This is a genomic window from Anaerolineaceae bacterium oral taxon 439 (genome assembly GCA_001717545.1).
GTDB lineage: Bacteria > Chloroflexota > Anaerolineae > Anaerolineales > Anaerolineaceae > Flexilinea.
Window position 1 is genome coordinate 863,113 of record CP017039.1, and the last position, 57,671, is coordinate 920,783.

35 protein-coding genes and 2 tRNA genes (2 of these 37 only partly in view) are annotated in these 57,671 nt (G+C 58.5%); 27 read left to right on the top strand and 10 right to left on the bottom strand.

The genetic code is table 11. The features are described from left to right. From BEQ56_03970 to BEQ56_03990, 5 genes are all read left to right on the top strand, one after another. Positions 1–1,218, top strand: partial view of a hypothetical protein gene (locus BEQ56_03970; protein AOH42707.1) — the 3' portion only. 54 nt of this gene lie to the left of the window's left edge; 1,218 of the gene's 1,272 nt are visible here — the last part of the coding sequence; the start codon falls outside the window, past its left edge; the stop codon is at positions 1,216–1,218. 128 nt (positions 1,219–1,346) lie between these two features. Next, a tRNA-Ser gene (locus BEQ56_03975) sits at positions 1,347–1,436 on the top strand. Positions 1,437–1,687: 251 nt separating this feature from the next. Beyond that, positions 1,688–2,518, top strand: coding sequence for a hypothetical protein (locus tag BEQ56_03980; protein ID AOH42708.1), 831 nt, complete (start codon positions 1,688–1,690; stop codon positions 2,516–2,518). Positions 2,519–2,587: 69 nt separating this feature from the next. Then, positions 2,588–3,799 (top strand): ABC transporter substrate-binding protein, encoded by a 1,212-nt coding sequence (locus BEQ56_03985; protein AOH42709.1) that lies wholly within the window; start codon positions 2,588–2,590, stop codon positions 3,797–3,799. Between the two features lie 118 nt (positions 3,800–3,917). After that, positions 3,918–4,748 carry an ABC transporter permease gene (locus tag BEQ56_03990; protein AOH44394.1) on the top strand — a complete coding sequence of 277 codons (831 nt, stop codon included), beginning with the start codon at positions 3,918–3,920 and terminating at the stop codon, positions 4,746–4,748. Positions 4,749–4,815: 67 nt separating this feature from the next. Here the strand turns inward: BEQ56_03990 and BEQ56_03995 are convergent, their stop codons facing one another. From BEQ56_03995 to BEQ56_04020, 6 genes are all read right to left on the bottom strand, one after another. Further along, positions 4,816–5,295 carry a hypothetical protein gene (locus tag BEQ56_03995; protein AOH42710.1) on the bottom strand — a complete coding sequence of 160 codons (480 nt, stop codon included), beginning with the start codon at positions 5,293–5,295 and terminating at the stop codon, positions 4,816–4,818. A gap of 112 nt (positions 5,296–5,407) precedes the next feature. Further along, entirely contained in the window at positions 5,408–5,863 is a 456-nt protein-coding gene (locus BEQ56_04000; GenBank protein ID AOH42711.1) for a hypothetical protein, read from the bottom strand. A gap of 21 nt (positions 5,864–5,884) precedes the next feature. Then, positions 5,885–6,361, bottom strand: coding sequence for a hypothetical protein (locus BEQ56_04005; protein ID AOH42712.1), 477 nt, complete (start codon positions 6,359–6,361; stop codon positions 5,885–5,887). Positions 6,362–6,915: 554 nt separating this feature from the next. Further along, entirely contained in the window at positions 6,916–7,920 is a 1,005-nt protein-coding gene (locus BEQ56_04010; protein ID AOH42713.1) for a methyltransferase, read from the bottom strand. A 345-nt stretch (positions 7,921–8,265) separates the two neighbouring features. Further along, a complete protein-coding gene (locus BEQ56_04015) occupies positions 8,266–8,949 on the bottom strand; it encodes a hypothetical protein (GenBank protein ID AOH42714.1) in 684 nt (227 codons plus the stop codon). Positions 8,950–8,986: 37 nt separating this feature from the next. Further along, positions 8,987–9,640, bottom strand: coding sequence for a hypothetical protein (locus BEQ56_04020; GenBank protein ID AOH42715.1), 654 nt, complete (start codon positions 9,638–9,640; stop codon positions 8,987–8,989). 208 nt (positions 9,641–9,848) lie between these two features. Here BEQ56_04020 and BEQ56_04025 point away from each other — a divergent pair. The 7 genes from BEQ56_04025 to BEQ56_04055 all read left to right on the top strand — a co-directional run bounded on the left by BEQ56_04025 (position 9,849) and on the right by BEQ56_04055 (position 19,072). After that, a tRNA-Val gene (locus BEQ56_04025) sits at positions 9,849–9,922 on the top strand. 69 nt (positions 9,923–9,991) lie between these two features. Further along, a complete protein-coding gene (locus tag BEQ56_04030; protein ID AOH42716.1) occupies positions 9,992–12,067 on the top strand; it encodes a hypothetical protein in 2,076 nt (691 codons plus the stop codon). 152 nt (positions 12,068–12,219) lie between these two features. Beyond that, positions 12,220–13,539, top strand: a complete 1,320-nt coding sequence (locus BEQ56_04035) for a xylose isomerase (protein ID AOH42717.1) — start codon at positions 12,220–12,222, stop codon at positions 13,537–13,539. Further along, positions 13,536–15,059, top strand: a complete 1,524-nt coding sequence (locus tag BEQ56_04040) for a xylulokinase (GenBank protein AOH42718.1) — start codon at positions 13,536–13,538, stop codon at positions 15,057–15,059. The genes BEQ56_04035 and BEQ56_04040 overlap by 4 nt, the downstream gene beginning before the upstream one ends. 49 nt (positions 15,060–15,108) lie before the next feature. Further along, positions 15,109–16,167, top strand: a complete 1,059-nt coding sequence (locus tag BEQ56_04045; protein ID AOH42719.1) for an ABC transporter substrate-binding protein — start codon at positions 15,109–15,111, stop codon at positions 16,165–16,167. Between the two features lie 171 nt (positions 16,168–16,338). Next, entirely contained in the window at positions 16,339–17,907 is a 1,569-nt protein-coding gene (locus BEQ56_04050; GenBank protein AOH44395.1) for an ABC transporter ATP-binding protein, read from the top strand. Continuing rightward, positions 17,891–19,072, top strand: coding sequence for an ABC transporter permease (locus tag BEQ56_04055; GenBank protein AOH42720.1), 1,182 nt, complete (start codon positions 17,891–17,893; stop codon positions 19,070–19,072). Before BEQ56_04050 ends, BEQ56_04055 begins: the two co-directional genes overlap by 17 nt. 118 nt (positions 19,073–19,190) lie before the next feature. On the opposite strand, the gene BEQ56_04060 is transcribed toward BEQ56_04055, so the two are convergent. Next, on the bottom strand, positions 19,191–20,855 hold the full coding sequence (locus tag BEQ56_04060; protein AOH42721.1) for a CoA-disulfide reductase: 1,665 nt from the start codon (positions 20,853–20,855) through the stop codon (positions 19,191–19,193). Between the two features lie 3 nt (positions 20,856–20,858). After that, a complete protein-coding gene (locus BEQ56_04065; GenBank protein ID AOH42722.1) occupies positions 20,859–23,165 on the bottom strand; it encodes a glycosyl hydrolase in 2,307 nt (768 codons plus the stop codon). A gap of 270 nt (positions 23,166–23,435) precedes the next feature. Here BEQ56_04065 and BEQ56_04070 point away from each other — a divergent pair, with 270 nt between their 5' ends. From BEQ56_04070 to BEQ56_04135, 14 genes are all read left to right on the top strand, one after another. Beyond that, entirely contained in the window at positions 23,436–23,708 is a 273-nt protein-coding gene (locus tag BEQ56_04070; GenBank protein ID AOH42723.1) for a hypothetical protein, read from the top strand. A gap of 10 nt (positions 23,709–23,718) precedes the next feature. Continuing rightward, positions 23,719–23,991 (top strand): hypothetical protein, encoded by a 273-nt coding sequence (locus BEQ56_04075; GenBank protein AOH42724.1) that lies wholly within the window; start codon positions 23,719–23,721, stop codon positions 23,989–23,991. After that, a complete protein-coding gene (locus BEQ56_04080) occupies positions 23,988–25,541 on the top strand; it encodes a hypothetical protein (GenBank protein AOH42725.1) in 1,554 nt (517 codons plus the stop codon). Before BEQ56_04075 ends, BEQ56_04080 begins: the two co-directional genes overlap by 4 nt. Before the next feature lie 10 nt (positions 25,542–25,551). Beyond that, a complete protein-coding gene (locus tag BEQ56_04085; GenBank protein ID AOH42726.1) occupies positions 25,552–26,199 on the top strand; it encodes a hypothetical protein in 648 nt (215 codons plus the stop codon). Positions 26,200–26,618: 419 nt separating this feature from the next. Then, positions 26,619–27,824: a hypothetical protein gene (locus BEQ56_04090; GenBank protein ID AOH42727.1), complete on the top strand. Its 1,206-nt coding sequence runs from the start codon at positions 26,619–26,621 to the stop codon at positions 27,822–27,824. A 12-nt stretch (positions 27,825–27,836) separates the two neighbouring features. Continuing rightward, positions 27,837–35,783 carry a hypothetical protein gene (locus BEQ56_04095; protein ID AOH42728.1) on the top strand — a complete coding sequence of 2,649 codons (7,947 nt, stop codon included), beginning with the start codon at positions 27,837–27,839 and terminating at the stop codon, positions 35,781–35,783. 92 nt (positions 35,784–35,875) lie between these two features. Next, the gene (locus tag BEQ56_04100) at positions 35,876–45,559 is read left to right on the top strand and encodes a hypothetical protein (protein AOH42729.1); all 9,684 of its coding nucleotides are present in this window, start codon (positions 35,876–35,878) and stop codon (positions 45,557–45,559) included. A 222-nt stretch (positions 45,560–45,781) separates the two neighbouring features. Continuing rightward, a complete protein-coding gene (locus tag BEQ56_04105) occupies positions 45,782–46,174 on the top strand; it encodes a hypothetical protein (protein ID AOH42730.1) in 393 nt (130 codons plus the stop codon). Continuing rightward, positions 46,167–47,354, top strand: a complete 1,188-nt coding sequence (locus tag BEQ56_04110; protein AOH42731.1) for a hypothetical protein — start codon at positions 46,167–46,169, stop codon at positions 47,352–47,354. The genes BEQ56_04105 and BEQ56_04110 overlap by 8 nt, the downstream gene beginning before the upstream one ends. A gap of 30 nt (positions 47,355–47,384) precedes the next feature. Next, positions 47,385–47,609 (top strand): ATP synthase F0 subunit C, encoded by a 225-nt coding sequence (locus BEQ56_04115; GenBank protein ID AOH42732.1) that lies wholly within the window; start codon positions 47,385–47,387, stop codon positions 47,607–47,609. Between the two features lie 40 nt (positions 47,610–47,649). After that, positions 47,650–48,390 (top strand): ATP synthase F0 subunit B, encoded by a 741-nt coding sequence (locus BEQ56_04120; protein AOH42733.1) that lies wholly within the window; start codon positions 47,650–47,652, stop codon positions 48,388–48,390. A 287-nt stretch (positions 48,391–48,677) separates the two neighbouring features. Continuing rightward, complete coding sequence (locus tag BEQ56_04125; protein ID AOH42734.1) at positions 48,678–49,925, top strand: hypothetical protein; 1,248 nt, start codon at positions 48,678–48,680, stop codon at positions 49,923–49,925. A gap of 43 nt (positions 49,926–49,968) precedes the next feature. Further along, positions 49,969–50,610 carry a hypothetical protein gene (locus BEQ56_04130; protein ID AOH42735.1) on the top strand — a complete coding sequence of 214 codons (642 nt, stop codon included), beginning with the start codon at positions 49,969–49,971 and terminating at the stop codon, positions 50,608–50,610. 9 nt (positions 50,611–50,619) lie between these two features. Further along, entirely contained in the window at positions 50,620–52,281 is a 1,662-nt protein-coding gene (locus BEQ56_04135; GenBank protein ID AOH42736.1) for a hypothetical protein, read from the top strand. A gap of 28 nt (positions 52,282–52,309) precedes the next feature. Here BEQ56_04135 and BEQ56_04140 read toward each other — a convergent pair whose 3' ends face one another. Both BEQ56_04140 and BEQ56_04145 read right to left on the bottom strand, forming a co-directional pair. After that, positions 52,310–52,771, bottom strand: coding sequence for a hypothetical protein (locus tag BEQ56_04140; GenBank protein ID AOH42737.1), 462 nt, complete (start codon positions 52,769–52,771; stop codon positions 52,310–52,312). Next, positions 52,768–55,644 carry a hypothetical protein gene (locus BEQ56_04145; protein AOH42738.1) on the bottom strand — a complete coding sequence of 959 codons (2,877 nt, stop codon included), beginning with the start codon at positions 55,642–55,644 and terminating at the stop codon, positions 52,768–52,770. Before BEQ56_04145 ends, BEQ56_04140 begins: the two co-directional genes overlap by 4 nt. Before the next feature lie 159 nt (positions 55,645–55,803). Between BEQ56_04145 and BEQ56_04150 the strand changes: the two genes are divergently transcribed. Continuing rightward, positions 55,804–57,671, top strand: the 5' portion of a protein-coding gene (locus BEQ56_04150; protein ID AOH42739.1) for a hypothetical protein. 688 nt of this gene lie beyond the right edge of the window; 1,868 of the gene's 2,556 nt are visible here — the first part of the coding sequence; it begins with the start codon at positions 55,804–55,806; the stop codon falls past the right edge of the window.

Here is a 57,671-nt window from a genome sequence, read left to right on the forward strand (position 1 = left end):
GCCTGTTCGCTGGTCGAGATTGCGTTGGACGTTACGCCGGCCGCGGCGGATCGGACGGCGACGCCGCTGATCAATATTGCTTCGCTGCCGACGCTGCCGCGGTTGGCGGCAGAAGCGACGGCGACGCCGGAAGTCAGCGAGGCTCCGGCGAACGGCGAAGGTTCGATCGCTTACGATAACGAACCGGATATTTTCCGGAATTACGCCGGCGACGATTATGCGGCGGAAAAGGGAGCTGCGGTCAGGCTCCGGGGCCGGGTCGGAACGATCCTGCCCGATTCGTTCGAGCTGAGCGAAACCTGGGCGGACGTGACGGTGGAATGCGACGACGGCTGTTTCCTGACGGACGGAGCGAAGCGGCAGCTGGGTTTTTCGAGCCTTCAGCAGGGCGACGAGACGATCGTTTTCGGCGCGACGGACGGGGACGACGCGGCGATTATTATCGCGGACCTGATCGTCGTCCGCGACCCGAAGCGGACCGCCGCGGTCCAGTTCGACCCGGAAGCGCTGGCGCTTCCGTACGGGTTCCACTATGCCGAATATGCGCTGGCGGGCGCGCCGGAACTGAGCCCGTTGTCGTTTGAAACGAAAACGGGCGAGCTCGACGTTCCTGAGACGCTGGCGGGCCGGCTGAAATTGTCGCTTTCGGAGCGGAGCCGGTTCGCGTATGGGGCGTACGGCGAGGTTTACAGTACCGGTACGGAGTATACGAATCCGATGAACCGCGCGGCCGGGTATCCGACGCGGGCGCAGCTGAGCGTTTATTCGAACGCGTATGAGTTTTTCACGATGTGGTTCCCGTACGCTGCCGCCCCCTTCCCGCAGGTCCTGGGAATTTTAAATTACGGTGGGGACTGGTTCTTACCGCTGCGGCTGACGGTCGATATTGATCCGGATCCGGCGGTTTCCGAGATCGTCAGCGGCGATCGGACGATCATGAGCCAGCTGAATTTTGACCGTGCCTACGGGTATGTCCGGACGTTCGGCCTGTCTATTTTGAATTCGACCCTGTTTTATTTTTATGAGCGGGAGAACGGGCTGGGATTCTCGTTGAACCGGACGGATTACGCGCTTGGATTTGACGAAATTCTTTTCGGTCAGATCCGCCCGTATGCGGAGCTGAATCCTTTTTATTCGGATTACCTGATCGCGTTTTTCGGGAAGCGCGGCGAGAGCTGGTATTACGCGGAGGTCACGGCGGATCCGCCGGCGTATTAACCGGTTGTATGGGATTCTCAGCGTACCGTTTGGCCTCCCAATCTCGGAAGACGGCGGCGGTTCCGCTTTTTTTCGCCGGACTTTCGCGGAACTTTTGAAAATGCTGTATAATTAGCGACGCTTGATTCGGAGAGGTGCCGGAGTGGTTGAACGGGGCGGTCTCGAAAACCGTTAAAGACGCAAGTCTTTCGAGGGTTCGAATCCCTCCTTCTCCGCTAATATCAAAATACCGCCAACGTGCGGTTTTTTGTTTTTACAGGGTAAGTGTGAGAGGCCCTTGCGAGGACAGGCGCCGAGGGGAGCGAAGTCCCCTTATTAAGGATAAACGTGAAAGCGCTGCGGTTCGAGACGAATCGCGACGCAGCTTTTCGAAAGCATTACAATCTATCAGATTTAACATTACATTCTTCCTGAGAAGCTTTGCTAAAATAGAGAGGGCGGTTTTGATTCTTTTTCGTGGAGCGGGCTGATGAAAAAAAGGCTGAAGGTTTTGAACCTGGTGATTGTTGTCGTTTTACTCGTTTGGACGCTGTTTCCGATTTATTGGATGATTTCGCTGTCGGTTCGCGATCAGGATGAGCTGCGTTCTTCGATCCCGCTTCTCCCAAAATCGTTTACCTTATCGCATTTTACGCGCCTGTTCCGGGAACGGAATTTCGCCGTCGCGATTCGGAACAGCTTGCAGGTAACGCTGATTTCGCTGACGATTTCGCTGATCCTGGGGTTGGGGGTCGCGTATGTATTATCGCGGGCGCGGCTGCGGCTGCGCTGGGCCGGGACGCTGCAATTCTGGATATTTCTCGTCCGCGTGCTTCCGCCGATCGCGTTCGCCGTGCCGTTGTATCTGATGATGACGCAGGCGCGGCTGATCCAGACGAAGATCCCGATTATCTCCGCGCATGTCCTGATTAATCTGACGTTTATTATATGGATGATGATTACGTTTTTCGAGGGATTGCCGATCGAGATGGAGGAGAGCGCGATGCTGGATGGGGCGACGGAGTGGCAGGTCCTGATCCGGATCGCGCTTCCGCTTGTTGTTCCCGGGATCGCGTCGGTTTCAATTTTATCGTTTATGACGTCCTGGAACGAGTATCTTTACGGCGTTATTTTCGTTCAGAAGCCGTCGAATTTTACGATCCCGCTGGTTTTAGCGACGATGAACTCGGAACAGGAATTGGCCGAATATGGGCTGATCGCCGCCGGCGGGATCATTTCGCTGCTGCCGGTGCTGATTTTTGTCATCTTTGCGCAGAGCTACCTGATCAGCGGGTTGTCGAGCGGCGCGGTCAAGGAATAGCGGATGACTTCCAGCGTGGGAAAACGCCGCGGTTTTCGCGGCGAATCATGAGCATAAGGAGAAAGATAAATGAAAAAATGTAGGGTCGTTTTATGGGTCGTGGTTCTGGCTCTGGTTGGGCTGACCGCCGCCGTCTCGGCGCAGGAGACGTTGGTCGTCGCTGCGCGGGGCGGGTCGCATGTGGACGCGATGAACGCGGTGAAGGACGCGTTTGAGGCGGAGCATAACGTCAAAATTGAGATTTTAGGGCTTGAGAGCGCCGACCTGAAACAGAAAATCGGACTTGATTCGGTGAACGAGGTCGGCGAGCTGGACCTGATCATGGTCGACGATCCGTGGATGCCCGAGTTTGGCGAGAACGGGATCCTGGCGAACCTGAGCGAGCTTGGGTATGAAGCCGACGCGGATTTCGCGGAAAAGTCGCTGGCGCTTGGACGGGTTCCTTACGCGACCGGGGATATTTACGCGCTTCCCTATTCCGGGAATGTGATCCTGTTTTTCTATAATAAGGCGCTGTTTGAAAAGTACGACGTAACGGAAGTCCCGGGCGACTGGGCGGCGGTACTGGAGATCGCGAAGAAGGTCAGCGAGGGTGGCGAGATCGGGTACGTAATCCGCGGAACGCAGGGCGATCCGATCGTCGCCGATTTCCTTCCGGTTCTTTGGGCGTTCGGCGGGAACGTTTTCGACGAAGATTTCAACGTGACGATCGATTCAGAGGAAGCGAAGGCGGCGCTGACGCTGTATATGGCGCTGCTGGAGAATGGCGTTAACTATGAAAAGAACGATATTGTCGCGGCGGTTTCGGAAGGCAAGGCGGCGATGTCGCTGGGCTGGCCGAGCTGGTATATTTCCGGCGAGACGGCGAGCGCGGCGTACGCGCCGATTCCGGGAAAGGTCGACGGCGGAGCGGAGAAGAACGCGGCGGGCATGATCGGGAACTGGCTGATGGGCGTGACGGCGAATTCGGGGAAGAAAGAACTGGCGTTGGAATTCCTGAAGTACGTGACCTCCGCAGAGGCTCAGAAGACCGAAGCGCTGCATGGCGGGGTCCCGACGCGCGCGTCGGTCCTGACGGACGCCGGGCTGACGGCGAAATACGCGTATTTCCCGACGCTGCTTGAAGCGACGAACGAATCGGTCGCCCGCCCGCGGACGCCGCTTTGGGGCGAGGTCCAAACGGCTCTGGGCGCGGAGCTGTCGGCGGCGATTTCCGGGGTGAAGAGCGTGGAAGACGCGCTGACGACGGCGCGGATGCAAATTGAGATGATCATGGAGTAACCGGATCGAGCGTGCCGGCCGCGGGGCCGCCTGCTGATGCGGGCGGTTCCGCGGCTTTCGTGAGGAAAATTCATTGAAAAAGAACCGACTTTTTTCGACCATTCATACGGCGCCCACGATGCTGCTGTTAGCGCTGCTGACGATTTTTCCGCTGATTTTTACAGCGGTTTTCAGCCTGACGAATCTGAACATGATTAAGCCGGATCAGATGGCTTTCGTTTCGTTTCGAAATTACGCGCGGATCCTTTCCGACCCGTATTTTCATCAGGCGCTGGGGAACACGTTGAAATTCATGGTCTGCGCCGTGCTGATCGAGACCGTTTTTGGGCTGCTGATGGCCGTTTTTGTGCATCAGCTGACCTGGCAAAAGAACCTGATCCGGACGCTGCTGCTGCTGCCGATGGTGCTCCCGCCGGTTACGGCGGTCCTGATCTGGCGGATCATGCTGTCGAATAATTATGGGATCGTAAATAAGCTGCTGGCGCTGTTGGGACTGGCGCCGGTGAATTGGCTGAGCGACGTGAAGACAGCGTTCTGGTGCATCCTGGCCATCGACGTCTGGCAGTATACCCCGTTTGCGTTCCTGCTGATTTACGCGACGCTTCAGGGCGTTCCACAGCAGCAGTACGAGGCGGCGGAAATCGATGGGGCGGACGCCGCCGCGCGGTTCTTTTTTATCACGCTGCCGAATATTCTGGGCGGGGTGATCCTGGTTGTGCTGCTGCGCGCGATCGATTCGATCCGGCTTTTCGATAAAGTGAATATCCTGACGCGCGGGGGCCCGGCGAATACGACGGCGACGATTACGCAGTATATCTATAACTATGGGGTCGGGTCATTCAAGATCGGGTACAGCTCGGCGGGATCGGTGGTGATGACGCTGATCGTGCTGATCATCGGGTCGGGATATATTCTTCGGACGCTGCGGCGCGGGCAGGAAAGTCGTTGAAAGAGGACGACGCCGAAAGGATTCCTTTCCGCTGAAGCGGGAATCCTCTCGGCGTCGGCTGAGCGTCTTATCGCTTCTTTACCTGATCTGAGAAAGAGTCATAGTTCGTTTCCGCCTGGTCTTCGAATTTTTCGGAGGCAGCGTTCAGGATTTCAGCGAGTTCCGGATTTTCCAGCGCCAGAATCCGCGTTTCCAGCGCCATTGCTGTCGAATAGGCGAAGTCATAGACCTTGGTTCGCTGATCGGTCAGGTCCTCCGAGGTCTGACGCGAGGCTGCATAGCCGCAGTTGATCCCGGCTTCAAGGCGGATTTTCGCGGTCAGCTCGTCCCAATCCGTGCCGCCGACCATCTTCTTTCCTTCCTGATACGCGCTGAGCTGGCTCGTGTAATCGTCCAGTACGTTTGCGCAGATCTGGACGTAATCATCATATGTCCGTACGCTCGGACTGCTTTGTTGCTGTTCATCCCGTTTATAGAAGAACCAACTCAGCAACAGTACGATCGCAGCGAGGACCGCGCGTATCAGTAATCTTTTTAATACTTTCATAATTATTTTCGTTTCCCTGAAAAAAACCTTGTGTCCGCGGCGAAGGCCTGACGGTCCTTATCCGCGAACCCAAGGTTTCTATTTTAATAATTTAATTATAATAGTCGTTCGTTTACCAGCCGACGATATCGAGGGCAGTCCCAAAAAGTTCATCCGCCTTCGAGAGCATTTCCTTCGATTTTTTCATAAGAATTTCGGAAACTTCGGGATTCTCCAGCGCAAGGATATTCAGTTCGAGTCCCATTTCGACGAAATACGCGGCGTCGTAGATGTCTCTCGCCTGATCGGTTAATTCTTCAGGGACACTTCGCGAGGCAATATAGCCGCAGGAGATCCCATTGTCGAACCGGAGCGATTTGACGAGATCGATCCATTCCGCGTCGCCGGGCTTCGATTTTCCGGCTGCGTATGGCTTCAGGAACTTATCGTAATGGGTAATGCTGGTTGCGCAGTTGCGCATATGCTTGATGAAGTTTTTATCCTGTTCCTCATCCCGCGCCAGGGCCGAGGCGGCGGCCGAAACGAAAAGGACAACGGCAGCGAATAAAACGAGGATTCTCTTTGTCATTTTCCGGCAATCCTTCCTGATTTATTTGAATTCGACGACATCGCTGACGGCGACAAAGTATTTCTGATACGCTGTTTCCGCTTCGGCAGCGATTTTATCGGCTAAAGCCCGGATCCCGGCGTTATTTTCATTCTCGATTGCGATCAGGCGCAATTCATAGGCTGTCATGAATTTGTACGCCGCGTCGGCGATCTCGTTCTCATACTCGGCGTATTTTTCCGACGCGACCGTTGAAGTCGCGAATCCGCAGTACAACGTCGAATCGTAGCGGAGATTGTAAACGAACTCCTGCCAGCGGACGCCTTTGATTGAGAAGTCTCCGTTGCTGAACTGATCCATGTCTTCCCGGTAGATATTGCCGACCATTCTGCAGTTGGTAATGCTGTCGGCGAAGCCATCGTCGGTTTCAACGTATTCGGCGTCTTGGGCGAAGACGTTCCCGGATAGAGCCAGGAATACGAGCATGATGAATAAAGCGATCTGAAAAGTTTTGTTCATGTGTTTATCCGTTCCTTTTTTAATAATTAACCCCCTAAACCCCTTGAAATGCAAGGATGTTTGCAAGAGGACTGGCTGGATTTACTGCAAATTTACTGCTTTTGAGGAAAGAGCCTTGATGTGCTGTATAAACTCTTGCAAATAGGAACATTTTACCACAGATGCTATAAGGATGCCATAAGACATGTTGTAAGGAACACAATTAAATATGAAATCGTAAAAGCAGTGATTTTTTAGTCGTGTAAAGTTGTTTCTGTAAAATTAAAAACAAAATAAAAATGTAATCCAGGTTCGCAAACCCTCAATACCGTGGAATTGAAAACTGCTAAAGAAAAGCGAATATTCTTGAAAAAAGCTTTTGCGGACGCAAAAAATCCCGATTTTAGTGTGGTATTGGAATGACGGAAAAAATACGGCGATATCCCCCCCGATACCGCCGCGATTTCATACTTTATGATTGAATTTGAACTTCCGCTCCTTTATTCATATAGATAAAAACGGAGGTTGCCCTTGATTCTTTAAAATCTCCTTGTAAAAATTATAAATTAAATCCGCTATTCATTTCTCAAAATATTGATATCGTGCATTCCAGTACTAAGGAGCACACTACGATTTTCTATGGAATGAAACCCGCCGGCTTTTGCTGTGTCAGCAACCTGACCTTTGATTACACCTATCGGCATTCCCTGTAAATTAAAAGCCATATAGCCTAAAATCATATCCCACGGGCCTGAATAATCCGGTTCAATTCCTTCATTCAGGCACACAACTACTCCTCCCGGATTCAGCGCTTTTTTCAATTTTGCAAAAAAATCCGCACTGCCTGCAATGGCGAATAACATAATGGATGAACAGAGGATCAGATCATACCCACTGCCAATATCATCTTTTATAAAGTCCCCGGTTTTTACGGAAACGCTCTCTTGCATATTGGAAAGTTTTACGGTTTCTTCAATAAGGGGCTGCATATCCGGCCTATCAAAAAGAACTCCCGTACGGTTACGCACATCCTGTATGATTGCAATTCCGAGACAACCTGCACCACAGCCGAGATCTAATATTTTGTGAATGGATTTATATTCGGGAAGGGATCGGAGAATTTCTAACAGTTCATATTGGCGTATTCCTGATTGAGCATCACGCATCGCCTCACCATAAGATGCAAAATCCATCGACTGTTGTGTCTGTTCCATCGGTTTAGGACCTTCCTTAACCTGCTGCGCCACATCGCCAAGCGTCATTCCTTGATTGTTGCAGAAAAATGCCAGCACACTTCCCATATAGGCAGGCTTACCCTTGACAAGATATTTTGCAGTTTCAGGTATATTGCAGAATGTATCTCCCTTTCGTTTGAGGTAACCAAGACTATACAAACCTTTCAAAAGATTGAAGGTGTTGCCCTCATCCCAGTTCATTTTTTCAGACAGTTCTTTTACAGTGATCGGATTTTCCAACTCAGAAAAGACATCTAATTCGATGGCGCCCTGTATCAGTTGCTGATAAGCTGAGAGATAAGGGAGCGCTGTAAGCTGTTCATAAATATTTGCTTTGTTTATCATAATAATTATACCTCATTTTATATATTAATGGTGGCTTTTATAACGCGTAAAATTAAAGTTATCGGTATGCTGCCAAATTCTTCTATAATATAACTTTTCCATTCTATATTCAGCGAATATCAGTTCTGTTGATAAATGGCAGCATGTAGTGTTTCAAACTCTGCAAAACCGTCCGGAGGCTTTTTCTCGCAACTTCTATATAAGGATGTATGGTAGCCTGTGCCGGGCAGCGATGATAACACCCGGCACATAAAATACACTGCTTAGGGTCGAGCACCGTTTTATCGTATGATTGTGTGCGAACATATTGACGGGGCAGGCTGAAGCATATCGACCGCAGCTTGATTATTTGGCTAAATAGGAGAACGACCCATTGCCGCCGGCGATGATGCTCCCCGAAATCGCGTCGTACAGCTGGAAATAAAACGTATGCCAGCCGAGCTCTTCGGACCCATGCGCAGCGATGGTAAATCCCTGCCGTTCGCCGGGCAGGACGGGGTCGGCGCTGGTATCGACGATAGCGTTTTCACGATGACCGGTGTACGTGCTGACCGATCCGGTATTGCGCATTTCGATCTGCGCTGGCCAGGGGATCGTTCCGTCGTTTTCGAAGACGACGTCAAAGTTAAACAGTGCGTTCGGAATATATTCGGACGAGAAAACGCGGCCGCCGTTTTCGTCCGATTCGCCGGTCGTATAGGCGTAGGAATTGACGAATTTCGCGTGGAGCCCCGGGAAGGGGCCGCTCGCGGCGACATCCGTCGACGTTTCGGCCGCCGCGCCGGCGTTTTCAACAGTGTCCGTGACGGGCGCGGCGCTTCCGCCTGATTTCGCGAGAACGTTCGCTTCAACGGTTGCGGCGATATCGGCCGCCATCTGTGCAGGGTTCAGCGTCTGTATCACGGCGTTGACGATCAGGTTCTGTTCGTCGATCGACAGCTGCGGCTGGACCGCGGCGGCGATTGTAACGATCAGCGCGATCGCGAATCCGATCCATATGAGATGTTTTCTTTTCAGTGTGAAGTTCATGGCGTTCCTTCCTTGAGGGATGCTCCTGAAAAATCGATCAATGCACCGTCCAGCAGCAGGTGATAAACCCTTCGCCGATTGTTACGTTCTGATCGGTGGTCAGCGCGAAGGTGGAACAATGTTCCCCCAGTTTTGAGCCGGCGGCGCTGGATTCGAACGAGAAACAGGCTTTTTCGCCGGGCGGGACTTCTTTCCCGAGGGCGACCGTGCTCGGATTGGTATTGGATTCGTCGTTAAGCGTTACCATCGCGTAATAATTCTGGTTCCAGGTCCCCGATCCGTCGTTGGTGAAACAGATTTCAATATAGACCGGATCGAACGGGACGAAGCTGCTCGTAATTTCGCCGCTGCTGCGGTGTTTCAGGAAGCAGCTTTTATGCCCGACGCTCAGGAACGGGCGGGGCGGTTCGGTCGCGGTCGGCGGGATCGGCGGGATCGTCGCCGTCGGCGGAATTGGCGGCGGCGGAGTGTCCGTCGGAAGCGGCGTCGGCGACGGGTTCAGGAATGCGTCCTGCGTCTGCGTCATTGCGGCTTCAACGGCGGCGGTCTGTTTAAAAAATTCGAGCTTTTCTTCGTCGCTGAGCGTCGGCGTCGCGGTCGGATCTTTCGGGATATTGGCGCATGCGCTGGATCCGAGGATCGCGAATCCGAGGATCAGGAAAATGCAAATTTTTCGGTTGACGCTGATCATGTCATGAATCCTTTCAGGGTTCACGATCTTGTAGAAAAACGTGAACCCGTATGCATTTTATCATATCAAATTTTAACGTCTGGAACGGACCGGCGCTGAAAATGGGGTCTGTATTTGATTAATGAAGGCGTGTCTCTGAGTCGGAAAAAGCCTTTTTTTACGCCGCCCCTTGATTAAATCCATGATTTGCATATAATTCTTTTTGTTCGAGCGGTTAGCTCAGTTGGTTAGAGCGTCGCGTTGACATCGCGAAGGCCGTAGGTTCGAGTCCTATACCGCTCACAGTGAAAGTCGGGTTATCCGGCTTTTTTATTTTATACTATGTGTTAACGGATTTTTTTGAGGAGGATTGTGAAGCAATCAGGATGCCGGATTTTTCGTGGAATCGGATCGCCCGCGGTTCCCGTTCTGTCCGCGGCTGTTACGCTGGCCGTTTATTTTCAGTGGATCCCGTATCCGCTGATATCGAAAACGGGCCTCCTGACGGCAGGCCTGCTGGGCTTACTGATCCTGATCCTGGTTTCCCGGTTCTATCCGATCCTTCAGAGGAAAGCGCACCGTTTATCGCTGGGCGTCCGGCGGCTGACCGTTCTTCTCGGCATGGCGAGCGCGGGGGCGGTCCTCCTGATCGGGGCGGTTCCGCTTCCGGACCGCTACCTGACGCTTCCGGAGGGCGCGGTTACTGTCAGCTCGGCGGACGGATCGCCGGTCCGTCTTACGTTATTTAATACCGGGACGACGGACAGCCTGAACCGGTTCCGGACCGACGACGGGCTTGACTGGCGGGGCAAGGTTTTTCATCGGATTCTTCTTGAATTCGAGACCGGGCCGGGGTTCGGTTCGGCTTGGATTATCTGGGACGGGGAAGCGGAGGATCCTCAGCTCGTCGACCTGTTCGCGGAGTCGCCGGGGCTTCAGGTTATCGAACGAGCGTATCCGGATCCGTTCGTGAACCGGCTTGCGGTCTTCGCCGCTTTCTGGGTGGGCTTATCGGCGCTCTTCTGGACCGTTATCCTGATCTTCGTTTCACGGGAACCGGCGGCGGCCGAACCGCTCGTCCGGTCGAAAACGTGGTTCATGTATGCGCTACCGATGGCGCTGGTTTGGGGTCTGTCGCTGCTGACGCTGTATCCGGCGATCATGACGTCGGATTCGCTGGAGCAGTGGGGCCAGGCGGTCAGCGGGCGTTTCAGCGACTGGCATCCGGCGATTTATGCGCTGACGATGCGGCCGTTCGCCGCGCTGGAGCTGTCTCCTGCGTGGGTTGCGCTGACCCAGTTGGTCCTGATCGCGCTGCTGGCGGCTCATGGGATCGAGCTGCTGCGGCGGTACGGGCTGCCGCGCTGGGGCGGATGGGGGCTGGCGCTGCTTTTCGCCTTCGCGCCGGCGAACCTGTTCCTGCCGATTACGATTTGGAAAGATATTCCGTTCGCGATCTCGCTTTTCGGGATGTACCTGATCGGACTGGAAATCGCGCTGACGGGCGGGGCGTCGATCCGTCAGGGAAAGCGCTGGGTCTGGCTGGGGATCGCCGCCGTCGGTACCGCTCTTTATCGTCATAACGGACTCCCGATCGCGGCTGGGCTGCTCTTCCTGACGTGGGCGGCGGATCGGCGCGTCTGGCGGAACGTCGGTAAGGCGTCCGTCCTTTTCATCCTTTTATTCACGGCGATCCGCGGTCCGCTTTACACGGCGCTGAACGTCGATCGGAACGGCTTCGGCGGCGTCAATCAGATTTACGTCCAGATAATCGCGGCGCATCTCGAGGCAGGAACGCCGGCGACCGACGAAGATCGGGCCTGGATCGAGGAGATCGCGCCTGCGGACGCCTGGGTTTACGATTCATGCGTCGTCAACAAGATGCGCATGCAGCCCGGGTTTGATTGGGAATTGGCGGCGGTCAGCGCTGAACGGAATCTTAAAACAGTGCTGTCGCTGACGAGGCGGGCACCATGGGTGACGCTGCGTCATTTTTTCGCGTCGAGCCGGATGATCTGGCAGGTTCAGCCAGGGAGCTGCTACCTGTATCGGATCGGGTTCATGCGCCTGAGCGATGGATCGTTTGTCTGGGTTGAGACGCCGAATCGTACCGGCGTCGTTCAGGATTCCCGGCTGCCGTGGCTGGTTGAGCCGCTTTTCGAGGTTTTCGCGCGGAGCGTTGCGAATCGGACGGTGGATTCTATCTTCTGGCGTCCGGCGCTGCTGAGCTGGCTGACGTTGCTGATCGCGGGGATGACGGCGCTGCGTTTTCGGCGCGGGCGGCTGCTGCTGATCGCCGCGCCAACGCTGCTGCAGTGCGGGTTGATGATGATGATTTCCGTGGCTCAGGATATGCGCTTTCAGTATGGCGTTATCCTGATCGGGCTGATGAATCTGGGCGCGCTGTTCCTGAATCGAGGCGCCCCGACGGCGGAGAGACGCGCCTGATTTCTACAATTCGATTCATCGATTAAGAACTGATATGAAAAAAATCACCTTGAAAATGTGATTTTCGTATATGTTTGCCGGCCCCAAATGCTTATAGAATTAATATAATTGCAGCGGCTTTTTGCCGCGGAAATCCATACAGGAGAAATCAGATGACAGCATATTATCCCGAAATTCCGCAGGTTAAATACGAAGGCCCGAAGAGCGAAAACCCTCTCGCGTTCAAATTTTATAATCCCGACGAGATTGTCGCCGGGAAAAAGATGAAGGATCAGCTTAAATTCTCAGCTGCATACTGGCACACGATCTGCGCTTCCGGCGCGGACATGTTCGGGGTCCCGACCGCGGATAAAACCTGGGGCAGGACCGATCCGATGGCGTTGGCCGAAGCGAAGGTCGGCGCTTTTTTTGAAATTCTGGACAAGCTTCAATTGGAGTATTTCGCGTTTCATGACCGCGATATCGCGCCGGAGGGGGCGTCGTTGACCGAGAGCAATCAGCGGCTCGATCGGATCGTCGACCTGATCGAGGGGCTGATGAAAGAGACGGGGAAGAAATTACTCTGGGGGACGGCGAACCTGTTCAGCAATCCGCGCTACATGCACGGGGCGGGGACGTCCTGCAACGCTGACGCGTTCGCGTTCGCGGCGGCTCAGGTTAAGAAGGCGCTCGAAATTTCCGTCCGGCTGAACGCCGCCGGGTACACGTTCTGGGGCGGACGGGAAGGTTACGAAACGCTCCTGAATACGAATATGGGGCTTGAGCTGGATAACATGGCGCGGTTTTTGAGGCTGACGACCGAGTATGGCCGTTCGATCGGGTTCAAGGGAACGTATTATATTGAACCGAAACCGAAGGAGCCCACGAAGCATCAGTACGATTTTGACGCCGCGACGGTGATCGGGTTCCTGCGCAAGTATGGGCTGGACATGAAGCTGAACCTGGAGGCGAACCATGGGACGCTCGCGGGCCATACGTTCCAGCATGAGCTGCGCGTGGCGAGGACGGAAGGCATGTTCGGGTCGGTCGACGCGAATATCGGCGACCTGCTCCTCGGCTGGGACACGGATCAGTTCCCGAACGACGTGTATGACGCGACGCTGGCGATGTATGAGGTCCTGAAGGCGGGCGGGTTTACGACTGGCGGGCTGAACTTCGATTCGAAGGCGCGGCGCGCTTCGTTTAAGCCCGAAGACGTCTTTATCAGTCATATCATGGGAATGGATTCGATGGCGCTGGGGCTTAGGATCGCCGACAGGCTTATTCAGGACGGACGCCTTGACCGGTTTGTCGCGGAGCGCTACGCCAGCTTCGATCATGGGATCGGGAAGAGGATCGTCGACGGGACCGTTACGATTCAGGAGCTCGAAGCGCACGCGCTCAAGATCGGCGACGTTTCGACGAACGCCAGCGGTCGGCAGGAATATCTTGAGGGTATTCTGAATCAGGTGATGTTCGGGCAGGGCGCATGAGTTATCTGATTGGAATCGATTCAGGAACAAGCGGAACGAAAACGGTCCTTTTTAAGGAAACGGGAGAGATCGTAGCGTCCGAGACGGTCGAATATCCGCTGTATCAGGAACGGAACGGCTGGGGCGAGCAGGAGCCGGAGGACTGGTGGAACGCCGCGCGGGACAGTATCCGCGCGGTCCTGACGCGCGGCGGCGCGGACGCGGCGCAGGTCAAAGGCGTCGGTATTTCCGGGCAGATGCACGGACTGGTCATGCTGGACCGCGGAGGGGACGTACTGCGCCGCGCGATCCTGTGGCTGGACCAGCGCACGGCGCAGGAATGCGCCGAGATGACGCGGAAAGTCGGCGCGGAGCGGCTTATCGAAATAACCGCCAATCCGGCGCTGACCGGGTTCACCGCGTCGAAGATCCTCTGGGTCAGGAATCATCAGCCGGAAATCTACGAAAAATGCGCGCGGATCCTGCTTCCGAAGGATTATTTGCGATATAAGCTGACGGGCGAGTTTGCGACGGAGGTTTCCGACGCTTCGGGGATGCAGCTGCTGGACGTTCCGGCGCGGCGCTGGTCCGGCGAGGTCCTCGAAAAGCTGGAGATCGATCCTGCCCTTCTCGGAACGGTATACGAATCGCCGGAGGTTACCGGCGTCATTCATTCGCAGGCGGCGGAAGCGACCGGGCTGAAGGTCGGGACGCTGGTCGTCGGCGGGGCCGGCGATAACGCGGCCGCGGCGGTTGGGACGGGCGTCGTCCGGGACGGCCTGGCGTTTACGACGATCGGGTCGTCCGGCGTTGTCTTCGCGCATAGTTCCGCGATCAGGATCGATCCGAAGGGCCGGGTGCATACGTTCTGCTGCGCCGTTCCGGGCGCGTGGCACGTGATGGGCGTACATCAGGCCGCCGGGTTGTCGCTGAAATGGCTCCGCGATACCGTCTGCACGGCTGAAACGGAGGCGGCGGCGCGGCGCGGGGTCGATCCGTACGCCGTCATGGGCGAAGAAGCGGAACGAATCGCGGCCGGGTCCGACCGCCTGTTTTATCTTCCCTACCTGAACGGCGAACGCACGCCGCATCTCGACCCGAACGCGCGCGGCGTCTTTTTCGGCTTATCCGGGATCCATACGCGCGCGCACCTGATCCGCGCGGTCATGGAAGGGGTCAGCTATTCTCTTCGCGACAGTATCCAGATCCTGCGTGAGATGAATATTGAAACGAGCGAAATGGCGGCGACGGGCGGCGGCGGACGGAGCCGGCTCTGGCGGCAGATGCTGGCGGATAATTACCGCTGTCCCGTGAAGACGGTCGAATCGAAGGAAGGTCCGGCGCTGGGCGTCGCGATCTTAGCCGGCGTGGGCGCGGGGTTATTCGCGTCGGTTGAAGAAGGATGCGCCGCGCTGGTTCAAAGCGGTCCGGCGCAGGAGCCGATCGCGGCGAACGCGTCCGTTTACGATCGGGCGTATCCGTTGTATCGTGAGCTTTACGGCGAGCTGAAGGGCTCGTTCGCGAAGCTGGCGGAATTGTAATCCCAACGTCATCCGACGTCGGGAAATCAGAAATTGAAGGAGACGATTGATGAAGAAGTTATTAGTTGTATTGTTGGCGTTAGCGGTCCTCATGACCGCGCTTCCGGTCCTTGCCGCGGGTGAATTGGTGGGCGTCGCGATGCCGACGAACAGCTTGCAGCGTTGGAATCAGGACGGACAGAACATGAAGGCGCAGCTCGAAGCGGCCGGATATGAGGTTATTCTGGAGTATGCGAATAACGACGTCGCGGCGCAGATTTCTCAGATCGAGAATATGCTCCTCAAGGACGTTCAGGTTTTAGTCATCGCCTCGATCGACGGCGGCGCGCTGGGCGAGGTTTTACGCACGGCGCACGATAACAACGTTCCGGTCATTGCGTATGACCGCCTGATTACCGGGACCGAGTTCGTCGATTATTACACGTCGTTCGATAATTATCGCGTCGGCGCGTTCCAGGGTAACTATATCGTCGACGCGCTCGATCTCGAAAACGCGGACGGCCCGTTCAATATTGAATATTTCGGGGGCTCTCCGGACGATAACAACGCGCACCTTTTCTATCAGGGCGCGATCGACGTTCTCCAGCCGTTTATTGACAGCGGCAAGCTCGTCAACCCATCCGGGCAGATCGATTTTGAGACCGTCGCGATCCTTGGCTGGGGCTCGGACGACGCGCAGGCGCGCATGGATAACCTGATCAACAGCTACTATGCCGACGGTACGGCGCTCGATGTCGTCCTGTCGCCGAACGACTCGCTGGCGATCGGGATCGTTAATTCGCTCGTCGCCGCCGGGTTCACGAAAGAGAAATGGCCGGTCTTGACGGGGCAGGACTGCGATATCCCGAACGTGATCAATATCGTCAAGGGGCTGCAGTCGATGTCCGTGTTCAAGGATACGCGGACGTTAGCGGAACGGACCGTTACCATGGTCGATCAGATCCTTGCCGGAAAGGAAGTCGAAGTCAACAATAACGAAGATTACGATAACGGCGTGAAGGTCGTCCCGTCGTATCTCTGCGATCCGGTATTCGCGGATCGGGATAACTATCAGGAGCTGCTGATCGATTCCGGATATTACACGGAAGATCAGATCAAAGCCGAGTAAGCGAGCGAATCGGAAGGGGGCGTTCGGGCGGAACCCGGACGCCCCTTCCGGAAACGGCGATCATTGAACGGTCCGCCGAAGTTTTTATGGACAGGTGGGGATCGGCATGGGACGTTTCAGCGGATCGGGGCTGTCCGGCTTTTTTATTCTGGCGAGGCAAAGGGGAAATACATGGAGAAAATTCTTCTCGAAATGCAATCTATCCTGAAAGAATTTCCTGGGGTGCGGGCGCTCGATAACGTGACGTTCAAGGTTCGGGAGGGCGAGGTTCACGCGCTCGTCGGCGAAAACGGCGCGGGAAAATCAACGCTGATGAACGTGCTGAGCGGTTGGTATGGGTATGGAACTTACGAGGGGAGGATTATTTTTGACGGCGCGGAATGCAGGTTCCGTAGCCTGGAGGACAGCGAAAAGGTCGGGATCGTCATCATCCATCAGGAGCTTGGGCTGGTTCCTTACCTGTCGATTGCGGAGAACATGTTCCTCGGCAACGAGACGGCGCGGAGAATCGGACCGCTGAAGGTCATCGATTGGAACGAATGCCATGATCGGGCGAACGAGATGCTGAAGCGGGTCGGACTGAACGAGAATCCGGAAACGCTGGTTAAAGATATCGGCGTCGGCAAGCAACAGATGGTCGAGATCGCCAAGGCGATGGCCAAAAACGTCCGCCTCCTGATTTTAGACGAGCCGACGGCGTCGCTCAACGACCGCGACAGTCAGCACCTGCTCGACCTGATTCGCGGGATGAAGGAAAAAGGCGTCACCTGCATCATCATTTCCCATAAGTTGAACGAAGTTGAGCAGATCGCTGACGCGATCACGATCCTTCGCGACGGGGCGACGATCGAGACGCTGTATAAAGGGGTCGACGAGTTTACGCAGGCCCGGATTATTAAGGGCATGGTCGGGCGCGAGATGACGGATCGGTATCCGAAGCGGGTCCCGAAAATCGGCGAGACCTGTTTCGAGGTGCGGGACTGGACCGTTTATCATCCGCAATTCGAGGGAAAGAAGGTTATCGACAGCGCGTCGTTTAACGTTCGCCGGGGCGAGATCGTCGGGTTCGCCGGTTTAATGGGGGCCGGACGTACGGAACTGGTCATGAGCGTTTTCGGGCGGGCGTATGGAAAGAATATCAGCGGGACGATCCTTAAAGACGGCGCCGAAATTCAGGTCCGTAATATTTCCGACGCGATCCGGCAGGGGATCATGTACCTGACCGAGGACCGGAAGGGCGCCGGGCTGAACGCGATCGACGACATCCGCCATAATATTACGATCGCCAATTTGCAGGCGATCAGCAGCTACAGCGTTATTAATCAGAACGAGGAAATCAAGGTCGCGGGCGAGTACCGCGATAAGCTGAATATCCGTTCAACTGGGATCTGGCAGGCGGCCGGGACGCTTTCCGGCGGGAACCAGCAGAAAGTCATGCTCAGCCGCGGGTTATTTCTCGATCCGGATATTTTAATCCTGGACGAGCCGACGCGCGGGATCGACGTCGGTTCGAAATACGAGATTTACGGGTTTATGAACGAGCTGGTCGCGGACGGGAAGGCGGTTATCTTCGTTTCTTCCGAGATGCCCGAGCTGCTGGGCATGTGCGACCGGATTTACGTCCTTAACGAGGGACGGATTATTGACGAGCTGGATAAAGAAGAGATTTCTCAGGAAAGAATCATGGACTCAATTTTAACCGATACGAGAAAGAGGACAAATCATGGAACAGCAGAATAAAGCGCTGCGTTCGAATATTCGTCAGTATGGGATGATTATCGCGTTGGTTGTCCTGGTCGTCTTTTTTTATTTCGTGACCGGCGGGCGTTTCGGACGTCCGATGAACGTGTATAACATCGTCATGCAGAACAGTTACGTTCTGATCCTTGCGATCGGGATGCTGCTGCCGATCCTGACCGGGAATATCGACTTGTCGGTGGGTTCGGTCGTTGCGGTCGTCGGCGCGATCGCCGGCGTCATGATGTACAACTGGGGACAGCCGGTCTGGTTCACGCTGATCGTCTGCCTGCTGTCCGGCTTCGTCATCGGGCTCTGGCAGGGGTTCTGGATCGCGATCGTGAACCTTCCGCCGTTTATCGCCACGCTGGGCGGCATGCTGATTTTCCGGGGTATGACGCTCGTCTTTCTTCAGGGGAAGACGCTCGCGCCGCTGCCGTCCTCGTTCGTCGCGATTTCTTCCGGGTATATTCCGGATTGGCTGTCGCGGCTGTTCTCGATCGAGTCGGCGGTGAACCTGACGACGCTGACGATCGCCGCGCTTTGCTGCGCGCTGATCCTGATCGGGCAGCTCGACGACCGGCGGCGGAAGCTTCAATATGGGTTTAAGGTCCCGAATGTGGCGGCGATCCTGGTTAAAGTGCTTCTGATTTCGGCCGCGGTGATGCTTGTCGCCTGGCGGTTGGCGCTGTACCGGGGGATCCCTTTCGTCCTGGTGATCGTCGCGGCTCTGGCGATTTTCTATTCATTTATCTTGAATAATACGACGATCGGGCGGCATATTTACGCGCTCGGCGGAAACGCGAAAGCGGCCGAGCTCTCCGGGATCAAGATCCGCAATATTAAGTATGGGATTTATATCAATATGGCGGTCATGAGCGCGGTCGCCGGGATCGTCTTCTCGGCGCGGCTGAATTCGGCGAGTCCGCTTGCGGGCCAGAGCTTCGAAATGGACGCAATCGCCTCCTGCTACCTGGGCGGGGCGTCAGCGTCGGGCGGGATCGGGACGATTACCGGCGCGCTTGTCGGCGGGCTGATCATGGGGATACTGAATAACGGGATGTCGCTCATGGGCGTGTCGATCGACGTTCAGCAGATCGTCAAAGGTCTCGTCGTGATTCTCGCGGTTGCGTTCGATATCCTTTCGAAGTCGAAAGCATCAAAATAGGCCGGAAACCGGGCGCAGCGGCCAGCTGATTATTAAGGTAAAGAACGAACCGGCGCGGAAGCTTTCTTCCTTACTTAAATAAAAGCGGAAGAGAGGAGGCCGCGCCGGTTTTCGCTTTCTATTCCCGAGTCAGCCGGTAGAAGAACTCCCCGCCGGGATAGATTTTAACGTCGGCGAAACCGCGCTGCGTCAGCAGTCTCGCGGCGGTATTCGCGCGGACACCGGCGGCGCAGAAGACAACGGTCTCCTTCGCCGGGTCGAGCTCCGAAATTCGTTCGCGGAGCTTCCCGAGCGGAATCGCGACCGCGCCGGGAATCGTCGCGATTTTTCGTTCCCAGTCTTCGCGCACGTCCAGGATCGCCGTCTTCGCGGGGTCATGCGTCTCGACGACATCCCATTTCGCGAAGGAGACCAGCCCGTTGACGACGTTTTCAGCGACGAACCCGAGCATGTTCACCGGGTCCTTCGCGGACGAGAACGGCGGCGCGTACGCCAGCTCAAGCTGCTTGAGGTCGAAGACTGAGGCGTTGAAATGCATCGCGGCGGCGATGACGTCGATCCGTTTATCAACGCCCTTCTTCCCGAGGACCTGAGCGCCGAAGATTTTCTTCCCGTCCGGCGCGAAGATCAGCTTGATATACAGCGGCGTCGCGTCGGGATAGTAGCCGGCGTGGTCGCTCTGCCGGATCAGGACGGTCCGATAATCGACGCCTTCGGCTTTTCCGGCGCGTACGAGCGTTTTTTCGCTCTGCCCCACGGCGGCGGCGCTCAGGCTGAAGAGTTTCACGATCGAGACGCCAAACGTTCCGGGATAGACCGAGTCGATCCCATGGATCCGGTCGGCGGCGATGCGCGCCTGTTTATTGGCGGGGCCGGCGAGCGGGATCATCGCAGGACTGCCGGTCACGCGGTCGCGGACCTCGATCACGTCGCCGAGCGCGTAGATCGACGGGTCGCTCGTCAGGAGGCGCTCGTCAACGATGACGCCGCCGCGCGGGTTGAGCTCCAGCCCGGCGCCGCGCGCCAACTCGCTGTTGGGGCGGACGCCGATCGAAAGGATCACGAGATCGGTCCGCAGCGTGCTTCCGTTTTTCAGCGACAGCGTAACGCCGTCGCTGTCAGACTCGAACGAGGTCGTCGCGTCGCCGAGGATCAGTTCCACTCCGTTCCGCCGCAGCTCGCCGTTCAGCGCCAGCGCCATTTCGGGATCGAACGGCGCGAAGAGCTGCGGCTGGGCTTCTATGAGCGTGACGTCGATTCCGCGATGACGCAGGTTTTCGGCCATTTCCAGCCCGATAAAGCCGCCGCCGATGACGACGGCGGTTTTCGCCTGAACCGATTCGATCGTGGCGATGATCCGGTCGGTATCCGGGATGGTCCAAAGCGTATAAATCCGCTCGCCGTCGATCCCCGGGATCGGGGGCGCGAGCGGGCGCGAGCCGGTCGAAAGGACGAGGATATCGTAGTTTTCGTCATAGCTCTCGCCGCTTTCCTGGTTCAGGACGCGGATCGTCTTCGTCTCCCGATCGATCGCGGTTACCTCGTGACGGACACGGACGTCGACATTGAACCTTTCTTTCATGGACGCCGGCGAATTCAGCAGCAATCTGGCGCGGTCTTCAATGATGCCGCCGACATGGTACGGCAGACCGCAGTTCGCGTAGGAAATGTATTCGCCGCGTTCGAAGATGATAATATCGGCGGTCTCGTCCAACCTGCGCAGTCTTGCGGCGGTACCCGCGCCGCCGGCGACGCCGCCGACGATACAGATTTTTTTCGGCATCAGCTAATTCCTTTCATTCCCTTCCGTTATTTTCTTCATCAGCCGGTCGAATTCCTGAAGGACGGTCTCCATGACGGCGGGATCGTAGCGGTCCTGCATCCACGACCGCATGCTATGCAGCGGCATCCAGCTCATCATGCTCAGGACCATCGGGCCTGCCTTCGTCAACTCGGCGTCCAGGTCGGCGTCCGGCGGGAGGAAGGTCCGCGCGATGCCTTCGATCAGCGGGCGCAGTATCTTTTCCGCGCCGGGGAAGCGGAGCATGTCGCCGAGAAGCGTATCCGGCGTGACGTCGATCGGGAGCGGCGCGTCGCCGGAGAGATCGACGGTCAGCGCGGCGCGGATATCGCGCGACGAAGCGGAAAAGCGGATTTCGTATTGCCCGCTGTCAACGTACCAGCCGCCGGTCCGCGTTTCCCAGACGGCGAACGCGCGGCGGTCGAGCGTAAAGCTGACAGTTTGGGTTTCGCCGGGTTCGAGCGCAATTTTCGCGAAATCGCGGAGCTCCTGAGCGGGGCGCGGGCGGCCGGGGTTCAGCGGGGCGACGTACAGCTGGACAATTTCTTTCCCGAAGCGGTTGCCGGTATTGGCGATGTCGACGGAAACGCGGACGGTCGGCCCGGCGCCGATGGAATCGATTCGCTCTTTCGTATAGGCAAATGTCGTGTAGCTCAGGCCGTGACCGAACGGGAAGCGCGGGCTCAGCTTTTTCGTATCGTAATAGCGGTAGCCGACGAAAACGCCTTCGCGGTATTCGACGCGGTCGCCTTCGCCGGGGAAGAAAAGCGCGGAGGGGTTCTGTTCCAGGTGGGTCGGGAAGGTTTCGGCTAACTTGGCGCAGGGGTTGACCTTTCCGAAAAGCACGTCGCAGACGGCGGCGCCGACGGCTTCGCCGGCTAAATAGGCTTCGAGGATCGCCGGTACGCCGTCGGCCCAGGGGAGCTCGACCGGCGCGCCGTTATGCAGCACGACGGCAAGATTCGGCTGGACCGCGCGGACGGCTTCGATCAGGTCATCCTGACAGCGCGGCAGGGTCATCCGCGTCCGGTCGTACCCCTCGGATTCAAAATCGTCCGGAAGCCCGACGAAGAGGACGGCGACGTCGGCTTCCTTCGCCGCTGCGACGGCCTCCGAACGCAGCGCCGGGTCGATCTCGTCCGTATTATCGTTAAAGCCTTTGGCGAAGCGGACGTCCGCGGCGAACGATTTCGCGGCTTCGACGGCGGCGTCGATCCGCCAGGGGTTGATATGCGACGAGCCGGAGCCCTGATAGCGCGGTTCGGCGGCATACGCGCCGATCAGCGCGATTTTCCGCGCGGGATCGAGCGGCAGCAGCCGATTTTCATTTTTGAGCAGCACGATCGTCTGCGCGGCGATTTCTCGTGCGAGCGCATGATCCGCGGCGCGGTCAAAGACGGCTTTTTCGTTCCGTCCGGAAAGCGCGCGGTTGACGATCGTCAGGATCCGGCGCACGGCGCGGTCGAGCGTTTCGATCGGAAGGCGTCCGGACCTGACGGCGGCGACGACGAGCTCGTCGGTATGCCTTCCGGAGGCGGGCATCTCCAATTCGCAGCCCGCCGCGATTCCCGCGACATGGTCGTTGACCGCGCCCCAGTCGGTCATGACGAAGCCGTCGAAGCCCCAGTCGTCGCGCAGCCGTCCGGTCAGCGCGGCCGGGTTTTCCGAACCGTACACGCCGTTCGTCTTATTATAGGCCGTCATCACGGTCCAGGGGCGGCTCTTCTTTACGGCGCGTTCGAAATCCGCCCAGTATATCTCGCGGAGCGTCCGTTCGTCGATCACGGCGTCGACCGCCATGCGGCGGGTTTCCTGATTGTTGGCGGCGAAATGCTTGAGCGAGGCGCCGACGTTTTGAGACTGGATCCCGTTGATCCAGGCGGCGGCGATTTCCCCGGAAACGACCGGATCTTCGGAAAAATACTCGAAATTCCGGCCGCAGAGCGGCGAGCGCTTGATATTTGCCCCAGGGCCGAGGAGGATCTGGACGTTTTCGGCCTGGGCTTCGTTCCCCAGCGCCGCTCCCATCCTGAAAACGAGGTCGCGGTCGAAGGAGCAGGCCAGTCCCGCTCCCGTCGGGAAGCAGACGGCGACTTCGCTGTCATGGATCGAGAGGTATTCACTCCTGGAAAGGTCCTGCCTGCGCAGTCCATGCGGCCCGTCGGAGAGCATGATCGACGGGATTCCCAGCCGTTCGATCGGTTTGGTATGCCAGTTGGTTAAACCGGAACAGAGCGACGCTTTTTCTTCGATCGTCATGTCTATCAGCAGTTGGTCGATATTCAGTTTCACGCGGATGCTCCTTTGATCTTTTATCGGTTAACGGTCGTTCGTGTCGAAAACAGCTGTAAAAAATGCGAATTGCTTTGTGGTCTGTCTTAATAACTATTATAGCCGTTGAGACCGCGGCCCCGGGCGAAAAGCGGCGTGGAACTTTCAGTTTCGGCGGGATACCCCCCTATGACTTTTCAGAGTAGCGCGAATGGGCGAATTGCGGTATCTTAACGTAGAAATAAAATTCTAAGGATCGCGAACCCGGCGCGGCGGGAAAGGAGCGGAAATTTGGCGCGAAAACCTTATTCGATCGACGACCTGATCCGGTTATTGGGGGATCAGATGGACGCGGCGCGGAGCTGGGGAGAAGAAGAAGCGGAACTTCCGCTTCGCGACCGGCTCCGGGTATTGGACATGATCGGGCGGACCTGTTCCCGGCTGGCGGCGCTCATCGCGCAGCAGGAGAAAACCGCCGGAAATGGGACGGACCGGCTGAATCAGGTTTTACAGCAGGTTTTAGACGAGCTCCGGAGCGGGAAAAGCGGCGGCGGAGCGGGATAAAGGAGGACGGATGAACGGGCGCGAGGCGGTAACGGCGGGCCGGGTTTTACATGTTCTTGACCTGATCCGCGCGGATTTAGCCGGGCTTCGGATCGAGCTGGCGCACCAGCGCGAGCTGACCGAGCGGCGGCTCGACGAGATTGAAAAACGGCTGGCGGATCATGAAACGCGGCTCCGCGACGCGTCGACGGGCGTGACGCAGTTCCGTTTCTGGTCCACGATGAGCAGCGGCGGTTCGGCGCTGATGTCGCTGGCGGCGCTGATCCGGTCGTATTTCGCGTGAAGCGGGCGGCGTTTTCTTCCGACGGCCCCGATCGGGACGCGCTCCGGACGGCGCTCGCGGACCCGGCGATTTTTTCGGCGCTGGGCGGGACCCGGCTCAGGAAGTATCAGCTCACGCCGGCGCGGGCGGTCCTGTCCGCGGTTCTTTCGGATCGCGGCGGACGGTTCGCCGTTCTCTTTCCGCGTCAAAGCGGAAAGAACGAGCTTCAGGCGCAGATCGAGGCGTACCTCCTGACGTTATTTTCGCAGGAGGGCGGCGAAATCGTTAAGGTCAGCCCGACTTTCCGCCCGCAGGCGCTCAACAGCGTCCGGCGGTTGGAACGGGTCCTGACGAAGCACCCGCTGACGCGCGGGCGCTGGCGGCGGCGCGGGGCGGCGATTATCGAGATCGGGCGGGCGTCGATCACGTTCCTGAGCGGGAGCGCGGGCGCGAATATCGTCGGGGCGACGGCTTCGCTCCTGCTGGAGGTCGACGAGGCTCAGGACGTTTTACCGGCGAAATTCGATCGCGAGATCGCCCCGATGGCGGCGGCGCGCAACGCGGTCGTCGTATTCTGGGGGACAGCCTGGACGGCGGAGACGCTTTTAGCGCGCGAGCTCGCCGGCGCGCGGGCAGCCGAGACAGAGGAAGAGCGGCGCGCATTCGTCCTCAGCGCGCCCGAGGTCGCCGCCGAGGTTCCGGCGTACGGCGCGTTTGTCGCGGGTCAGCTCGCCCGGCTCGGCCGGGACCATCCGATCGTCCGGACCCAGTTTTTCAGCGAGACGATCGACGGTCAGATCGGCCTGTTCAGCGAGCGGGTCATAGCGCGGATCGTCGGAACGCATCGCTACACCGGAGAGCCGGATCCGGAAGCGCGCTGCGTCATGCTCGTGGATTTCGCCGGGTCGAGCGAAACGTCGAACCGGGGAACGGACGACGAAGCGGACGCGCGCGACCGGACGGCGGTCACGATCGTCAGCGCGTCCCTGATCGACGACGAAGAGAGCGAATCGATCGCGCCGGTCTGGCTCGTCCGCTGGCGCGTTGTCTGGCTGAACCGGGCGCTCGCGGACCAGACCGCCGGGCTGATCGAAATTGGCAGGCGCTGGCAGCTTGGGCGGATCGTCGCGGACGCGACCGGCGTCGGCGCGGGGCCGGTTTCCGCGCTGATCGACGCGTTCGGGCCGAGCCTCGTCCGTCCATTTATGTTCAGCTCATCGTCGAAAAGCGCGCTGGGCTGGGATTTTTCAGCGCTTTTAGAACAGGGCCGTTGGCGCGAGGGGGCGTTGGCGGGCCCCGGCGACGAGGATCAGCTCGTCTTCCGCGATACCTTCCTGGCGCAGCTGCGCGCGGCGCGCGGCGAGATTTCTCCCGGCCCGGAGAAGCGGCTGAAATGGTCGGTGCCCGACGGGGCGCGCGAAGCGGGGAGCGGGGCGCGGCTGCATGACGATTTATTGATGAGCGCGGCGATGATTACCGTCGTCGACCGCGAGTACCACGGCGGAGAACCCACCGGCGAATATGGACATGCGCCGGATCCGCTCGACGATTATGACAACACGCAAGATTAAGGAGGCTCTCATGAAATTAACCTATCCATTCGACGGTTCTTACCCGATTACGCAGCGCTTCGGCGAACGGATCACCGATCCGAAAGGCCATACTGGCGTCGATTTCGCGCTCCCGAAAGGGACGCCCCTTCTCGCCGCCGCCGACGGCGTTATCCAGTCGACCGACTGGAAAGAGGGCGGTTATGGAATCTATGTGACCATCCTGCATCCGGACCAGTCGCTCACGCTGTACGCGCACCTGCTCACGGCAGCGCTTCCGCCAGGGACCCCGGTCGCACGCGGTCAGGTTTTCGGCCTCAGCGGCAGCAGCGGCTTCTCGACCGGTCCGCATCTGCATTTCGAGCTGCGGATCAAAGGAAAGGCGGTCGATCCGCTCCCGTTTCTCGAAGCGGACGCGCCGAAGGAGAGCGCGAAGCGAAAGTGGGCGGTGAGCTGCGACGCGCTGAACGTTCGTTCCGGGCCGAGCCTCGCGTACGCCGTCGTGGGCCAGCTCCGTCAGGGGGAGGTTATCGGCGAGCTCGAACGGCGCGAATCGGTCTGGGTCCGGATCGGCGACCGGCAGTGGGCGGCGGTAAAGTATATGAATGAAGCGAACGCGCGCGAAACGGACGGAGCGAAGCCTCCGGCGATCCGGCGCGGAACGTTCAGGACGAATTAAGCCGATCGACGGATCGATTTTATGGTGAAATGGGGAAGGCGGGGCCAGGCGCGGTCCCGTTTTTCGTTATGCCCCTGGCGTGGGACGATCAGGACGGGGAAAAGCGAAAAACAGCGGTAATGAAATTGAAAGAATACTGAAAAAATCGACGTGCGTGCGGGCCGGTTTTCGTTCGTTTTAAGCCGGCGCCGCCCGCGGGCGGATCGGGCGGGAAAACGCGGCGATTCCCGACGAAAAATCATGAAACGGATTGCGGTCTGGGCGAATGTGTGGTATATTTAGATACGCGAAAAAGGGTTTTCGCGTATTTGGCAGAACAGACCTATTTTTGATTGGGAAAGCCGCGGGCAGTATTCGCGCTTTCCGTGACATATTTACCACATGGGTGAGGGAGTCCAATGAGAAGTTTGCATCCTGTATTGAAGAAGTGGTTATCGTTCATTGTTGTCCTGGCGCTGGCGCTTTCGCTCGCGCCGGGCGCTTCCGCGCTCGCGCCGGCGAAGGACCTGACGGATCCGGAACCGACGCGGACGTACAATTTTTACGTCGATCTGAACTGGAAACAGACGCAGGTCGTCAAGAACGGGGACACCTTAGTTGCGCCGGAGTCGCCGACAACCCCGGAGGGCTGGATCTTTACCGGCTGGGTTGATCGGGCAACTGGAAATCCGATCGCCTTCGGCGTCCAGACCGTCACTCCACCGCCCATGTCGGAGGAGATCAATGTCGACGCCAGGATCGTCCCGGCATACTCGATCACGTTTATTTATAACGGCAACGTTATCAAAACGAAGATCGTTCCGAACGATCCGGCCGATCCGGCGAACCATATGGACGACAGCGATGTCTTTTACACGATCCAGGACGGAACTCAGGTCTTCTCGCACTGGTCCGAAACGCCGGGCGGATCGACGCCTTATCTTGTGGGCACGCCGACGACAAAGAACACGACGCTTTATCTCGTCACGAAACCCGGCTCGATCGTCACGTTTAATTCTCACGGCGGCTCCTACGTCGAACCGCAGTACCCGAACGCCGGTCAGCCGGTCGTTAAGCCGGCGCCAGATCCGACCCGCGCCGGATATACGTTCAGCCATTGGTCGGCGACCGAGGGCGGTCCCGCGTACAACTTCGGGACGCCGGTCAACAATTCGATGACGCTGCACGCGGTCTGGACCCCGGCGACGGCGAACTATAAGGTCCTTTACTATCTCGAAAACGCGGAGGACGATCTTTATACTCTCGTCGAAAGCCGGAACAAGTCAGGCCCGACCGAGGGATCGGCGGTTTATAACGACGCGACGGATTTTATTGACGCCGATCCTCTCCCCGAAGAGAACGAAGCGGTCGAACGGAAGCGGTACGTCTTCGATCACTCCGAACCGGCGACGATCGCCGGAGACGGCAGCACCGTTTTCCGCGTTTATTTTAAACGCCTGACTTATGCGTTCAGGATGTGCGCGGCGAACTCACCGGGCGTCACGATACCCGGTCCCGAGTGCGAAAATAGCAGCTATCATCTTTACGCGAGCGCGCAGTACAAATATGGTCAGTCGACTGCGCCGACGTTTGATAAGGGTCTTCACGATCCGAAGCTGAAAGATTACATATGGAAGCTGTATTAGAACGGCAGCAACATGTACAGCGAGGCGCCGCTTCAGAAGGCGGAGAATATGTGGGCCTGGGGCCTTTACAGCAGCGGGACCATTTTTACGCAACATTATCGCGAAGCCGCGCCCGGGGTGGAGGGCAACGGCCCTAATCAGCCGCCCGCCGGGACCATCTACAACGCGATTAAAGAAAGTTATGTTTATTCGCATGCCGGAATGGTTTACAACACATTTATCGACGGTGTTATTCCGACGCCCGGATTTACCCTCTATCATCTCCCTTCGGAAGCGACATTGCTTCAACAGCTGTATAGCGGTCAACTTCCCGATACGGGTTGTAATTCCGGTAACGGCAGGATCGTCTGCCATTGGCACCAGATACAAAATAACTGCCATACGGTTGGCACTCAAAAATACTGCGAAGGGACGATTTATTATCAGCGGCTCAGCTATAAGATTACGTTCCACCGGAATATCACTGATGCGCATGCTCCGGTTTATAACGTTCCGGATATCCCGTATCAGCAGGATATTTCCAATACGATCGCGAACCACGCGGCGGCGCTGGAGCTGACGGAGAAGGTCGAGAGCGGGAAAACGTATCTTTTCGAAGGCTGGTACGATAATCCGGCTTTCGTCGGGACTCCCTACTCGTTTTCCGGGCAGACAATGCCGGCTCACGACCTGATCCTGTACGCAAAATGGATCCTGAAACCGACGCGGGTGAACTATTGCAAGGCGGCTGGGAGCACGCAATGTTCCTACCTGACCGTTCCGCAGAATACCCAGCTGAATGCGCCGCAGCAGGCTCAGATCAATTCATATAAGGAACCGCCTACGGGGACTACTGAGGCGGACTTTGACGGCTGGTATTTCCGGAGCTCCAGCGGTAGCTATATTAAATTTGATCTGGCCAACGATTATGTCGGCGAGAATACGATTACGCTGTATCCGATTTACAACCTGAAGGACTATGGGGTTACGTACAGCGGAGGATTGGGCGCCGGAGGAGTGGCGCCGACCGACAGCAAGCGCTATACCAGCGGTACAAACGCCGTTGTTCTGGACAAAGGCGGGTTGACGCCGCCGACCGGGCAGTCGTTCTGCGGCTGGCGAGTCGACGGCGACGGAAGCGGACGGGTCTATCAGCCGGGCGAGACGCTCCTGGTTGACAACAATAAGAACCTGACCGCGCAGTGGTGCCCGGGGATCCCGACGACAACGGTGACTTACAAGCCGGGGGCGGGGAACGGAGCGGAGATCAACCTTCCGAATCAGCCGATCAACATTACGCATCACGCGTACGGGATCGGGGCGGGCCCGGGCCAGGCGGATTATACGCCGAAGACCGGCTACGTTTTCGAGAGCTGGAAAGGGGCGAACGGGACGATATATCAGCCGGGCGACGCGGTTCAGCTGACGCTCGAGGGCCCGGGCGCGAACAACAAGAATATCTTTACCGCGCAATGGAAGCGGGCGGTGACGGATATCGTTGCGAGGAAGACCTGGGTCGGCGGTGCGCTGGCGGATCACGTTTACGTCGAACTGAAGCTGACGCGGTCGGTCGGCGGGACGCAGGATCCGGCGTTCGTTTCGCCGAGTCCGACGCTCGTTCCGGCTGGGACCAACCCGGCGGATACGCGGACGTATACCTGGACCGGGTTAGAGACGCATACCGCGGATGGAAAGAAATATACCTATAACGTCGTTGAAACGCCGGTCGGTTCGGCGAATTCCGTAGTGAGTCCGGGCGCGACCGAGTATGAATTCAACGTCGTGAATACGCTTAAGTCGCCGCAGGTCGATAAAGAAATTACGAAAATCTGGAAGGGCGGTTTTTATCTCGATAAGCCTGCGATCCAGGTCAAACTGGTCGGTACTTGCGCGGGCTGTGCGACGAAAGAAGTGGGTCCGAGGACGATCAACCTTGCCGACGTTACCGTTACGGAGAACCCGGCGGCGTATGAGACGACCTGGAAATTCACCTGGACCGGGCTTGACAAGATCGACGTGGCGACCGGGCAGGAGTATAGCTGGCACGTTCAGGAGGAAGCCGATCCGTCGCCTGAATGGAAGTCCGATTGTCTGAGCGGGCAGAGTATGCCGGCGGATCTGACGTGCGTCAACGAGTATAAGCCGCCGCTGATTCCGCCGACGAATCCGGAAAACCCGGACGATCCGAATCCGCACCCGAATCCCGCGGATGACCCCGGCGAAGTTGCCGGGCGGAAGTACTGGCTGGGCGGGAAGGCGACGGGATACGCCGACGTCACGATCCGGCTGCGGCGGAAATGGCCGAAGAACCTGAGCGGCGACTGCGGCGCGACGCCTGTGTATGAGTGCGAGATTGGTGCCGATATCCGGGACGTCAACGGGGCTGTGGTCCCCTCGGACGTCACGCTGGCGAAGGCCGATGCGGCGACGCATAAATGGATGCATGTCTGGGCGAACCTGCCGAAGACGGACCAGAAGACCGGTCTGGATATTACCTATTGGATCGATGAACTCAGCGTCGGCGCGCTTTCGCCGGCGACGCTGGGCGAGTTCGTGGAAGTTAAGGACGATAATGAGGACGGCGTCGTCGACGTTGGGGATGACGACCTGAAGGTGAAGAACAAGTATCTCCCGCCGCTTGTTCCGGACGATCCGGGAGATCCGGGCGATAATCCGAATCCCGAACCGGGAACGCCCGGCGCTGACGGGAACGTCACCGGCGTGAAGATCTGGAACGGCGGGGCGGACAGCGATCACGTTGATATCAAGCTGCTGCTGAAGCGGCGCTGGAAGAAGACGGACGGAACGGACTGCGCTGCGACGCCGGCTGACTGCGGCGCGGAGGAAGAGGTCACGGTCACGCGCGACGGCGCGCCGGTGAATCCGCGTGTGACGCTGCTGAAAGCTACGCAGGCGGCTCATCAATGGAAAAATAAGTGGACAGGGCTGGCGGACCGCGACTTTGAGTACGGGTACAAGTACTATTACAGAATTGTTGAAGAAAATACCCCCGCGGAGCTCGCCCCGTACACTCAGGAGGCTGGCGATACCGACGGCAATCCGGTCACGGTTCAGAACAACTATCATGCGCCATCGCAGAGCCGTATCGGAACGAAGGTCTGGGTCGGTGGCGCGAGTTATAACGGCGGCGTCCGCCCGGACGTTACGCTGCGGCTCTGCCGGACGTTGAGCTCGGCGCCGGACTTTACCTCCTGCAATAATATTGCTGACGGTACGACGCCGCAGGAGCAAACCCTGCATCATCCGACGTTGATGGCGACCTGGGAAGGGTATCCGGATAAGGCCGCGAACGGTATCCCGTATATTTACTGGATCAAAGAAACGGCCGCTCCGGCCGATTACGTGGAGGTCGATCGCGGGGATCTTGGCCTCCTCACGCCAGCGCAGCGCATGACGGTTACCAACCGCTTCGATTCGCATAATTCGGTGGTCCAGATTACCGGGGAGGTCGAATGGCATGGAGGCGATCCGTTTGCCGCTGATCCGGTTCTGAGTAAGGCGAAGCTGATGCTGTACCGCGGGATCGGGCCGGTTGGTCCGAATGGTGCGCCTGCCAATCCGGAAAAGGTCGTCATTCCGCCTGCTGTTCAGCCTGCTGAGGTTGAGGTTACGCGCGGGGCCGGCAACACCGGGTCGCACACCTTCGGCAACCTGCCGGAATATAACCCTGATGGGGTCGAATACATTTATTATGTCGATATCGTCACCGGTACCGGCGCGAGCGCGGTCGTTACGCAGATCATCGGCGACAGCGGTTCGGATCACTTCGAAAAGGTCGCACCGCCGGGATTCTCGGAGAATCAGGATTACAACTATGACCTGGTGGTCGACGTGGCTTATCGCGCTCCGAGCACGACGTTCCGGGCGAAGAAGGTCTGGGAAGGCGGGAAGTATTATAACGGCGGCGTCCGCCCGGACGTCTGGTTCAAGATCCAGCGTCACGTGAAGGGGACTGGTGATCCCTGGCAGGACGTTCCGGTTCTTCCGCCGCCGGATAACACGGAGGCGAACGCCCGGATCAAGAAGGTTCAGGGTTCGAACCCGGTGATCTTCTACAATCTGGAAAAAACGACGAACGAGGCTGCTCCGCGCGAGTATGAATTCCGCGTGGCCGAGGTTATGCCCGGCGCGGCGCCGGATACCTGGGTCGACTGGGCGCACGAAAATTATCCGGGGACGCATGTGTCTCCCGCCGGGGATGGCAACAACACCGCGAATCCGGTGGAAATGAAGAATACCTATCGATCGAAGCTGATCGAGGTCCATGGGAAGATCAAATGGCTCGACGGAAATTCAGCCGCGCATCATCAGGATATTACTGTAGCGCTCTGTCATAAGAAATCGGATGGGACTGAGGATTGCGATGTAGGAAATAGCATCCCGTGGGTGGATGGCGTCGACGAACAGGACTTCCACTGGGACAGCGATGATCCGTTAGGCCCCTGGGCTCCTTATCATGGCCCCAAGGTTAATGAAACGGATCCGGACGGAAAAGCGTATCAGTATTACCTGAAGCATGACACGCCTGCTCCGCTTCCGGCTGCTGGTATCGATTATAAGGTCGAGAGCGAGGGGCCGGGTCCGCGTCCGGACCACGTCGATCCGATGCATGTCCATTACCGCTACGTTCCGCCGACGATCGATATTGACGCTACAAAGAGGTGGAATGATGGTCAGCTGCTGCGGAGCCCGGTCCAGATTACGCTGTACTGGAAGAGGTTCAGCCAACCCGACAGCGCGGCAGTAAAGGTTCCTGCCAACGCGCTTACGGGAAGCCTGCCCGGCACGGACTGCAAGCGGGAGAATCCACTGACGTTCACCCCGCAGCTGCCGCTGTCGATCTCGAATCCGGATACTGAAAACCTGACGCAGCACTGGTGCGTCCCGAAGACGAATCAGGCCGGGGAAGAATATGTCTACTGGGTTAAGGAAGATGAATCGCAGCTGGATAAACGGTTCTGGCATCCGTCTAACGTGCTGGGGGAAGCGTATACGATAGCGAACAGCTTCAGGCCGCCGCTGATCAACTGGGACGATAATCCGCCGGACAAGGAGCCGAATCCGCCCAACCCGCCGGTGGAGCTTGATCCGAATCAGGACGACGGTAAGATGAAGATCGTGAAGATCTGGAAAAACGGGAAGACGGCGCGTCCGGTTTCGCTGAACATCTGGGTTTATCAGGAGATCGAAGGGGTTCCCGGCAGCAGGATCCCGTACCCGGGGCCGGGCGCGAATCTGGTGACGCTGACCCCGCCCGCGGATAACGGGGACCGCTGGGAAAAGACGATTGAAGGCGTTCCCGACATGACGCACAAGGGGCAGAAATATATCTATACCGTCGAGGAAGATGAAGCGTCGATCCCGGCGTTCGAGCTGGTCTCGATCGACAACTCGAAGGACGAGGTGAAGACGGTGACGAACCGCTTCAAGATCCCGACGACGCCGGTCGATATTGAAATTATCTGGGAAGGCGGTCCGCCGGCCAAACCGACGACGCAGACGAAGCTGACCTGTACGTCGAACGGGGTGGTAGTTAAGGAAGAAACGACAACCTATGTTCATCCGGTCACGACGGCGACGGTCCAGGTCCCGATCACGGACGACGACGGTCATCCGGTCCGCTGCAAGATCGAGCAGCCGGGCGGCGCGCCTGCGCCGTACGTGGAAAAGCCGACACCGGGGACGACGGAAAAGCCGATCGTGGCCGGCGGTCCGAATAACTTATCGATTACGAACCGATACGAATCGCCGCACCGGACGGTTATCGGGAAGAAGACCTGGGTTGACGGCGAGCTCGCGAATAACGGCGTGCGCCCGACAATCTGGCTCAAGCCCGAACGGTCGTTAGACGGAAATACCTGGGAAGCGGTCCCGGGAACGGCGCCGGTTGCCGTGACGCATCCGGACACCAAGGCCGTCTGGGATAACGTTGACGAGTTCGACAACAACGGGGTGCCGTATCAGTTCCGCGTCCTCGAGGTCGACAGCGCCGGGAACGACTGGAAACCGGACAACTACGATAAGATCGGAGCCGGGACCAACATGACGAACCAGTACGTCATCCCGCGCGGCGATATCGACGGACGGAAGCTCTGGGGCCGCGGTTCGGACCCGCGCCCGACGGTCTGGCTGAAGCTGTACCGGCAGGTCGGTGAGAATCCTCCCGAAGAGGTCCCGCTTCCGGAAGGCGAAATCAAGCAGGTCCCGTCCGGGACCGGCACGGTCACCTGGCAGAACGTCGAGCTGACGACGATCCGGGGCGAGAGTTACGTCTTCTCGGTCAGGGAAGTCGACGCGCACGGCGCGGACTGGACCGCTCCGGGCTACTATAAGATTGAAAACGGGGCGACGGTTACCAACCAGCGGCTCAGCCGGATTTACGTCGGCGTGTCAACGACGCCGCTGTCGTATGACGTCTTCCCGCTCGTGATTACCAACGGCGAAGGGCTCAGCGACCGGCAGTCGATTGACAACAACGACGGCGACGCGACGTATCCGAAGGAGCTCTTCCGCGAAGACCTGGCGGTCATTCCGCATCAGGTCCGGATCGACATGCTCGATCTCGAACGCTGGCGCGTGGAAGGCGCGAGCTGCCTGATGCGCCCGTACGACAGCAGCGATCCGAACGACGACGTGAACCTGTCGGTCGAGCTCAAGCGCGATGTCTTCGGAAGGGCGACCGGCGAATTTGAAATCAAGCCGATGCCGGTTGAGAAAGACATCCGCTGTATAATCCAGCTGCGCAACTTGCGCGCGTCGAAGATCGTCGTCAAGAACGTTACGTATCCGAATCCGGATATTCCGATGTTCCCGCTGTATCATTACGACGTGACGGGCGTCGGTTACGGGCCGTTCGATTTATCGACGACGTCGGAACCGAACGTTCAGGAGGTCGCTCCGGGCGACTTCTCGATCACGCAGACGAACGTCACCGGCTGGACGACGATCGACGTCATTGCGACGAGCTCGATCATCGGGCGGCGGCCGCTGACCTCGCTGAACGACACGGGCGCGGAGACGAAGGCGGAATTCACTGCGATCGACAGCGAAGTCGTGACGCTCACGTTCGTCAACGTCCCGCCGAATACGATCATGCTTAAGAAGGAGACGATCCCGGCGAACACGGGCGATAAGTTCCGCTTTGAAGGGATCCTGTCGGGCGAAATCAGCCACGGCGAATACCTGATCCGGACCGACGTCGTTCCGGACGGGAAGCAGCACCAGGCGATCGAAATGCCGCATGACGAATGGTCGAAGCACCGCGTCACCTGCGTCGAGCGCGGGATCATCGGGCCAACGGAGACGCGCGCCGAATTCTATACCATGTCCGCCTACTATGGGCTGGATCCGGGCGAAACGATCCTCTGTACCTTCGTTAACCGCAAGTGGGGCGCGGACGATAATCCGGATATTCCGGACCCGGATATCCCGGGATTCACGGACATCGGGCTGCCGCGAACCGGCTTTACGCCGGGCGTTGTAACCGCCCTTCCGGACCAGCCGGCCGCGAAGCTGTACGCGCCGTCTGAATTGACGCTGCGGATTCCGAAGATGAACCAGACGCTGTCGATCGTCGGGATTCCGAAGAGCGGCAAGAACTGGGACGTGACCTGGCTGGATCCGCATCAAGCCGGGTACCTTGAGGAAAGCGCGTATCCGACCTGGGATGGAAACAGCGTCATCACGGCGCACGTCTGGGACGCGTACAATAACCCGGGTCCGTTCGCGGGGTTGAAGGACCTTGTCTACGGCGACCGCTTCACGATTGAAGCGTACGGTATGACGTATACGTACGAGGTCCGCGAGTCGGAACGCGTATTGGCGACGGCGGTCGATCGAGTCTTGACGCCGAAGACCGGCAGCTGGATTACGCTGCTGACCTGCGAACAGTATAACGAGACGACGGATAAATACGCTTACCGGCGCATGGTCCGCGCGGTCCTTATCGAAACGAAGTAACGAGCCAAAGCGCCGGCGGCGCGCCCAAAACTCTGGGCGCGCCGCCGGACCGGTTCATTTTTGAATTAATATAGGATAGTGAGGTACACGCTATGAGTTCGAAAACAAAGAGATTCCCGTATTTGTTTATGACCTTGCTTTTGGTTATCGCGATCTTCGGGACGGCGCTGCCGGCGGTGGGGCAGGGCTCTAATCCAAGCCCGAACTATACGACCGGGATGCGGAAAATGGTCCGCGGCGGCGCGGCGACGGTCGACCCGTTGACGCTGCCGACGTTTGAGTTTAAATTTACGTTGGATACGATTTCGCCGGGGAATAAGCGGATTTATAAGATCGAGGATCCGAAGTTCGACGAACGGCTCTTCATTCAGCGCATTGTCGTCAACGGTCCTTTCGCCAGGCAGATGGCGAAAATCGAGGTCCATAAAAAAGACGGCAGCGGCTGGGAGACGAAGTGGACGGCTCCGGGCGGCACGCCTCCCGCGAGTATACCGCTCGGGGAGCAGGGTTCCGCGACCAACGCGGTCGACAGCGCCGCCGCCGGAAGATTAGCGGCGCAGATCTCGGATTATACAAACGGGAATCCGGTGGCGTCGAATAACACGGCGACCTACGACCAGATCCGGTTTACGTTTAAGGATGACGGCGGGCAGGGTTCGAATTTTAATGGCGCCGCCGGAAAGATCGATCTGTATTTCCGCGTTCTGAACCCATTTGTCGATCCATCGAATTTTATCGGCGGAAGCGGCGGGGTCGTCTGTTCAGGGGACCCGGGTGATCAGACACCTTTGAAAAAGGAAATCGTCTGTAACTACGCCAAGTTCTACGGGAGCGGCGGTAACGTGTCGACCAGCACGAACGGTATTTTTAATGTCCCGACCCCGACGTTCCAGTTCAAAAGCGGCTCATCTGAGATTTCGACGAATGTCAACGATATCGGTTCGGCTTCGTTCAGCTTCCTGACGACGAAAATGGTCTCGTCGGGCGAATATCAGAATATGATATTTTCGGCGATTTTGCCGGCCGGATATGAATTCGCGAGCGCGCGCGTGACGAACAGCGAAGTTCAGGCGAAGCTGATCGGCGCGCCGGTGGTGACGAATATCTCGGGCGGCCGGAAAAAAGTTACCATGACGTTCCAGACGTTCCAGCATGTGATCGTGTCGCCGACGCAATATGGCCAGTTCAATCTGGTGGTCAACTATGTGCCGACGATGGCGGCTGCGAATTCGGATAATCTGAAGGGTTATCTGGCGCTGAGCAATTATGATACGCTTACGGAAGTTGGGACCAGCGGACAGTACCAGCTTAAAAAGGGCGGTAATCTCGTCGGTACGTCGATCGGCAATATTGGCGTTGACACGGACGATGGAAACAACAACGGCAATACCGGCGAAAAGATATTTACCGATAAAATTACAGTAAAGGCCGTGAAGCCTGCCAGCGACCTGAAGGGTATTTCTTATTTTGGTTCGACAGGGTACAGCCGTCTGACGAACGTCGCGCGCGGCGATACCTATACATACCGGGTAGAATTAGCGGCTTACGGCGCCGCGGTTTCCGGCGGCGTCGTTTACGAGGCATTCCCGGATTCGGGGACCGGTTCGCGATCCAGGCTGAACGCGCAGATTACCAACCCGAATCCGACTCGTTATCGGATCGAGTATTGTACCAAGGCGGGGATGCCGGCCGATGATCCGGTTCAAGGGGTCAAAGACGCTGCCTGCGATAATAACTGGGTGACAACGGTGGCCGATTATAAGCAGGTCACGGCGTATCGAATCAAGGTCCAGAATGGCCAGTCGATCCCTGTCGGCGCTTCAGATAAGTTTGAAGTAACGATGATGGCGAATGGGCGTGGATATGACACCTCAGAACATAAGGTCTGGTATTCGAAGGACGCCGGGGCGAATTTCAGCAAGACGACGGGTTCGCCGTTAGTTGTAGCGAGTAAGCTCCGGGTCAAGATCACTTCCCGTTGGACGAAACCGAATATGACGACCGCTAATCCGGATACGACGGCGCAATTGAGCGGTTCGCCGGCGGATCTGGTCGTTGCGGGCGAAACCAATCCGGTTCCGCTGAACGGCTCGTCGCAGCCAAATACCGAGTCATCCATCACGGCAACAAAAGACCTGACGGCTTACGGGGCCCGGTCGAATCTGAATATCCCGCTGTCATATTCGATTACGGCGGGCGCGGTTACGCCTGGCGGCGCTGGCGGCTATGGACCTGCGGCACTGTCCGGTACCTGCGAGCTCAATACTGGCGCGAATCAGAACGCTGGCGATGAGAATTACGATTATCACTGTTACTTCGATTTTCGCTATCCATCGCCGGAATCGGTAAGAATCACCGGGCAGAAGAATTGGGACCCGAATATTACGCTGGGGCGTGCCGGGACGTTCCTGATGAGCCTCCAGTATCGCGAGGCAGGTTCGGGCGCCCCCTGGACAGACGTACCCGCGTCCATGCTGAGGGCGGAGATCAACTCAGTCCCCTGTCCTCAGGTGAACCCGGTTGAGCCGATGGGCAGCGCGAACGCGGAATCGTTTGAATGGTGCGTTCCGCAGGGGCCGGATTCAAACGATCTGAATCGAAAATATGAATTCCGTTTGTACGAAAAAGCGAAGTTCCCCGCTTCCCAACCGTTTGAAAGATGGAAGGCGGAAGGCGCGACGGCGGAGATCGTGGGCGGCGAGATCGTCGGTTACGCTTCGGCTGCGTTTACTCCTGCGGGGGGCGCGGGCGCGGGCGCGTTGTCGAACGTGCTGAACAAGCAGAATTACGGCGATCCGGGCGTTCCGCCTTTGAACGCAAAGGTAACCTGGTATAACGGTCCGATGCCGAAGCCGGAGGCGTATTTAACGTTGATGCGGACGGCGATTTCAAATAGCGAAGCCTGTGTGCCGGGCTTGCCGGAACAGGTTGTTTCTGGCGGGAACCCGGTCCGTATCAAGATCAACGAGCTCGGCGAGGGTGGTTGGACGACGGGGCCGGATCACGGCGACATTAAATCTGAGAAAGTTTTCCCACTCACCGGTATCCCGAAGATGAACGATTACGGATGCGCTTACAGTTACTACATCGTTGAAACCGACGCATCCGGGAACGACCTGACGCCGGCGGGCTACAACAAGACGGACGGCGCGTCCGGCGGCTCCGCGCTCGAAATTGTCAACCGATTTAACGTCGAGCGCATTGCGATCAAGGGAACGAAGAAGTGGGTCAACGGTAATGCGCTTCCGCGACCGGTGATCACGCTCGGCTTATACGTGAAACATACCGTCGGCGGGGCGGAGCATCTGACCATCCCGGAAGACGCTTTGCTGAACGAGGTCGTCCCGCAGCCGATCTATATGGACGCGGCGACTGGCTGCCCTGCTGCCGCATACGAGGCGGTGGGTCTGGTCGCGGTAAACAACGACCAGGACGTTTACTGGTGCGTCCCGAAGTATCAAAAGGACGGCGTCACGACGATCGATTACTATGTCGACGAGAATCTGGGCGCTGACTTTACGAATGCATCTCCGATGGCGGGCGTTCCCGCCGGGCCTTCCGGCCTGAATACGGGCGCGGCGGCTCCGACGAATTACGTCAAGACGTATACGGGCGGGAAGACCGAAATCACGAATACGTACGTGCCGCCGACGATCAATCCGGATCCGATGACCGGGAATGGGTCGGTTACAGCCGAGGTGAAGTGGCTCCCGACGGGCGTTACGATCCCGCCGAACACGGTGGTCACGCTGACGCTGAAAAGGCAGTGGCGGCTTGGGGAAAACGTGGATTGCTCGGTTGCGGGAAACTGCGGCGCGGAAGAGGTCGTTTCGGTGACGAGTCCGGCGATCACGGACGCGACGCTGAATTCGAACGACGCGGCGACGCATAACTGGAAGCATACCTGGACTGACGATAAGACGAATCCCAACGATGACCTGCCGGCGACGAACGTGGATGGGGTCCGGTATTTCTATTTTGTCGAGGGAAGCGCCGCGCCGGCGAACTTTGAGCTGGTTCCTCTGCCGGCGGGGACCCACAAGGGCCTGACCGTGACGTATCGGTATCGGGCGACGATGACGGATGTGACCACGAAGAAGATCTGGAACGGCGGTTCGGATCCCCGACCGGTCGTCCGCTTCACGCTGCAGCGTTCGGCGGATGGCGGCGCGAATTGGGAGAACGTGCCGAACGCGGAATTAGACGACTGCGGCGGCGCCTGTCCGAAGACGCAGCCGTATAAGGTGAATACCCCGAATGGACAGGCACAAGTCGAGGTTCATTGGCGGACGACGGAGACCTCCCCGGGCGGAACCCCCTATCAATTCATGGTGATCGAACAGCCGGTTCCGGGTTACATTCAGGATCCGAACGGTACGTCGGAGCTGCAGATTACGAATAAGTACGTGCCGCCGATGGCCGACGTCGAAGCGACGAAGGTCTGGGTCGGCGGGCAGGCGCCACGTCCGGGCGTTGAGCTGACTTTAACGCGAACGACCGACCTGACGAAGCCTGTCGATGGCGCCTGTACGGGCTACGAGGACGTTCCGGCGGCGGAGCTGGACGGCGCGCCGGGGTACAGCGCGAGCAACCCCGTGACGCTTCCGAACGGCACGACGGATGTGAAATGGAAGACCAACCTGAAGGCGATCACTGACGCGGCGGTGTATAAATTCTGTGTCAAGGAGACGGCGCTGACGGATTATCCGAATCCGACGGTTTCGGTCGATGGGACCGGACGAAAGTTCACGGTCGTCAATACGTATCAATCGCCGCGGATCGATTTCGTGGGAACGAAGGTCTGGTCGGGCGGGACGGAAGCGACGAAGCCTGCGTCGATCCAGCTGACGCTGAAACGGAAGGTCGGCGCGAGCTATGTCGCGGTCGATCCGTCGGAAATCGTCGCTCCGGACGCTTCGTATACGGGCGATAACCCGGCGACGGTTACGCCCGACGCGGGCGGGAACTGGACAGTGAAATGGAGCGTCCTTAAGACGGACGCGAATGGGGACGATTATGAATACCGGGTCGAGGAGGACGTGTTCCTGGCCGGTTGGGTGGGCACGATCAGCCCTGACGGGAAAACCGTTACCAATACCTTCATCGTCCAGAATAATCAGACGGTTACGGGCGAGAAAAAATGGATCGGCGGAACGTACGCCGACGTGCAGCTGGTTCTTTATCGCGTGATTCTCAACGCGGACGGAACGGATCGCCCGGGAACCAAAGAACAGGTCCCGGCGGTTGGCGGAATCGTTAATCCGGTACCCCTGACCCTGGCAAACGCGGCGGCGCATCACTGGAAGAACACGTGGATGGGCTTGCAGGATAAGGACCAGGCGACGGGCCTGCGTTATCGTTATTTCATCGATGAAAGCGCCGTGCCGGCCGGGTATACGAAGGTTAAGAGCCAGAGCGACCCGACGCCGATTACCGACAACGATACGCTGACGGTGACGAACCTGGCAGCCCCGCAGCCGGGAACGGTGACCGGCGTCAAGGTCTGGCAGGGCGGCCGCGATAACAACCGGATCGGCGTCTCGCTGAAGCTCATGCGGAAGCGAAATGGCGGCGCGACATGGGAACTGGCGCCGGGGGTCGCCAATCCGGTTAAGTTGGATGAAGATAACGTGACTGGGCATCCCGCGCATAACTGGCAGTATACCTGGATGGGATTGGATACCACGACTTTCGAATATGCGGTAGAGGAAGTCGGGCTCGCGCCTGGCGCGATCTACGAAGAGATCCCCGACGCGAATCCGTATTCAGTTACGAACAAATACAAGGTCCCGCCATATGACGATCCGAATACGCCGCAGGACGAAAACGGTAAGGTCATTGGGAAGGTCGTCTGGAATAACGGCGGCGCGGCGATCGACAGCGCGAGCGTCACGCTGCAGCTGTACAGGGCAAAGGTAGAAGCGGGCGGCTGCGATTATAGCAATAAAACGGCGGTCCAGGCTCCGGTGACACTGAACGGCGCGGACGCTGCGACGCATCACTGGATGCATGAATGGAGCGGGCTCCTCGGCGAAGAGGAAACGACCGGCAAGAAATTCTGCTATTTCATCGATGACGCCGCGCCTCCGGTCGGCTTCCAGCAGATCGATGAGACCGCGATGCCGCCTCAGCCGGTGATTACGGAGAACAAAGACCTGCAGGTGACCTACGAGCTGATCCAGGCGGCAGGGTCGTTTTCCGGTAAGAAGGTCTGGATCGGATCGGTTGGCCCGTACTGCGATGTAGAGCTGAAGCTCATGGTCCATATCGCCGGGGGCGCCAACAGCTTAGTGACTACGGACGCGGCTAATAACCCGCTGCCCGATAATCCGGTTACGTTAGCGGCCGCCGACGCGGGGACTCATCACTGGGAGCATACCTGGAATAATCTGAAGGATGTAGGAACATCCTACCCAGCGGGTTCCTATTACTATGTTGACGAAAGTCCGCTCCCGGCGGGGTGTCCGTTCGAGAAACAACCGCTCAGCGGATTGAGCCCGAATACGGTGACGAACGAGTACAGGATCTCGACGATCGAGATTAACGTGACGAAGGAATGGGTGAACGGCCAGCTCAAGCGCGAACCGGTCGATATCACGCTGGAGCAGTCGAACGACGGCAACACCTGGTCGCCGGCTCCATTGGAGACTCCTGGCGTTGGCGGATGCGCCGCCAACAATCCGTCTCTGGTCACGACGCTGCTTACCGCGCCGAACAGTCCGAATACCGTTTTTGAGACGGTTAAATTCTGCGTCAAGAGCGCGAATGCGGCGGGCCCGCTGCAGTTCCGCGTGAGGGAGGCGCACGCGGCGGGGACTATCAATAACGCGTTGTGGCCGATCCCAGGGGACGGAAGTAATATCACCGGCACTGTCGCGACCGGTTTCACGATTCGCAATACATTCGAGCCGGAGAAGCGCGACCGTACGGTTACGAAAATCTGGAGCGGCGGAGTCGGCGCGAATCCGGTCACGGTTAATCTGGAGCGCTCTATTGGCTCCAATCCGCCGGTCGTAACCCCTGTTCAGTTGACAGACGCTGATCAGGTGCCTGGCGATCCGATGAAATGGGCGAAGGTCGTGCCGGGCCTGCCCGTTACGGACGAGAAAGGGATTGACTATACCTACGAGGTGAGCGAAGATACGAGCGGCATGCCGCAGTGTGGTGTTCCGGGTTATGATCATGTCAACCTGACGGTTACGAATACCTGCAATCCGCAGCAGCGGAATCTGACGGTCAAGGTCGAATGGTACGGCGGACCGCTGCCGCGGCCGAACGTTAACGTTCGCGTTCAGGGTGTTGCCGGCGCGAATCCGCCGACGACGAATGACTTTACGATGACCGGAGTTCCCATGTGGGAACATACTGAGTCGCTGCCGCAAAATCATATCGACGGAACGCTCTTCAACTACACGATTTCGGTCCTGAACGCGGCGACCGACCTGGTGGACTACGACATTACGTTTGATCCGGCGCCAACGGTTCAGCTGACGACGGACCGCGAGGTCAAGATCAAGCTGAACTACCGGCAGCCAACGACGAGCGTGACGGCGACGAAGACCTGGGTGGGCGGCGGTACGCTGACGCGTCCGGATGTTTACTTCGTGCTGTACAGCAAAAAGCAGGGGACGATCGATCCGTTCGCCCCGGTCGCGAGCGCGCCGGTCATGACGCTTCCGCACGGGACGACGACGGTCACCTGGAACAGCGTTGCGTCGAAAGATATCGACGGCAACCCGCTTGAGTTTGAGGTCCATGAAACCGATTCGACCGGCACGGACCTGGCGTTTGTCCCGGCGAATTATACGAAGGCTGAAAGCGGGCTGAACGTGACGAACACGTATCAGTCGAGCGGTACGGTCACGGCGAATAAAGTCTGGCAGTCGGGTACCTCGCCGCATCCGTCGATCTGGTTCAAGCTGTACCGCCAGCTGGGCTCCAATCCGGTCGAAGAAGTTCCGGGCGCGGCGATTATCGAGCTCCCGGACGGAACGCTGCAGGCGGACTGGAGCGGCGTCGAGCTGACCGATTCGACCGGCGTCCCGTACGTCTTTACGGTCAGGGAAGTCGACGCGACCGGCGCCGACTGGGTCGTTCCGGGCTATGTCAAGATCGAACGCGACCTGACGGTCATCAATACGAAGAAGGGTATCCTGACGGTGGCGGTTGAAACCGATCCGGCGACCTCGGAATCGTTTGAAATCGCGGTGTCGAACGTCAACGGCGACAGCCATACGGAACGGATCGACAATAATCCGACCGACCCGACGTACCCGGATACGATGATCGTCACGGATATCCCGGCGGTCGAGCATACGGTCAGGATCAACGGTCTCGATCTCGACGCCTGGGAGGTGACGGCGATCAACTGTACGTCGCAGCCGTTAGACGGTTCAACGCCGCCGGCGCCGCTGACGATCGATCCGGAATTTAACTTCTCCGGCAAGATGACGGGCGTGTTCAAGATTCCGAACGTCCCGGATCAGGCGCAGCTGGCCTGCGGATACAAGCTCCGCAGTCTCGTCGGCGGGAAGATCACGGTCCACAACCAGACGCTTCCGAACCCGGCTCAGCCGGTCTACCCGACGTATCAGTACCTGGTGAGCGGCGCCGGTTACACGGATTTCAACCTGCTTGCCAACGATACGATCCCGAACGCGCAGGAAGTCGCTCCGGGCACGTATCAGATCAAACAGCTGAATATCGACGGATGGGTCACGATCGACGTGGTCGTCAAGAGCTCGATCGAAGGCCGCCGTCCGATGGTCAGTCTCAACGAAGAGCGCGTGGCGACGCCTCCGGCGCCGCTGGGCAGCGAAACCTTTACAGGCTGGCAGTCAGTCCTGACCTTTACGGTCCAACCGAAGGAGCAGGTGACAGTGACCTTCGTCAACGCGCCGAAGAATACGGTCATGATTCGCAAGGAGACGATCCCGTCCGGCGTCCCGAACAAGTTCTACTTCGCGGGCAAGCTGAGCGGTACGATCGGCGACGGCGAATACCTGATCCAGGCGAACATGACGCCGGAAGGCACGCAGTGGCAGATTACCGAACAGGGCGTTGAGTTCTGGAATCTGGTCGAAGTCAATTGTATCGAGCGCGGCGAGATCGGGAACACCCCGACTCACGGCGACGTCGGTACGGCCTCGGCTTACGTCGGGCTCGATGAAGGTGAAAGTATTATCTGTACCTTTGTCAACCGCCGCTACGGCGAAACGGTCGAGCATTACGATCCGCCGGTACCGGGCTTCACCGACTGGGCGGACGCCCTCCCGCGCACGGGCTTCACGCCGGGCCGGGTCACGGTCCTGCCGGAGCAGCCCGCGGCGAAGCTGTATCAGGATTCGAAGCTGACGCTGAATATTCCGGGGCTGAACCAGACGCTCGAAATCGCCGGGATCCCGAAACAGGATGGAACCTGGGACGTCAGCTGGCTGGGCAAGAAGGCGGGCTACCTCGAAGGGTCGGCGTATCCGACCTGGGACGGGAACTCGATCGTGACGGCGCATGTCTGGGACGCGTACAACAACCCGGGTCCGTTCTTCGGACTGAAGAACCTCCGCTACGGCGACCGCTTCACGATCACGGCTTACGGGAAGACGTACACGTACGAAATCCGTGAATCTGAGCAGCTGCTGGAAACGGATGTCGACCAGATGATGGTATCGAAAGAAGGCAGCTGGGTCACGCTGATGACCTGCGAAGCCTATGACGAAGGCGAGCAGAAGTACAAGTACCGCCGTCTCGTCCGCGGCGTCCTGATCGACGTCGAGTAACGAAACCCGGCGCGGGGAGAGCCGGCCCTATGGGGAGCCTTTCCCCCGCGACGCGGAACGGAGATTGAGTGAAATAGAAAACGGGCGTGAGATTCGCGCCCGTTTTCTATTGGAGGAGCACGCCCCGGTCCTTATTTTTGTTGCGGAAGGTGCCGGAAGGCTCATATTCCGCCTTAATTCCCGGATGAAAATGAGTATAATATCGGATAAGCGGAAAATCGCTTGGCGGGGATCGTTCCCGAGACGGAGGTTTTTCCGTTTTGGGGAAGGCCCTGTCGTTCGGGGAGGGGCAGCATGGAGGATCGCCGGAAATGGGCGTCTGAAGCGTCGAAAATCGATCCCGTTTTTTGGGGACATGCCGGAAAGATGACGGCGTTGATCGCGGGCGTGACGTTCGGATGTTTCCTGGGCGCGGTGCGTCTTGGCCAATGGCTCGACGGACGTGCCGGATCCGCTCCTTTGCTGACAATTCTGGCGGGGCTGTGCGGCATCGGCGTTTCGCTTTACCTGAACGTGAAAATTGCGTTCAGGACGATTGCCGCGATGAAATTGAAAGGAAATCCGCCGGCGGAAACGCGATTGGCGGACGGCGAAAGGGATTCTGACGATGACTGAAATAACGGCTGCGCCGGGAGGCGGAATCGAACCGGGGTCGGGAACCGGCGCGAAAAAAGAAAAGCGCTCTCCGGCGCTGACGCTCGTTCTCCTTGCGGCGCTGGTGGTTTTGAATATTGTCGCCGTCAGGGTTTATCCGCCGGTCAAGCCGGTCATCCGGGTCGTCCCAGAGTCATTGCTGGTGGGGGCGGGCGGCGAACCGGCGCCCTGGTTTACGATTCCGGGCGTGGGACCGGTATACCTGACGAATACGCTGATGGCGGTGTTCCTCGTTTTCGTGATCCTGATCGGATTGTCGATCGCGGTCCGTTTCCGGGTTAAGAGCGCGGTACGACGACCGTCCGGACTGATCCTGTACCTCGAAACGACGATGGACATGCTGACTGGAATGGTCAAAGGGTCGATCGATCCGAAATGGAGCGGGCGGATCCTGCCGTTTTACTTTACGTTCTTCTTTTACGTCCTGCTCGCGAATTTGACGAAGGTTCTCCCGTTTTTTGAGACGGTCGGTGTCGCGGTCCCCGCTGACGGCGGGCTGGCAGCCGAGCGCTGGACCCCCTGGCTTTACGCGGTTACGAACCGGATCGCCGGGGAGGGGGCGCAGGGCTATGAGCTCGTCAGCTTCTTCCGCGGCGCGTCGACGTCGCTGAATTTTACGCTGAGCCTGGCGATCGGGTCGGTCCTGATGATCCAGGCGTTCGGCGTTCGGGCCAATGGCTGGCGCTATTTTACGAAGTTCCTCCCGCTGGGGTATATCGCGATGTTGGGACGGCTGATCGGCGCGGGCCTGCAGGCGGGGATCGCGAAGCTGATTCTCCTTGTCCGCGGCGGCGATCCGCCGAAATCCGGCGAGGACCTCCTGGCGAAGGCTGACGGGAAAGCGCTGAAGGCGGAGGCGGAGCGTTTCCGGAAGAAGGCGGGCGGATTTTTTATCGACACGTTCGTCGGCGTTCTGGAGCTGGTTTCCGAAGCCGCGAAGGTTTTATCGTTCGCGTTCCGACTGTTTGGAAATATGTTTGCGGGCAGCGTGCTCCTGCTGTTCCTGGGGTACATGGTCCCGGTGGTATTGACATCGTTTTTACAGCTTTATGAGATGATTTTCGGGCTGATTCAGGCGTTTGTTTTCAGCATGCTGACGGCGATTTTTATGAACATGGCCGTTCAGCATGAGAAAGAGTAAAGATTCGGAAAAATCCGGGGGGAATTGAGAATGGATCCACAAGCGGCAAAATACATTGGTACGGGAATTGCGATGCTATCGCTGGCGGGCGCGGGCATATCGATCGGCATGATCGGAACGTCGGCGCTGAGCGGGATCGCGCGCAATCCGGAGGCGCAGGGAAATATCATGTCGGCGATGATTCTGGCGATCGCGTTCGCCGAATCGATCGCGATTTATGCGCTGGTGATCGCGTTCCTGATGCTGTTCAGTTAGTTCGAAAGCGGGTCAGATCATGGGTGCAGCATTCAGCGCTTTGGGGATCAACGCCGGGAACCTGTTCGTCAGTACGATCTGCCTGATCATCGCCTACCTGATCATCGCGCGGTTTATCGTCGGCCCGGTTCAGAAGGTCGCGAGCGAGCGGCAGGCGGTTATCGATTCCGGAATGGAAAACGCGCGCAAGTCGAAGCAGATGATCGCCGACGCGGAGCAGCGCGCCGCGGAGATTGTCAGCAGCGCCGAGGCGAAGGCGACCGAGATCATTAAGACGGCCACGGATCAGACGATTAAGCTCCGCGAGGATTACCAGGCGCAGCTTGACGCCGAAAACGTTAAGCAGCTCCGTAGTACGAAAGCCTACCTGGATCAGGAGCGGGATCTGATGCTGACGCACTTACGCGACCAGATCATCGATCTGTCGATTGTGGGGGCGAAGAAGTTGATTCAGGAGAACCTGAAAATCGATCCGGATAAACAGCGGCAAATGCTGATCGAGCTGTTTACCGGGATCCGTGACCGGAAGTTCTTGTCCGTCCCTGAGGAGCTTCAGTCGAACCTGCCGCGGATCGAAGTCACGACCGCGATCGCGCTGACCGACGACGAACGGGCGCTCGTTACTGAGGAGCTGAAGCCGCGTCTGAGCGACGACGGCGAGGTCGTTTTCCAGATCGACCCGAAAATTCTCGGCGGCGTCGTCGTTCATAGCGGCAATATCCTGATCGATCATTCGATTTCCGGCCGGGCGCGCGAGCTTCGCGACGCGCTTCATCAGTAAAATTTCGGAAGACGGAGCTTGGATTTGGCGGCTGTCCCAAAAGCCGGGACTTCGAAATGTTTAGGTGAATATTATCAAAGTATTTTTCTGATTAGAGGATAGCCATGCCCTTGCGAATGGCATAGAAAACAGGGGTATATGGCGTGGGAACCGGTGATTTTCCCCGGTTTCCACAAAAAAATTATCCAGAGTCAGTGTATTGAGCCTCCCTCCTGTTCCAGCGCACAGCGCGTAGGGGGAGACCTTTGGTCGAATGAGGGTTATTCAATGCACTGACGATTAAGTAGATGAATTTTATTGAAATAAAATTCGATTTGAGGCATTCTCTTTCGTTTCATAAAGGCGGGTATAATCGAACTATGCCGGTCGATTTCTTAAACCTCCTTCCGCAGATCCGCGATTTCAGCGATCACGCCGTCGAGCGGCAGTCGCAGGCGGAATCGAGCCTTTCCGCGCTCCGGACGTCGTTCGCGGCGTTAGCCGGGCGGACGGATATCGAAGCGCTCGTGCGCACGAATTTATCCGGGAAACAGGCAGCGCATATCGCGCTTCCGACCGATGAGGCGATCGACCGCGGCTTCCCGCTTCCGGAAAACGCGCGGCGTCCGGGGACGATTTTGGCCGCCGACGGGTCGCAGGTGATCCCCAATCGGCACGAGGAAATCCGTTTCGGGTTGATCAATATCGGATTATTCGAGACGCGGCCGGGTTCGGGAATCGTTCCGGTCGAGACGGTCACGACCGAGCTTCTCGACGAATTCAGTGACGGCGAGCGGCTCGACGAATTCCGCGTTTCGTACCTGCGCGATCTTTCTGAACGTTGCCTGATTGCGGAGGCTGTCGCCGGTCTGGCGTCCGATCGGGAGCCGGTCCTGGCGCTGACCGACGGTCCGATCTCGATCTTTCAGCTACGGAAGCCGGTGAGCGGGGCGGCGGGGGCGTTTTCGCCTGAGGACCGGCGCAGGATTGAAACCGCGTATCAGGTCATGGCGCGGCGCGGGGTCCTTTACGCCGGCTATATCGACCGTCCGGGTTCCGATCTCGTCGTCCGCATGGCGCAGACAGCGCTGAATCAGGAGACGTCGGAATCCGGCCCGAAAACGCTGACGGACGCTGGGCTTTTCGCGTCGGTTCTGGGACCGACCGAGCGTTCGGCGGTCTTCCAGCTGGCGACGGTGAATTCGGGGATGGATGACGAGGAAATTCTGGCGGTCTATTTCTTTTACCTGAACCTTCAGGGGGCGCAGCGGTTCCGGACGCGGAAGCGGGCTACGATTGCGCGCGTCGAAGTTCCGGATTGGGTCGCGCGCGAGCCGGCGTCGATCGACACGCTGCATGCGGCGCTGGTCGCGCAGGCGGGAATGATCGATGGGATGCTGTATCCCTACGCGCTCCAGCGGGCGCATGAAATCGCGCTGATCCGTGCCGGTGAGAAAGAGCGGATTAAACGGAAGCTGATGAACGAAATGATTCGGCGGGGAGGTTCGCCGCGGGATAAATCGGAAAAGCAGCGATCGAAAGACCTGATTAATTGAATCGAATCGGGTGGAGCCAATCGAGTGAAAAGGAGATGGATCGATGGGGCCAGAGGCAGTCGGAATCCCGTTTGGGCGAATCTTAACCAGTCATTTACGCGGCGCGTCGGCGGCGTTCCGCGTCGGAGCGGAGGAAATCCCGTCGTTCGGATCGCTTGTCCGCGTTGCGATCGGAAATCGCGGCGGCGATATTTTTGGACTGGTTGCCGATATCCGGATGGAAGAGGACGGCTTCCTTCGGCAGTTAGCTTCCGGAGCTGAACTCGACCCCGAAATTATTCTCGATTCCCGGGAAAACCGGAATGTCCCGATCGTGCTGACGGTTTTATTCGTCGGATCGCGCAGCGATGGGCGCGTTTCACACCTGCTTCCGCCGCGCCCGCCGCTGACGCTCGATGAGTTGTACGTTTGCTGCGACGCCGAGATCGTTGAATTCTGCGGCGGGGGGCGGTTCGGCTACTTCCGGCATCTTCTCCGCGGCGGAGATTATCCGGTCGAGGAACTCGTCGCGGCTCATTTCCGCGAAGCGATCCGCGCGCATGCGGCGGTTTTCGGTTCGGCAGAGGATTGGGAAAGGCGCGCGGTGGGCGAGATCATGAACCTGATGAACGGCGATTTTGACCGGTTGAACGACGTTCTGGGCGCGTTGAGCGATCTGGACGCGGCGGCCGGCGGGGAAAGGTAGGCGCGAAAAATGGGGTTGGAACGCGATTTAATCGGATACGTTATCGGCGGGAGCCTGAAAGAAGGGATTACCGTCCGGTTGACGGTTCCGGCGACGACGGTTCGCGAGGGCGGATTCGTCGTTATCGAGAGCCTGGGCGTTCGTTATTACGGGTTGTCGGTGAATTTGTCGCTGCGTTCGGCCGACCCGCGCTTCTCGCTGGAACGCGCGGAGCTGCGGTTTAAGCCGGTTTACGCGGCGATCCTGAACGAAAACGCGCTGTATACTGAAATGGAAGTGATGCCGGTCCTGATGCAGGAGGTCGGCGGCGATATTGACGATCCGGATTACCGGCCGCAGGATATCGAGAACCCGGGCGTCCTGCCGATCAAGACCGTTCCGGCGCACCATGCGCCCGTCTACCTTGCTTCCCGTTTCGACGTCGCGGCGGTTTTCAGCCTGCGTTCGGCCGGCGGAAAAAGCGACGCCAGCTTTGTGATCGGGACGACGCGCGAACAGGGCCATCCGGTCCATATCAACCTGAAAAAGCTGGTCGAGCGATCGTCGGGAATTTTCGGCGCGACCGGAACGGGGAAATCGTACCTGACGCGACTGATCCTGGCGGGGCTGCTGAAAAGCGGCGAAGCGTCCGTCCTGGTTTTCGATATGCATAACGAATATTCATATGGCGACCGGTCGCCGGATACCGGGAAAGAGGTCCCGGGGCTGAAGGATAAATTTGGACCGAAGGTCATGGTCGCCGGACTGGGCGCAGGCGCGAAAATCCGTTCCCGCCGGGTCGATATCGAGCTTGTCCTGAAAAGCTCCGACCTGTACCCGTCCGATATCGAGATGCTGACGGCAGAGCTGAATTTGCGCGATACGACCGGAACGACGCTGAACCAGCTGTTTCAGGCGTTCGGGACCGGCTGGTTCGAGGCGTTCCGGAAGCTGGGAAGCGGCGGCGAGGATGAACTGGCGCAGTGGGCGCGCGATAATAAGCTGCATGAAGGGGCGGTGTCGGCGCTGTATACGAAGTTGGGAAAGGTTTTCAGTAAGCCGTATATCCGCCCGAACGTTGCCGGCGATCCGGTCGGCAATATGATTAACGTCCTGTCGGCGGGAAAATCGGTCGTGCTGTCGTTCGGGGGTTATGAGTCGGATTTGGATTACCTGCTGGTGACGAACGTTCTGACGCGGCTGATCCGGGCCGAATGGGAACGGCGGACGAACGAGGGGTACCACGATCCGCTGAAAAATCCTTATCCGCTCGTGATCGCGCTTGAGGAGGCGCATAAGCTGCTGAATCGGGAAATGGCGTCGCAGACGGCGTTCGCGGCGATCGCGCGCGAGATGCGTAAGTATTCGGTGACGCTCCTGGTCATCGACCAGCGCCCGTCGCAGATTTATGACGAAGTTATGTCGCAGCTCGGGACGCGGATTTCGGGGTGGCTTGGCGACGACGGCGATATTGCGGCGGTGCTGTCTGGTTTGTCTGGGCGCGATACGCTGCGCGGAATGCTCTCCCGGCTCCAGCCGAAGGAAGAAGTGTTGCTCGTCGGTTACGGGGTGCCGATGCCGCTGCCGGTGCGTTCGCGGCGCTACGACGAGGCTTTCTGGCGCGAGCTGTTTGGAACGGAATCGGGGAAGCCCGAGGCATCCGCGTTAGCGGCGAAGAAATTTTTCGGATAAACCGCGGCGCCGCGTTCCCCGCGGCGGGTCAGCGGCGGCGAAGCTGGATTTCGCGCGTGTACATCACGAGCGTGCCGGACGCGGCGACGTTGAACGACATCGCGTTCACAGATTCGATTTCGACGACCGCGTCGCATTTTTTCAGGATCCGTTCCGGGAGGCCGTTCGCTTCCGAGCCGAGAAGATAAACCGCCATGGGCGGATGCGTAAAGGAGGCGAGCGGTTCGCCGCCGAATTCAACGCCGATCAGTCGCGCGCCGATCGGGCGATTAGCGCAGAAGTTTTCAAAGGTTTCGTAGCGGCGGAGCGGAATCCGATGATCCGCGTGCCAGAGGTTGGTCGGCTGCCGTCTCGGTTTGTTCCCGATCGTGAAAATACCGGCCGCGCCGAGCTGATACGCGCTTCGCCAGAGCGTCCCGACATTTTCCCAATGCAGCGGGTGAAACACGCCGATTTCAAAGTAACCGCGGTCGAGATCGATATCGATCATTTGGCTGCGGCTTCCTCGTCCGCGACTGCGCCTTCGCCTTCATCTCCGTTTTCGACAACGCGCCAGGGGCTGGCGTGATTGTCGGGCTGTTGAACGATGATCCCCAGTTCTTCGAGCTGGTACAGGATTTTCGAGGCGCGGGTGTAGCCGATTTCAAGCTCAGTGACGAGCGACGTCGCTGAAATCCGCCGGTTCCGGATCGCGGACCGGATCGCGGTCCCCAGCACGGAATCGGCGTTCTCGATCGTTTTCTCCCTGAACGTGTAGGTCTGGTTGAGCGGGTTGAACGTCCCGAGCCCGTCGTCGTCGGCGGGTTCGGCCGCCGGCCTGCTTTCCGCGAGCATGGCCTGCAGCGCGGTAAAGTTGCTGAGGACGGCGACTTCGCGCGCGCTGGTCGGGGTCAGGGCGCTCTGCGTTTTCCAGTAGGCGACCAGCCGCTGGATTTCCTTATTTGAAACGAACGCGCCCTGGAGCCGCTGCAGGTTTGGATTTTCAACCGTCATCAGCAGCATGTCGCCCTGTCCGAAAAGATGTTCCGCGCCGGGGCGGTCGAGAATAACCTGGCTGTCGATGTTGGACGGGACATGGAACGCGATCCGCGAGGGAAGGTTCCCCTTGATCGTCCCGGTGATGACTTCGCGGGAAGGGCGCTGCGTCGCGACGATCAGGTGGATCCCCATCGCGCGCGCCATCTGCGCCAGGCGGGTAACGCTTTGCTCGATTTCCGGACCGTTGGTCATCATCAGGCTCGCCAATTCATCGATCACGATCACGATGTACGGAAGCGCCTGATCCGGGTATTTCTGGTTGTAATCCTGTATATTGCGCGAATTCATGTCGCGGAAGTAGAGGTTCCGCCGTTCCATTTCCGCCAGCGCGTATTGAAGCGTGTCGGCGCTTTTATCGGTGTCCGTGATGACCGGCGTGAGCAGGTGCGGTACGCCGGCGTAAGCGGAGAGCTCGACGCGTTTCGGGTCGATCAGGATCAGCTTCAGTTTGTCGGGCGCGTTGTACATCAGCAGGTTCGCTAAAATGACGTTCAGGCAGACCGATTTCCCGGACCCGGTTTCACCGGCGATGAGCAGGTGCGGCATGCGCGTCAGGTCGATACAATGGACGTCACCGTTAATATCGATTCCCAGCGACATCGGCAGCCCGTTTCGATATTTTCGGAAGTCGCCTTTTCCAAGGATATCGCGGAGCGGGACGGTCGTCCGCTTCGGGTTCTGGACCTGCATTCCGATATACGTTTTCCCTGGAATTGGCGCTTCGATACGGAGCTGCCGGACCTCGAGGTTCATCTCCAGATCCTTGATCAGGCTTTCGATTTTGTTGACGCGGACGCGAACCTGCCGTCCGGCTTTTTCGACGAAACCGGGCTGAACGCCGAACTGGGTAAACGTCGGGCCGCAGCGGACGTCAACGACAGTCCCCGGGGCATTCTGCGATCGGAGAACTTCTTCGATGATTTCGGTTGAACGGCGGATAAATTCCGGGTCCTGCTGATTATCGTTGTTTTCCGGGACGGGGTCGAGAATGACCTCGGCGTCCGGCAGCGTCCATTCGGAACCGGAATGCGCGACATCCGGCTGCCGGCGGCTGTCGGCGACGAGGCGTTCAAGGTTGGGGGCGACGAAAACGCGCGCCTTTGGCTTCGCCGGCTTCGCTTCGGCGGCCGGATCTCCCGCGCTGTCGCTGTTTCCGCTCGATTCGGCGGGTGAGATCTCGCTGAGGTATCCGTCAGCTTCAGGCTTGACCGGAGCGTCCGCTTCGTCCGGATCGTCTTCGATTCGCAGCGGCGGGAGGTCGGCCCGGGTTGCGAACGGCCGGACATGGATAATTCCGTCCTTGTCGCGGAGCGCTGGGTCGCCGGGCCTGGTTGGCGTGAATTCGGCCGCGCGTTTTCGCCGCGCGGTCGACGAAAACGTTTCTTCGGCCGCGTCTGGATCCGGTTCGTTTATTTCCGCGTTTACTTTTGGGCAGTCCTCCTCGTTTTGGGGAGGCGCTTCGGTCTCTTTCGTCTGGCGCTGTTGGAGGAAGGCTTTGAGCTTTGACTGGAAAGACAGTTCTTTTTCTTCGGCTTCCTTCGCGGCTTCGGAAAGCGGCCTGAGCTGGAGCTGCATCTCCGTTTCCGGCGCGACGTTTTCGTCGTCCGGGATCAGCAGCAGCGCCTTGATACGGCGGACGAGTTTCCGCGTGAAATTCAGCTTCATTTCCCAGTTTTCCGGCAGGAGCCGGACCGACTTGTCCCAGACCAGGAACGCGATCAGCATTCCAAGAAAGATCAGCAGGGTTGCCGTTCCGATCGTACCGATCGCTGCGACCGAAAACCGGTCGACCGCTGCCGCGGCCAGTCCGCCGCCGAATTCGACCGATTGGAACGGATGGCCGGTGACGTTGAAGCGCTGGATGACCCAGCTGATATAGAAGTAAACGCCGAGGAAAGCGGCGAAAAGCTTCCAGTTGAAGGAAAACGGTTTGGAATTAATCCTGCGGACGACCGCGAGATACAGGCCGCAGAAAAAGACGACGACAAGTCCGAACGAAGCTGTCCGACCGAAAAAGCGCGTTGCGAAATCTCCGAACCCATTCCCGAAAATCGTCTGTTCGCCGAAGCGAAGCTGTCCATAGGCGATCAGCGCAAAAAAAATCAGCGCGATTCCGGCGGCCGTTAACCCGATTTCGACCAGAACCGACGGCTTTGGGAGCGACGCGAGCGAGAATTTTGGCCTGAGCCAGGAGAGACCGGTTTTTTTCTGCTTCTGACGGGCGCGAATCGCCGGCTTTTTATCCTCGCGGAACGAGGGGCTGGCGGAGGTTTTTCTGGTTTTCGGGGCGCTTGCCGGCGTCGGTTTTTTTGCTTTTGTTGCCATATGTTCTATTATATCATTCGTCCCGGCCCGGTCGGGCCCGTACCAGGGTAGGCCCCGTACCAGGGCAGGCATAGCTTATAATTCTATAGGAAACTGATTTGGAATTTGTGGAGACAGGCGCTGATTGATGAACTTTTTTAAGATGAGGACAGGGTAAAAATGCGGATGGGCGTGAGCGGGAACGGCGCGGATCCGTCCGCTTCTTTAACGCGTCCGGCGGCGTTTCGTGTCGGAGCCGGCTGGCTCGGGCTGACGCTCGCGACGGGCGCGGCGTTTTTTCAGGTCGCGTCGGAGCGGTCGGAAATCGGATCGGCGCTGCTCTTCGGTTACTCGGCGCCACGGCTGGCGATTCTCTTCGCGTTGGGGGCGGTTCTCGGGATCCTGCTGGCGGCGGGCGTGACGCTGCCGCGGTCGGAGCGAATCCGCTGCCGGTTCTGGCGTTTCTTTCTGCGCGCGCGCCGCGGTCTGACGCAGGGGCTGATCGCGCTCTTCCTGCTCGCGTCGGGCGCGCTGATCTGTTTTCTCTATTGGCTCCCGGACGCCGCGCCGGCGATTATGGCGCGTCTCGTTCCGGTCGGATTATGGCTGGCGTTCGTTTCGCTTTGGAGCGCAGGGTTCTGCTCAATTGTTCCGGAAGGACCGCGCGTCGCTTTACGGGAGCTTCGGCGGGTCCTGATCGCCGTGGCAGCCGTGACCGCGATCGGGATAGTCGTCGGCGTTCCCGGTTTCGTCCGGATCCGGTTCGGTTTCGCGCCGGATCCTTTCGATTGGCAGCCGCCCGGCATGTCGATCCATTGGGGACAGCTGGCGACCGCGCTCCTCGGCGCGGCGGCGTTCGTTCAGCATTCCTCCGCGGCGCGGCGCGCGCTTTCGAAGCGATTCTCCCCTGAGCGAAGCCGACGGGTCGTTCGTTTCGCTGGTTTTTTCGCGATCTGGGCGCTGACGGCGTGGCTTTGGATTTCCGTCCCGACCGAAGAAGTCCTCCGGAACAGTTATTTCATGGAAATCGCGGAACCGAACGGCGTCCCGTATCCGGCGTCGGACGCGGCGTATTTCGCGGTCTGGGCTGAATCGATTCTGGTGGGGCTGGGGCTGAAGGAAACGGTCGTCTCGCGGCAGCTTTTCGTCGGTTTCCTGTCGCTTTTGTTTCGCGTCGCGGGAGGTCATTGGCTGCTGACGATTGACCTGCTGACCGGAACGCTGGCGTTGATTCCGGCGCTGCTGTTCCTGCTTGGAGCCCAGCTGCATGGCGAAGGGGCGGGCGCGATCGCGGCTGGGATCGCGATATTGCGCGAGTTGAATACGCTGTATATGGCGCCGTATTTCGGCGTTTCGAGCTCGAAAATGTTCCTGTCGGATTTGCCGATGCTGCTGGCGCTGCTGGCGGCGGTTAACGCGGCGGTCTGGGCGTACCGGCGCGCTTCGGAATGGGACGCATGGCTGAAATGGGCGGCTGTTGGCGGCTGCTTTGGGCTGGGGCTGCTGATCCGGTCGCAGTTCGCCGCCGTCGCCCCGATCTTCGCCGGCGCGATCGTTTTCCGGCGCGGCGTTCCGCGTCGGGTAAAAGCGGCGGCGCTGGCGGGGTTCGTCTGCGCGGCGGGACTTGTCCTGATGGGCGCGCTGATCCGGAGCGCGGCGCTGACCGGGAGCCTGGTTCTGGAGGACGCCTCGATCCATGGATATGAGCTGACGCGGCGTTTTTCGGGCGACCCGCTTTATGAACCGACGCGCGTTCCCGGCGAATCTGCCGAATCGTTTTCGAACCGGATGGCTCGCGAGGCGTTGGCGTTTATCCGGACGCGGCCGGGCGAGACCGCTTCTTTTGTTTTGAACCATTGGACGAAAGCGATCGCCGAAAGCGCGATGGTTTTACCGCTGCGGCTGGACGGCGGCCTGACCTGGAACGACCGCGGCGACGGCGCGTATCAGGATCTGGAAAACCGGCTCGCGAATCTCCGTGTCTGGGAGTTTTATGGGCTGGCCGTTTTCGCGGCGATCGGATTTTGGGCGGCGCGAAGGCGCGGGGC

Bases quoted from the DNA above. Each gene is read 5' to 3' on its own strand.
- BEQ56_03980 (AOH42708.1), top strand. From the start codon at position 1,688: ATGAAAAAAAGGCTGAAGGTTTTGAACCTGGTGATTGTTGTCGTTTTA.
- BEQ56_03985 (AOH42709.1), top strand. From the start codon at position 2,588: ATGAAAAAATGTAGGGTCGTTTTATGGGTCGTGGTTCTGGCTCTGGTT.
- BEQ56_03990 (AOH44394.1), top strand. From the start codon at position 3,918: ATGCTGCTGTTAGCGCTGCTGACGATTTTTCCGCTGATTTTTACAGCG.
- BEQ56_03995 (AOH42710.1), bottom strand. From the start codon at position 5,295: ATGAAAGTATTAAAAAGATTACTGATACGCGCGGTCCTCGCTGCGATC.
- BEQ56_04000 (AOH42711.1), bottom strand. From the start codon at position 5,863: ATGACAAAGAGAATCCTCGTTTTATTCGCTGCCGTTGTCCTTTTCGTT.
- BEQ56_04005 (AOH42712.1), bottom strand. From the start codon at position 6,361: ATGAACAAAACTTTTCAGATCGCTTTATTCATCATGCTCGTATTCCTG.
- BEQ56_04010 (AOH42713.1), bottom strand. From the start codon at position 7,920: ATGATAAACAAAGCAAATATTTATGAACAGCTTACAGCGCTCCCTTAT.
- BEQ56_04015 (AOH42714.1), bottom strand. From the start codon at position 8,949: ATGAACTTCACACTGAAAAGAAAACATCTCATATGGATCGGATTCGCG.
- BEQ56_04020 (AOH42715.1), bottom strand. From the start codon at position 9,640: ATGATCAGCGTCAACCGAAAAATTTGCATTTTCCTGATCCTCGGATTC.
- BEQ56_04035 (AOH42717.1), top strand. From the start codon at position 12,220: ATGACAGCATATTATCCCGAAATTCCGCAGGTTAAATACGAAGGCCCG.
- BEQ56_04040 (AOH42718.1), top strand. From the start codon at position 13,536: ATGAGTTATCTGATTGGAATCGATTCAGGAACAAGCGGAACGAAAACG.
- BEQ56_04045 (AOH42719.1), top strand. From the start codon at position 15,109: ATGAAGAAGTTATTAGTTGTATTGTTGGCGTTAGCGGTCCTCATGACC.
- BEQ56_04050 (AOH44395.1), top strand. From the start codon at position 16,339: ATGGAGAAAATTCTTCTCGAAATGCAATCTATCCTGAAAGAATTTCCT.
- BEQ56_04055 (AOH42720.1), top strand. From the start codon at position 17,891: ATGGAACAGCAGAATAAAGCGCTGCGTTCGAATATTCGTCAGTATGGG.
- BEQ56_04060 (AOH42721.1), bottom strand. From the start codon at position 20,855: ATGCCGAAAAAAATCTGTATCGTCGGCGGCGTCGCCGGCGGCGCGGGT.
- BEQ56_04075 (AOH42724.1), top strand. From the start codon at position 23,719: ATGAACGGGCGCGAGGCGGTAACGGCGGGCCGGGTTTTACATGTTCTT.
- BEQ56_04085 (AOH42726.1), top strand. From the start codon at position 25,552: ATGAAATTAACCTATCCATTCGACGGTTCTTACCCGATTACGCAGCGC.
- BEQ56_04095 (AOH42728.1), top strand. From the start codon at position 27,837: ATGTACAGCGAGGCGCCGCTTCAGAAGGCGGAGAATATGTGGGCCTGG.
- BEQ56_04100 (AOH42729.1), top strand. From the start codon at position 35,876: ATGAGTTCGAAAACAAAGAGATTCCCGTATTTGTTTATGACCTTGCTT.
- BEQ56_04110 (AOH42731.1), top strand. From the start codon at position 46,167: ATGACTGAAATAACGGCTGCGCCGGGAGGCGGAATCGAACCGGGGTCG.
- BEQ56_04115 (AOH42732.1), top strand. From the start codon at position 47,385: ATGGATCCACAAGCGGCAAAATACATTGGTACGGGAATTGCGATGCTA.
- BEQ56_04125 (AOH42734.1), top strand. From the start codon at position 48,678: ATGAATTTTATTGAAATAAAATTCGATTTGAGGCATTCTCTTTCGTTT.
- BEQ56_04130 (AOH42735.1), top strand. From the start codon at position 49,969: ATGGGGCCAGAGGCAGTCGGAATCCCGTTTGGGCGAATCTTAACCAGT.
- BEQ56_04135 (AOH42736.1), top strand. From the start codon at position 50,620: ATGGGGTTGGAACGCGATTTAATCGGATACGTTATCGGCGGGAGCCTG.
- BEQ56_04140 (AOH42737.1), bottom strand. From the start codon at position 52,771: ATGATCGATATCGATCTCGACCGCGGTTACTTTGAAATCGGCGTGTTT.
- BEQ56_04145 (AOH42738.1), bottom strand. From the start codon at position 55,644: ATGGCAACAAAAGCAAAAAAACCGACGCCGGCAAGCGCCCCGAAAACC.